Source organism: Bradyrhizobium sp. USDA 4451 (assembly GCF_054822585.1).
Map to the genome: position 1 here is coordinate 3,054,614 of NZ_JBTRCH010000001.1, position 56,362 is coordinate 3,110,975.

The following is a 56,362-nucleotide window of genomic DNA, read 5'->3' on the forward strand; positions in this document are numbered from 1 at the left end:
ACCGACATGATATGGTCGCCGCCGCATATCGCGCAGCATCTCGAGCGCGCGGGCTATGCCGCGACCTTCCCGATGACGACGTTCGAGATCGCGCTCGACGGCGGCAAGCCGGAGCAGCTGCTCGGCGACAAGCAACGCGCGGTGCTCGCCGATCCGGATTTCGTCTGGCAGCCGATCAAGCGTTCTGCGTTCAAGGTGCGGCTGGAGGATGCGCGGCTGATCCTCAATGACGGCTTCGCCGACAATCCGATGTTCGTGCCGCCGACCCCGGCCGAATATCTGTTCCAGGCCGGCGACATGATGTGGATCATCGACAAGCGGATTTCGACCGTGGTCTATCACCGCGGCCGCCCCGCCGGCGCGATCATCGCGATCCCGGACCTCAACCCATTGATCAAGGCGATCGGCGGCCGGATCGGGCTATTGGCGCCGTTCAGATTCGTGCAGCACCGCATTCTGAACACGCGTGCGGTTCTGATCTATCAGTCGGTCTGCCGCGATCTGCACAATCGCGGCCTCAACGGCGCGATGCTTTACCGCACCGCGCTGGCGTTGCAGCAGGCCGGCTATCGGACGCTCGGCGGCACCTGGATATCGGATATCAACGCTTCGTCGCTGCGCCAGGTCGAGAAGGCCGGCGCCACGCCGCTGCACCGGCTGCATCTGTTCACCAAGCGGTTGGCGGCGGCATGAGCGCCCTGACGCCGGATCTGCTGCGCGAGCTGGTCGCGGAGGCGCGGCTGGCGCCGAGCGTCCACAATATCCAGCCGACGCGCTGGCGGCTGCTCGACGACGGGCGGCTGGCGCTGGTCGACGATACCAGTGTGCGCGCGCCGGTCGCGGACCCGGCGGGGCATGATGTCCTCGTCTCGCACGGCGCGGCGCTGGAGGGCATGAGCCTTGCGCTCAACCGCCGCGGCTTCGCGATCACGGCCATGACCACGATCGAGCAGCCGCTGTCGCCGCAATTTGCCGCGCTGTGCAGCTTTGCGATCAGGCAAGGCGTCGCGCCCGATCCGCTGGCTGATCATGCGGCGCGCCGCATGTCATGGCGCGGCAAGTTCGTGGCGTCGCCGGATGACGGCGCATCGCTGGCGCAGCTTGCCGTCGCGCGTGACGATCTGATCTGCATCTGTGATCGCCAGGCGATCGCCGATATTGCCGGCTGGGCCGACCAGGCCGAGTTCTCCTTTGTCCATGGTGACGACTACAGGGCCGAGCTGCTGGCATGGATGCGGCTGTCGCCCGATCATCCGCACTATCTGCTCGATGGTCTCAATCGCGATGCGCTGGCCATGAATGCGGTGGAGGTCACCGCCGCACGCTACGTGCTCGGCGGCCTGTTCAAGCCGCTGGATCGTCTCGGTCTCGCCGCAATGCTGCTCGCCGATCGCGCCAAGACCATCTCGGCAGCGGCGATCGTGCTGTTCTGCCGTCCGGTCGGTGAGGATCCACTCACGACGGGGCGGCACTTCTATCGCAGCTGGCTCGAGATCGATCGCGCGGGCTTCGCGGCATGTCCGATCTCGGCCCTGGCAGATCATCCCGACTTCAACGATCGGCCGCGCAAACTCGGCCGGATCGGCGCGGATCTGCGCCTCGTCAACGTGTTTCGCGTCGGCAGGCCGGCAAAACCGTTGAAACCCCGGCATTTCCGACTGCCGGTCGAGCAACTCATCATCTAGGATGCGCTCACAAAAAGAGCGCGATAGCCGCTGTCAAAGCTTCACGGGGTCGTGCTATGACGCCGCCCGCTAACCAATGACCGGTGGGGATGATGTCGAAGCAATCGCTGCGCGAAGAGGCCGAGCGCCTGATCCGCGAGACCATGGAAAAGCGGAACCTGGTCATCAAGCAGGGCACCACCCGGATCGAGGCGGTCTGCGGCAAGTGCGGCGCGCCGAACCGGGTTCAGGCGGAAAAGGGCCAGTCCCGCGTCAAGTTCACCTGCAAGAACTGCGACCACAAGCAGGAAACGCTGTAGGCGTGTCTGTTGCGTAGGGTAGGGTTAGCTGACCGATCCTGCGATTCTGTTTGTACCGTCATCCTGAGGAGCGCGCTCTTGCGCGCGTCTCGAAGGATGAATCGGCCACAGGCCGGGCCGTCGATCCTTCGAGACGCGCTACGCGCTCCTCAGAGGGTGTGATTTTTTTGGGGTTTCAGCGAGCATTATAGCCGAAAGCCGGCGCGGTGTGATTCTCTGGCGATGACGGATTCGCGGGAGGTGATGTTGGCTGCCGATGAGTTGTTTGGGGACCTGCCGGAGCAGGCGAAGCCACCAGCCGAAGCGGGCTTGCCCGGCGCTCCGCGGCTGCGTGAGCCCCAGCGCGACCAGATTGCGCTGCGAGCGGTTGATATTGAGAGCCTGATCGGGGAAGACCATCCGGTGCGGCTGATCTGGTCTTATGTCGAAGAGCTTGATCTGAGTGAGTTGGAGGACCGGATCAAGGCTCGCGGCGATCGTCCCGGTCACCCCGCGACCTCGCCCCGGCTTTTGCTGGCGCTGTGGCTCTATGCCGCCAGCGAAGGCGTTGGCAGCGCGCGGGCGTTGGAGCGGCTGTGCGAGAGCCACGATGCCTATCGCTGGCTGTGCGGCGGGGTGTCGGTGAACTATCACCTGCTGGCGGACTTCCGGGTCGGCAACGCCGATCTGCTTGACCGACTGCTCAGTGAGCATCTGGCAGCGTTGGCAAAGGCCGGTCTCGTCGATCTGGAGACCTTGGCGCAGGATGGCATGCGGGTCCGGGCCAGCGCCGGGGCCGCCTCGTTCCGGCGCGAGGCGACGTTGGATAAGCATTTGGCGCAGGCTGAGGCCGTGGTGGAAGACCTCAAGCGCGAGGTCGACACACGCTCGGACGCCAGCAATAAGCGTGCCCGGGCAGCCAAGGAGCGGGCCGCGCGGGAACGCAGCGCGCGGGTGAAGGCGGCGCAGACGGCGCTCGCCGAGATCAAGCAGCAGCGCAAGGAGCGCGAAGAAAATCGCGGCAACGGCAAGACGCCGAAGGAGCCGCGGGCCTCCACGACGGACGCCTATGCACGGGTCATGAAGATGGCGAACGGCGGCTTCCGCCCCGCCTACAACGTGCAGGTGACGAGCGTGGCCGGCGAGCAGATCGTCGTCGACACCAGAATTTGCAACGTCGGATCCGATCGCGGCCTGATGCGCCCCATGCTGGAGCGGCAGCGTGCGCGGCCCGGAGGGTTGCCCAAGGACCATCTCGTCGATGGCGGCTTTGGCAGTGCCGAGGACATCGAATGGGCCTATGCCGAGGGCATCGATATCTTTTGTCCGCCCACTCAATCCAAGCACGGTACCGATCCCTATCTACCGCGGCGCGGCGACGGTCCGGGGGTGTTGGCCTGGCGTGCGCGAATGGCGAGCGAAGAGGGCAAGGCCCGATACAGGTCCCGGTCGATCTGCGAGTGCATCCATGCCCGCTGGCGCAATTGGGACCTGCGGCAATTGACCGTGCGCGGCATCGAAAAGGTCCGTGCCGTCGTGCTCTGGTACGCCCTCGTCAACAACATCCTGCAAGGCAACCGCCTCTCCAGAGCCTAAACAACGGGTCATCGCCGAACTCGAACTCAAACCTGCCAATTGCTGCGACGAACAGCCGCCAAAAACTCCGCAGGAGCCGAATCCGTCACAAGCTCTCAGGATGACGGTGATAGTGGGTGACCCGGTTACGCCGTCGGCTGCGCTACGGAGCTGATGTTTACTTGAACACTTCGCACACCGTTGTGCGATCCGGCGCGACCCGCCCCGCGGTCCGCAGCGAGACGTTGTGCCACCAGGCATCCAGCGCGGGACGGTCGCAGGCGAGCTTCACGCTCATGCCGCCGGCGAATTTGATCCAGTCGGCAAAGCTTGCGCGCGACACCGCGATGACGACCGGAATATCGGCACCGAGCGCGCGATCGATCACGAAGCCGAGGCCCTTGCCGTCGCGTTCGCGCTTGCCGAAGCGGTTGACGATGACGAGATCGGCGCCCGCCGAAAGCGCGTCGGCGACGCGAACGCCGGCATCGTGCAGCCGCGACAGATCGAGCTTGCAGCCGGTGGCACCTGGATTCTCAGGACTTTGGCTCGGCGGCTGCGCCAGCAGCAGCGTCTCGCCGCTATGCACCAGCACCGCGGACAGGCTGGAATCGGCGCATTGGCCCGTCTGCACCATGCCGACCACGCGTGTGCCCTGCGTCTTCAGATCGGCGGCGAAGTCGCGCAGCACGGCGTCAGGATCGTCGTTGTCGTCATAGACCAGGGCGGCGAGGTCGCATTGGGCGTCGAACATGGTGGGCTCTGTTCGTTGTGGAGGAGAGGGGCGGGCCGCCGCGTCAAGGGTTACCAAGGGTTACCAAGCGTTGCCAAGGCGTGGCGGCCGCATGTTTCCTTCGGATCAGGCGGCCGGCGGGCCGTTGATGATTTGCAGCTGGGTGAATTCGGCAAGGCCTTCCTCGGCGAATTCGGTGCCGATGCCCGACTGCTTGGCGCCGCCGAACGGAATGTTCGGCGCCATGTCGAGGTGCTTGTTGATCCACACCGTGCCGGCCTCGATCCGGGTCGCGATCTCATGCGCCCGTTTGATGTCGGACGACCATACTGAGGCGCCGAGGCCGTAGGTGGTGGCGTTGGCGCGACGGATCACGTCGTCCTTGTCGGAATACTTGATGACCGGCAGCACCGGACCGAACTGCTCCTCGTCGACCAGCTTGGAGCCTTCCTTGATGTCGCGCACGATGGTCGGCTCGATGAAGTAGCCGGGACGGTCCATTGCGGCGCCGCCGGCGATCACGTTGCCGTTCTTGCGGGCATCGTCGAGGAACGCCTTCACCTTCTCGTACTGCATCTTGTTTTGCAGCGGCCCGAGTTTTGTTCCTTGCTTGGAGCCGTCATCGACGACGGTGTTCTTCGCGATGGCGACCAGCTCGTTGCAGATCTCGTCATAGACGGACTCGTGCACATAAAGCCGCTTGATGGCGAGGCAGACCTGGCCGGAGTTCTGGAACGCGCCTTCGAAGATGCCGGGCGCGACCTTCTTCGGGTCGACGTCGTCGAGCACGATGCCGGCATCGTTGCCGCCGAGCTCGAGCGTGATCCGCTTCAACGTCTGCGAAGCGCTTGCCATCACCTTCTGGCCGGTTGCGGTCGAGCCGGTGAACGAAATCTTGCGGATGTCCGGATGCTTGGTCATGTGATCGCCGAGATCGTTGGCGTCGGCGATGAAGTTCAGCACGCCCTTCGGCAGGACGTCCTTGACCAACTCGGCAAAGCGCAGGGAGGCCAGCGGCGTGGTCGGTGCGGGCTTCACCACCAGGGTGTTGCCGGCGAGCAGCGCCGACGGCAGCTTGAACGCCAGGATCAGCAGCGGATAGTTCCAGGGAATGATCGCGCCGACCACGCCGAGCGGGCGGCGATAGGCCTCGACCTTGCGGTCGCCGGAATTCTCGATCACGCGCATCGGCAGTTCGAGCGAGCCGAGATCGCGGAAGAAGCCGGCCATGCCCATCACTTCGCCGGTGGCGTCCGCGAGCGGCTTGCCCTGCTCGCTGGTCAGGATCCGCGCCAGCTCGTTGGTGTTGGTTTCGATCACCTCGGCCATCTTGATGATGAGCTTGCGGCGCTCCGCCATCGGCGTGGCGGCCCAGGCCGGGAAGGCGGCCTTCGCGGCGGCGACCGCCTTGTCGAGCTGTTCCTTGGAGGCGCGCGGGCACTGCGCCACCACCTCTTCGGTCGCCGGATTGAGCACCGGCATCGTGCTGTCGCCGGGTACCATTTTGCCGTCGATGAGAAGACTGTAATCACTCATAGGCTTCGCTCTCCCTGGTGAAACGGGCCGTTCGGGCCTCGCTATATCCTATCATATATCACGGTTGCGGAATGGAAGCCACGGCCGTGAGCGGCGCGCCCCGGGGCACCGCTCCGGAGCCGTGTGCGCTTCAATCTATTCTAACGGCATCTGCGACCATGCCGGACCGGCAGCCTCTACACTTGGGGCTGGACGCTCGTCGTCTTCACGATATATTGGAATGAATATAACGAGATCCGGAGTGCCGGCATGCAAATCGAAACCCAGGAACTCACAACCTGCGAAGTCGCGTCCGACGGCTGCGCGATTTCGCTGGGGTTCGTGGACGGCAAGGGTGAGCCCGCCACCATCCGCCTGTCGATCAACCAGGTCGGCGCGCTGGTGATGACGTTGCCCGGGCTGATCAGCAAGGCGTTGCAGACCCGTTTCGGCGACCGGTCGCTGCGCTACGCCTATCCGCTGGACTCATGGATCATCGAGCAGTCGACCGATCCGGCCCAGGGCATGATGACGCTCACCACATCCGACGGCTTCAGCGTCTGCTTCTCGATCCCGCGCGCCCAGCAGAGCGAGCTCGGCGAGGCGCTGGTGGCGCAGCCGGCGACACGGGTGCACGTGCGGGCGAATTAGGGCGCGCCAATCCCTCGTCATTCCGGGGCGCGCGAAGCGCGAGCCCGGAATCCATCAGGCCGCAGGCTCTGTGGTGAAATGGATTCCGGGCTCAGCCCTTTGGGCCGCCCCGGAATGACGAGAGCATCAAGATTTCACTTCACCTTCACGAATGCGGCAAATGCATCGCCGTAATCCTTGTGCCAGCGCGACAGCGGCGGGCGGTTCTCGACGATGTCGCCGGCGGCCCACAGGATGCGGCGTTCGTCGAGCGCGCGCGGCACATCGTTGTCGGGGCAGAGGATGTAGAAATCGCCGGCTCCGAGGCGCTCGATCATGAAGTCGACGGTCTGTTCCGATGTCCAGGCGCCGGCCGGCTTCTCGGTGCGGCCGCGCGCGGTCAGCCCGGTGAAGACGAAGCCCGGGATCAACAGATGCGCCGTGAGCTTGCAGCCGTCGGTGTTGCGCAACTCGTGCTGCAGCGCCTCGGTGAACGCCTTCACGCCGGCCTTCGAGACATTATAGGCGGGATCGCCGGGCGGTGTGGTGATGCCCTGCTTGGAGCCGGTGTTGATGATCAGCCCGGGCCGGCCGTGCTTGATCATGTTGGGTGCGAAGGCCTGGGTGCCGTTGATCACGCCCCACAGATTGACGCCGAGGATGCGCTGCCAATTGTCCGCGGGTCCGAACATCGCGCTGCCGGGCTGAATGCCGGCATTGTTCATCAGGATGTCGGTGCCACCGAATTTTTTGGCGACGGCGGCCTCGAGGTTTGCGACCTCGTCGGCCCGGCTGACATCGACCGCTGCCGTCATGATATCAGCCGCACCGCCGGATGCCGCAGACGACAGTTTTGCCGCAGCCGCCTTCAGCCGGTCGTCGCCGAGATCGGCGATGCAGACCTTCATCCCGGCCTCGGCAAACCGCAATGCGGCGGCAAAGCCGATGCCGGATGCGCCGCCGGTGATCACGGCAACATGATTAGCTGATATCACGGGGTGGGGCATCACTGGTCTCCGGACTCATCTGTGGCTGAGGTTCAAAATCCATCGTACCATGCACGCCGGCGCATGGGAGGTTTTCATGCGTGCCGCCCTCGACAACGCTTGCTCGGCTTTACGGTTTCGCCCCTCCGTTGTAAAATCGCCGATATAACGCTTCCAGAAGACCTCAGCCGACAATTTGACAGGGAGTGCAAACATGGCTGTTTCGCAGGCTATTCCGATCACGCGCCATCCTTACGCCGACGGCTCCTACAAGAAGATGCTGATCGACGGCAAATGGGTCGACGCCGCCTCGGGCAAGACATTCGAAACCCACAACCCCGCAACCGGCGAATTGCTCGCGACCGTCGCCGAGGGCGATGCCGAGGACATCAACCGTGCGGTTGCCGCTGCGCGCCGCGCCTTCGAAGGGCCATGGAGCAAGGTGAAGCCGTTCGAGCGGCAGAACCTGCTGCTCAAGCTCGCCGAACTGGTCGAAGCCAATTTCGAGGAATTGTCCCAGCTCGATACGCTCGACATGGGCGCGCCGATCAGCCGCACCCGCGGCAACCGGCTGCGCGCGCTCGGCATGCTGCGGTACTACGCGGGCCAGGCCACCGCGATCCATGGCGAGACCATCGAGAACTCGCTGCCTGCCGAGATCTTCTCCTACACGCTGAAGGAGCCGATCGGCGTGGTCGGCGCCATCATCCCCTGGAACGGGCCGCTGACCGCCTCGATCTGGAAGATCGGCCCGGCGATCGCGACCGGCTGCACCGTGGTGCTGAAGCCGGCCGAGGAATCGCCGCTGACCTCGCTGCGCATCGGCGAGCTCTGCATGGAAGCCGGCATTCCGCCCGGCGTCGTCAACGTGGTGCCGGGCTATGGCGAGACCGCGGGCGCCGCGCTCGCCAATCATCCCGATGTCGACAAGGTCGCCTTCACCGGTTCGCACATCACGGGACAATCGATCATCCGCGCCTCGGCCGGCAACCTCAAGCGCGTGTCGCTCGAGCTCGGCGGCAAGTCGCCGGACATCGTGTTCGCCGACGCCGATCTCGATGCGGCGGTGCCGGGCGCGGCGATGGCGGTGTTCGCCAATTCCGGGCAGATCTGCAGCGCCGGCACCCGGCTGTTCGTCGAGCAGAAGGTCTATGACGAATTCGTCGGCCGCGTCGCCGAGTTCGGCAAGAAGCTGCAGGTCGGCAACGGCCTCGATCCCAACACCCAGATCGGGCCGCTGGTATCGAAGGATCAGCTCGACCGCGTCTCCGGCTATCTCGACATCGGCCAGAAGGAAGGCGCGAAGGCGCTGGCCGGCGGCGGCCGCCTCACCGAGGGCGCGCTGTCGAAGGGCTATTTCGTGCAGCCGACCGTGTTTGCCAATGTGCAGGACAGCATGCGCATCGCGCAGGAGGAGATCTTCGGCCCGGTCATCTCGGCGATCTCGTTCAAGGATCCGGACGAACTGATCAAGCGCGCCAATGCCACCACCTTTGGCCTCGGCTCCGGCGTTTGGACCACCAATGTCAGCAAGGCGCACCAGGTCGCGAAGGCGCTGCGCGCCGGCTCGGTCTGGGTCAATTGCTACCAGGCGATGGATCCGGCGGTGCCGTTCGGCGGCTACAAAATGAGCGGCTACGGCCGCGAGTCCGGCAAGCAGCACGTCGAGGAGTATCTCAACGTCAAGGCGGTCTGGATCAAGACAGGCTAGGGCCGCTTCTTACCTCTCCCCGCTTGCGGGGAGAGGTCGCCGCGCGTTTGCGCGGCGGGTGAGGGGGGACAGGTCTCAACGATCGGCGCGCTCGCTACCGCATGATTTCGGAATATTAGAATACCGCCCCGAACGCCACCCGCTCCTTTGCATGGGGTTGTTTTTCGATATTTTTGCAATAAGCCGTTGCGACGGCCTTGCGCCTACCGCCCTGCGGCCTTCCGTGGCTTGCCGATGTCGCTGCGCAGCGCTTCGAGATCCTTGCGGACCGCGGTCGCCGCATCGCGTTCGATCTTGCGGTAGCGTGCCACCAGGGACAGGCCGAACGGGGTCAGCACCGCGCCGCCGCCGTTCTTGCCGCCGGTCTGCCGTTCCACCGCCGCCTGGCGGCAGATGCGGTTGATCTCGTCGACCAGGTCCCAGGCGCGCTTGTAGCTCATGTCCATGGCGCGGCCGGCGGCCGAGATCGAGCCGCATTGCTTGATCTGCTCGAGCAGCAGGATCTTGCCCGGCCCGATGCGGTCTTCGGCATCGAGATCGATGCGGACGCTCAATGAGGGGAGCGATGTGGCGCTCGTTTTCGACATGGCAAGCCTGCTTGTCTGTTCGCTAGATTGCCACTACCTGCTTTTGCGAACAAGATGAACCCGTGAGATAACGGGCATGATCCGGAAAAGTGGCTACCGGTTTTCCGACAAGATCATGCCCACACCATAACGGAAACCACATCAGAATAATCGGGGTAGGCATGAATTCTCCGTCGCTGTTTTCGCCGCTCAAGGTTGGTCCCTATGAGCTGAAGCATCGGGTCGTGATGGCGCCGCTGACGCGGATGCGGGCGGCGCGGCCGAGTCTGGCGCCGCGGCCGATGAATGCGGAATATTATGCGCAGCGCGCCACGCCCGGCGGCCTGCTGATCGCGGAGGCCTCGCCGGTGGTCGCCACCGGCTTCGGCAATCCCGGCGTCCCCGGCATCTACAGCGAGGCCCAGATCGCGGGTTGGCGCGAGGTGGTGGACGCCGTGCACGCCAAGGGCGGGTTGATCTTCCTGCAGCTCTGGCACGTCGGCCGCGTCTCGCATTCCTCGTTCCAGCCCAATGGCGCGCTGCCGGTGGCGCCGTCGGCGGTCGCGATCCCCTCCGAGTTCAAGTGCATGACGGCGGACGGCAAGGTGGTCGAGTACGAGACGCCGCGCGCGCTCGAAACCAGCGAGGTCGCGCTGATGGTCGAGGCCTACCGGCAGGGCGCGAAGAACGCGCTTGCCGCCGGCTTCGACGGCGTCGAGATCCATGGTGCCAATGGCTATCTGATCGAGCAGTTCCTGCAATCGCGCAGCAATCAGCGCACCGACCGGTATGGCGGCGGAATCGAGAACCGCGTCCGCTTCCTGCTGGAGGTGACGCAGGCGGTGACCGAGGTGTGGGGCGCCGACCGCGTCGGCGTGCGGCTCTCGCCCTACGGCATCGCCAACGGCAGCGGCGAGGCCGACCCGATGCCGCTCTACAGCCACGCCATCAAGGCGCTGGACAAGTTCGGGCTCGCCTATCTGCATTTCATCGAGCCGCGCGCCTCCGGCACCGGCCGCGCCGAGGTCGATTGGCAGAACGTGCCGTCGGCGATGGTGCTGTACCGTCCGATGTGGAGCGGCGTGCTGATCACCGCCGGCAATTTCGTCGGCGAAACCGCCGCGAGCGCGGTCGCCGACGGCCATGCCGATGCGATCGCGTTCGGCCGCTACTTCATCTCCAACCCGGATTTGCCGCGTCGGCTGCAGCGCGGCTATCCCTTGACCAAGTACAACCGCGCGACCTTCTATGCCGGCGAGGAGAAGGGCTACACGGATTATCCCGAGCACGACGAACTGGCGCAGGCGTAGACGCGACCCGCGTCATTGCGAGGAGCGAAGCGACGAAGCAATCCATCGCTCCACAGACGCGGCTCGATGGATTGCTTCGCTTCGCTCGCAATGACGGTGGTTATATGTTTCCGGACGACCAGTTCGAGCCGACGAAAAAGCCAAAACCCGTGGCACTCGCAAAGCCCGCTTCAGGCCGATGCCTGTGCGGCAAGGTGCGGTTCGAGATCGACGTGCCGGCGCGCTGGGCCTGGCACGATCATACGCAGGCCAGCCGCCGCGCCCATGGCGCGGTCTATGCGACCTATGTCGGCAGCTGGAAGAAGCGCTTCCGTATCACGCAGGGCGCAAGCGAACTATCGCGCTATGAGGATGCCGCGACCAAGACGGCGCGCAGCTTCTGCGCCAATTGCGGCACGCCAATCATCTACGAACGCGCACGGTCGCCGCACATGGTCAACATCCCGCGCGCGCTGTTCTCGGGCCGCACCGGCCGGCAGCCGCTCTACCACATCGCGATCGAGGAATTGCAGGAATGGGCCTACACCGGCGAGCCGCTGGTGCCGCTGAAGGGCTATCCCGGCGTGGTCTGGCAGCGCTCGAAAAAGAAGAAGCGCAGCGAGCGCGAGGGGATGTTCTAGCGCCCGCCCGGCGTCAGGCGCGCGCCTGCGGAATGCGGCCATGACCGGCCGTTCGATTGCTCCACAAGCGCAAGTTTGGTCATCTCCCGGTTCCGTCGGCCAACGCGCCGACGGGCCTGGAGGGAACATGAAGAACCGCATTACCGGCCGCTCGGCCTTTCTGGCGTTGCTGAAGGATGAAGGCGTCACCCATCTGTTCGGCAATCCCGGAACCACCGAACTGCCGATCATGCATGCGCTAAAGGACCATCCCGATCTCACCTATGTGATGGCGATGCAGGAGAGCCTGGTGGTCGCGATGGCCGACGGCTTCAGCCGTGCCTCGGGCAAGCTGGTCGCCTGCAACGTCCATGTCGCGCCCGGCCTCGGCAATGCGATGGGCTCGCTCTATAACGCGAGCTTCACCGGCACGCCGCTGATCCTCACCGCCGGGCAGCAGGAGCAGGGCCACGGCCTGACCGAGCCGGTGCTCTACGGTCCGCTGGTCCAGATGGCGACGCCGCTGGTGAAATGGGCGGTCGAGGTGACCCGGCTGGAGGATTTGCCGCGCATCGTGCGCCGCGCCGCCAAGATTGCCACCACGCCGCCGACCGGGCCGGTGTTCATCTCGTTGCCCGGCGATATCCTCAATGCCGAGGCCGGCATCGAGCTCGGCCGTTCCACCCGGGTCGACAGCCGCGTCAGGCCGTCGGAGGAGTCGCTGAAGGCACTGGCCGCGCGCATCCTGAAAGCCGAGCGTCCGGTGATCATCGTCGGCGACGAGATCGTCAAAAGCGATGCGCTGCGCGAGGCCGCCGATCTCGCCGAAACGCTGGGCTGTCCGGCCTGGCAATCGTCGACGCCCTATGGTTCGCATTTCCTCTCCGAAAGCCCGAGCTTCATGGGCGCGATCGCGCGGTTGCAGAAGGTCGCCCGCGACGTGCTGGCGCCGCATGATCTTTTGATCGCGCTCGGCGGCGATCCGCTGCGGATGTCGGTCTACAGCGAGGTCGATCCGTTGCCGGACGGGCTCTCGATCGTGCAGGTCGGCCTGGTCGACAGCGATCTTGCCAGGAACTATGGCGCTGAGATCGCGGTGAAGGCAGATGTGAAGGAAACGCTGCGCGCACTGGTGCCGGCACTCAAGGAAGCGGGCGGCAGCGCGCTGGAGGCGCGCGCAAGGCAAGGCCTCGCGGCGCTTGCAGCGAAGAATTGGACGGCGAAGCGCAAGGCGCTGGTCGAGCAGATCTCGAAGGCGAGCCAGACCTCGCCGATCGATCCGGACTGGCTGGCGCTGCAGGTCGTCGAGGCGATGCCTGATAATGCGATCCTGGTCGACGAGGGCCTGACCTCGTCGCGGCAGATCATCGCGCTGCGCGCGCATCGCGATCGCTACGGCTATCACGCGCTGGCGTCGGGCGGCATCGGCTGGGGTCTGCCGGCGTCGGTCGGCGTCAGCCTTGCCAATCCGCAGCGCCCCGTGGTGTGCTATTCCGGCGACGGCTCGTCGATGTATTCGATCCAGTCGCTGTGGACCGCGGCCAATCACAAGCTGCCGCTCAACTTCGTCATCGTCAACAATGGCGGCTACCGCATCATCAAGCAGCGCCTGCTCGCCTTCCACGGCGACGACAATTATGTCGGCATGGATTTCATCGATCCGCCGGTCGATTTCGCCGGCGTCGCGCGCTCGCTCGGGCTCGAGGCGATCAAGGTCACCGACCCGCGGGAGCTGAAAGGCGTGCTGAAGTCGGCGTTCAGCCGTCCGGGTGCGAAGCTGATCGAGGTGATGGTCAGCAATGCGGTGAATTGAGCGTGCTTGCACATTCCCCGTCATCCTGAGGAGCGCGGAACGCGCGTCTCGAAGGGTCGACGGCCCGGCTGGTGGCCGTGCATCCACCCTACGCACCTACCGAGCCGCATTCCGTTTCACGCGATACCGGCTTGCCGGATGCGTCGCATCGAGCTTCGCACGCCCCTCGCCGAACAGCTTCTCGCGCAGCGTGCCCTTTGCGTACTCTTTCTTGTAGCGGCCGCGCTTGACGAGCTCCGGCACCAGCATGTCGGCGATATCCTCGAAATCGCCGGGCGAGATCGCGAACGCGACGTTGAGGCCGTCGACGTCGGTGTCTTCGAACCATTGCTCGATCTTGTCGGCGACCTGCTCCGGCGTGCCGACCACCACGGGGCCGGCGCCGCCGATGCCGACATGCTCGGCGACCTCGCGCACGGTCCAGACCCGGTCGGGATCGGCGCGGGTGACATTGTCCATCGCGGAGCGGCCGGCGTCGTTCTGCACGTGCCGTACCTCCTGGTCGAGCGAATAGGTCGAGAAGTCGACGCCGGTCCAGCCCGACATCAGCGCCAGCGCACCCTCATGGCTGATGTGGCTGCGATACTCGGCGTATTTCGCTTTCGCCTCGGCCTCGGTCGGCGCGACCACGATGCACATCATCGAGAACATCAGGATCTCGGCGGCGTTGCGGCCTTTCTCGGCGGCGAGCTCGCGGATCGCCGACACCCGGGGGCCGATCACCTTCGCCGACGGGCCCGACATGAACACGCATTCGGCGTGCTCGGCGGCGAATTGCCGGCCGCGCGGCGAGGTGCCGGCCTGGTAGAGCACCGGCGTGCGCTGCGGCGACGGCTCCGACAGATGGATCGCGTTGAGCCGGTAGTTGGCTCCCTCGTGCTGCACGCGATGCACCTTCTTTGGATCGGTGAAGATGCCGCGCGCGACGTCGCGGATCGCGGCGTCGTCCTCCCAGCTGCCTTCCCAGAGCTTGTAGACCAGCTCCATATATTCGTCGGCGAGCTCGTAGCGGTCGTCATGCGCGGTCTGCTTGTCCTTGCCGGCGCCGCGCGCGGCACTATCGAGATAGCCGGTCACCACGTTCCAGCCGACCCGGCCATTGGTCAGATGGTCGAGCGTCGACATCCTTCGGGCAAACGGGTAGGGCGGCTCGAAGGAGAGGTTGCTGGTGACGCCGAAGCCGAGATTTTCGGTCACCGCGGCCATCGCCGGGATCAGCATCAAGGGCTCGTTGGCCGGGGTCTGCGCCGCGTTGCGCAGCGCGGCATCCGGATTGCCGGCATAGACGTCATAGACGCCGAGCACGTCGGCGAGGAACAGGCCGTCGAATCGGCCGCGCTCCAGCGTCTTTGCCAGATCGATCCAGTAGGACAGCTTGTTGTAGTCCTTGGTGCGGTCGCGTGGATGGGTCCACAGCCCCGGCGACTGATGCGCCACGCAGTTCATGGCAAAGGCGTTGAGCCGGATCTGTTTTGTCATTGCCGTAACCTTGGTCGAAATCTTGCGCGCCGTGCTGCCCGGTTGGGCGTCCCGCATCAAATTGGTGCGACTTCCCACGTTTTGGCAAGGCCCCCTTCGCGATTCATACCCTTCCGGCGGCCAGCCGATCCCGATAGGTTGCGCACCCTCAGGAGTATGATCCGGATGTGCGAACCAGCTTTCCGGTGGGATCATGCCAAGACGCGACCGGACGAAGGAACAATCATGGCGACACGGGCCGACGCGATCGCAATCGCGCGAGAGCATTTTCAATCGGGACAGTTTCTCAGGGAGCTCGACCGCAGGGTCGGCTACCAGACCGAGAGCCTGAATGCCGACAAGGCCGGTGCGCTGCGCGCCTATCTGGTGGAGAATCTGCAGCCGGCCTTTGCCGAGCTCGATTTCAAGACCAGGCTGATCGAGTCGGCGACCGGCCGCGGGCCCTATCTGATCGCCGACTACCAGGAAGATGCCGCACGGCCGACCGTGCTGACCTATGGCCACGGCGACGTCGTCGACGGCATGGTCGGCGAATGGCGCGACGGGCTCAATCCCTGGCAGACCACGGTCAAGGGCGACCGTGTCTATGGCCGCGGCACCGCCGATAACAAGGGCCAGCATTCGATCAACATGGCCGCGCTGCGGGCGGTGAAGCAGGCGCGCGGCGGCAAGCTCGGCTTCAACGCCAAATTCATCATCGAGACCGGCGAGGAGATCGGTTCGCCCGATCTGCGCGAGGTCTGCGAGGCGCATCGCGAGGAGCTGAAGGCCGATCTGTTCATCGCCTCCGACGGGCCGCGGCTGTCGGCGGAGCGGCCGACCATCTTCCTCGGCTGCCGCGGCGGCAACCGCATCCATCTCGACGTCAATCTGCGCGAGGGCGGCAACCATTCCGGCAATTGGGGCGGCGTGCTCGCCAATCCCGCCACCATCCTGGCGAACGCGATCGCGAGCCTGGTCGACGGCAGGGGCCGCATGAAGCTCGAGATCCTCAAGCCGCCACCGATCTCGAACCGCGTCCGCGCCGCGCTGGCCGATGTCGAGATCAAGCCGATGCCGGACGAACCTCAGCTCGCGGAGGACTGGGGCGAGGAAGGCCTGACCGCGGCCGAGCGGCTCTATGCCTGGAACACGCTCGAAGTGCTGGCGATGTCGTCGGGCAATATCGACAAGCCGGCGAACGCGATTCCCGGCAAGGCGAGCGCGGTGCTGCAACTCCGCTTCGTGGTCGGCACCAGGCATCTCGAGGTGATCGACGCGGTGCGCGATTATCTGCACAACAACGGATTCCCGATGGTCGAGGTCTCCGGCACGCAACGTTTCGGCGCCTCGCGCACCGACATGGACAGCCCGTGGATTGACTGGGCGGCGAATTCGATCCGCGCCACCACCGGCAAGGCGCCGGCGGTGCTGCCGAACTTCGGCGGCTCGCTGCCGAACGACGTGTTTTCCGAAGGCCTCGGCCTGCCGACGATCTGGGTGCCGCATTCCTATCCGGGCTGCTCGCAGCACGCTCCCGACGAGCACATCCTGCTGCCGGTGACCGAAGAGGCGCTGACCATCATGGCCGGCCTGTTCTGGGATCTCGGCGAGGCGAAGCGTTAAGGGTTGACGGGCGTCCTACCTGGCCTAAGGCGCGAAGCGCGTCTTCGCCACTCTTGCCGGACATCCGCGTCTTACTCCGTCATCCTGAGGAGCGGCGTCAGCCGCGTCTCGAAGGATCGACGGCCACCAGCCGGGCCGTGCATCCTTCGAGGCTCGCAAGAGCTCGCACCTCAGAGGGTGTGATTTTTTTGGGGTTTCAGCGAGCATTATAGCCGAAAGCCGGCGCGGTGTGATTCTCTGGCGATGATGGATTCGCGGGAGGTGATGTTGGCTGCCGATGAGTTGTTTGGGGACCTGCCGGAGCAGGCGAAGCCACCAGCCGAAGCGGGCTTGCCCGGCGCTCCGCGGCTGCGTGAGCCCCAGCGCGACCAGATTGCGCTGCGAGCGGTTGATATTGAGAGCCTGATCGGGGAAGACCATCCGGTGCGGCTGATTTGGTCTTATGTCGAAGAGCTTGATCTGAGTGAGTTGGAGGACCGGATCAAGGCTCGCGGCGATCGTCCCGGTCACCCCGCGACCTCGCCCCGGCTTTTGCTGGCGCTGTGGCTCTATGCCGCCAGCGAAGGCGTTGGCAGCGCGCGGGCGTTGGAGCGGCTGTGCGAGAGCCACGATGCCTATCGCTGGCTGTGCGGCGGGGTGTCGGTGAACTATCACCTGCTGGCGGACTTCCGGGTCGGCAACGCCGATCTGCTTGACCGACTGCTCAGTGAGCATCTGGCAGCGTTGGCAAAGGCCGGTCTCGTCGATCTGGAGACCTTGGCGCAGGATGGCATGCGGGTCCGGGCCAGCGCCGGGGCGGCCTCGTTCCGGCGCGAGGCGACGCTGGATAAGCATTTGGCGCAGGCTGAGGCCGTGGTGGAAGACCTCAAGCGCGAGGTCGACACACGCTCGGACGCCAGCAATAAGCGTGCCCGGGCAGCCAAGGAGCGGGCCGCGCGGGAACGCAGCGCGCGGGTGAAGGCGGCGCAGACGGCGCTCGCCGAGATCAAGCAGCAGCGCAAGGAGCGCGAAGAAAGTCGCGGCAACGGCAAGACGCCGAAGGAGCCGCGGGCCTCCACGACGGACGCCTATGCACGGGTCATGAAGATGGCGAACGGCGGCTTCCGCCCCGCCTACAACGTGCAGGTGACGAGCGTGGCCGGGGAGCAGATCGTCGTCGACACCAGAATTTGCAACATCGGATCCGATCGCGGCCTGATGCGCCCCATGCTGGAGCGGCAGCGTGCGCGGCCCGGAGGGTTGCCCAAGGACCATCTCGTCGATGGCGGCTTTGGCAGTGCCGAGGACATCGAATGGGCCTATGCCGAGGGCATCGATATCTTTTGTCCGCCCACTCAATCCAAGCACGGTACCGATCCCTATCTACCGCGGCGCGGCGACGGTCCGGGGGTGTTGGCCTGGCGTGCGCGAATGGCGAGCGAAGAGGGCAAGGCCCGATACAGGTCCCGGTCGATCTGCGAGTGCATCCATGCCCGCTGGCGCAATTGGGACCTGCGGCAATTGACCGTGCGCGGCATCGAAAAGGTCCGTGCCGTCGTGCTCTGGTACGCCCTCGTCAACAACATCCTGCAAGGCAACCGCCTCTCCAGAGCCTAAACAACGGGTCATCGCCGAACTCGAACTCAAACCTGCCAATTGCTGCGACGAACAGCCGCCAAAAACTCCGCAGGAGCCGAATCCGTCACAAGCTCTCAGGATGACGGGGAAGAGGTGCGTGCCCGGCGAGCACAAGGCCGGGTATGCTGAGTTGAGAGACTGTGGCCGACGCTGCCAAGGAAATTCAATGACACTGTCAACTTCGGCCGACGCTCAGCGCGCAACTGTGGTCGACAAGCAGAACATCACCCGCCTGATCGTGGCGACCTCGGTCGGCAATGCGCTCGAATGGTACGACATCTCGGTCTACGCCTATTTCGCGGTCTACCTCTCCAAGGCGTTCTTTCCGGCCAATGATCCGACCACATCGCTGCTGCTGACCTTCGGCAGTTTCGGCCTGTCGTTCCTGGTCCGTCCGATCGGCGGCATCGTGCTTGGCGCCTATGCCGACCGGCACGGCCGCAAGGCCTCGCTGATGCTGTCGATCGTGCTGATGACGTTTGGCACGCTGGTGCTGGCGTTGATGCCGACCTTCGAGACCATCGGCATCCTGGCGCCTGTTGCGGTGATGCTGGCGCGGCTGGTGCAGGGATTTTCGGCCGGCGGCGAGTTCGGCTCCTCGACCGCGTTCCTGGTCGAGCACATGCCGGAGCGGCGCGGCTTCGTCGCGAGCTGGCAGTTCGCCAGCCAGGGCGTCAGCGGCCTGCTCGGCGCCGGCTTCGGGCGCGCTGCTGACGTCGGTGATGAGCCCGGAGGATCTGCAATCCTGGGGCTGGCGGCTGCCGTTCCTGTTCGGCGTGCTGATCGGGGCCCGGTCGGCATCTACATCCGCAACCATGTCGACGACGCGACGCCGCCGCCCGGGGCCGGCAAGCAGGATTCGCCGGTCCGGGAGGTGCTCGTGCGGCAGAAGCTCGCCACGCTGCTGGCGATCGGCGCGCTCGCGGTGTCGACCGCGGTGAATTATCTGATCGTCTACATGCCGACCTACGTCGTGAAGACGCTGAAGCTGCCGCCGACGGTCGGGTTCATGGCGGCGCTGGTCGCGCAGACCGCGGTCGCGCTGCTGGCGCCGATCGCAGGATACGTCTCCGACAAGATCGGACGCACCACGCACATGATCCTGTTTGCGCTATTGCTATTGGTGTCGATCTTTCCGGCCTTCCTGCTGCTCACCGGCAAGCCGACGCCTGTCATCATCCTGCTCGGCGTGCTCTGGCTCGGCGTGCTCAAGTCGCTGTACTACGGGCCGCTGGCCGCGCTGATGTCGGAGCTGTTTCCGCCGGCGACGCGTGCGACCGGGCTCGGTCTCAGCTACAACATCGGCGTCACATTGTTCGGCGGCATGGGGCCGGCGATCATGACCTGGATGGGTGGCTTTGCGCTGATCGGCCAGCTCGCGCCGGGCTATTATCTCACCGCGGTTTGCATCCTCAGCCTTGGCGCGCTGTTCACCATCCGGAGGATGCGGCTGGCATGATCGGAAAAGTGCGACGCGGCTTTTCCTCGCGACAAACGCGGAGCGCGTTTGCGCGGAGATCATGCTCAAATGGCGCCTGATTTCGCGAAGCGAAATTCGGATACCTTTGTTGCTGCAAAGCAGCGTAGATCATCGAAATCGAAGTTTCATCTGACGAAAGTATACGGTGTCCGGCACGCATCATCCGTCTTAGGATGAGGTGCGCCGGACGCGCCACTCGTCGTGCCCGGTTCAAGGTTTGGAATTGAGGCAAGGAAGGCCAGGGCATGAACGCCTCCACGACTGCGACCGCGCGCACCAGCCGCAAGAGGCCATCACCGGAGCCGGGCCAACCCGACAAGTTCAACGCGATCCAGAAAGTCTGCGCGATCCTGCGGGTGCTGGCGCAGCGCTCGCCGCTGCGGCTGACCGACATCGCCGACACCACCTCGCTGAACAAGGCGACGGCGCTGCGCATCCTCAATTCGCTGATCGAGGAGGGTTTTGTCTCCAGGGTCGCCGGTGCCAAGACCTACGAGCTCGGCCAGGAAGCGCGGGTGATGGCGGTCGGCGCGCGCCGCTCGGTCGACATCGCCGAGCTGGCACAGCCGAGCCTGCTGCGGCTGTCGGAACGTTCGGCCGATACCGCGCTGTTGTCGGTACGATCCGGCGTCGAGGCGCTGTATCTGGCGCGCTCGGTCGGCAACCATCCGCTGCAGCCGAACTATTTGCAGATCGGCAGCCGCCGTCCGCTCGGCGTCGGTGCCGGCGCGCTGGCGCTGCTGGTCTGGCTGCCGGATGCCGAGATCGAGGCCGTGATCGAGGTGATCGTGCCGCGGCTGGCGAAATCGCCGCGCATCACGCCAAAGTTTCTGCGCGAGCGGATCGCGGTGGCGCGCAAGGCCGGTCATACCGTGCTGCTCGACGCCGCATTCCCCGGAATGGGCGGCGTCGGCGTTCCGGTCCGCGACGATGCCGGCGAGGTGGTCGCGGCGCTCTCGATCGGTGCCGCAACCGACCGCATCCGCCGCCGCGAAGCCGAGCTCGCCGACATGCTGAAGAAGGAAGCCCAGGTGCTGGCCCGCGCCTTGGCCCAGGCGCCGAAGCCCGGCCGCAGCGTCAAGTGACTTAAGCCCCCTCGTCCAGTGCCACCAGCTCGCGCTTCCTGCGCAGCGACGGGAGCAGCGGGCCGACCAAGAGCACCAGCGCGAAGGCGAGGCAGATCGCCGAGATCGGCCGCTCCACGAAGGTCATCAGGTCGCCCTGGGAGAGGATCAGCGACTTGCGCAGATTGTTCTCCAGCATCGGCCCGAGCACGAAGGCGAGCACCAGCGGCGCCGGCTCGTAGCCGAGCTTGCGCATGAAATAGCCGATCACGCCGAACGCGATCATGACGTGGACGTCGAACACGTTGTTGCTGGAGCAGTAGACGCCGATGATGGTGAACAGGATGATCAGCGGGAACAGCACGTTGTAGGGCAGCCGCAGCAGCTGCACCCACATGCCGATCATCGGCAGATTGAGCACGAGCAGCATCAGATTGCCGATATACATGCTGGCGACGATGCCCCAGAACAGCGTCGGGTTCTGCGAGATCATCAGCGGTCCCGGCTGCAGGCCGTGGATCACGAAGGCGCCGAGCAGCAGCGCCATCACGACGTTCGGCGGGATGCCAAGCGTCATCAGCGGAATGAAGGCGCCGCCGGCCGCGGAATTGTTGGCCGATTCCGGCCCCGCGACGCCTTCGATCGCGCCATGGCCGAACCGCTCCGGATGCTTCGAGAGCCGCTTCTCCAGCGCATAGGATGCAAACGACGCCACCACGGCGCCGCCGCCGGGCAGGATGCCGAGGAAGAAGCCGAGCACGGTGCCGCGCGCCACCGGACCGCTGCTCGCCTTCCAGTCCTCCTTGCTCGGCAGCAGCTGGGTGATCCTGGTCTTGATGATGTCGCGCTTGATCGCCTGCTCGGTGTTGAGCAGCACCTCGGCGACGCCGAACAGGCCCATCACGACAGGCACGAGGCCGATGCCGTCGATCAGCTCGATACGGCCGAAGGTCAGCCGCGGCTGCGCAGTGATGCTGTCGAGCCCGACCAGGCCGAGCACGACGCCGATGCAGGCCATCAGCAGCGCTTTCGCCATCGAGCCCTGGGTGAGGAAGGTCAACACGACAAGGCCGAGCACCATCAGGCTGAAATATTCGGCCGGGCCGAACGCGATCGCGACGCTGGCGAGCGAGGGCGCCACCAGCATCAAGGCGACCAGCGAGAAGGTGCCGGCGATGAACGAGCCGAACGCGGAGATGCCGAGCGCCGGTCCGGCGCGGCCCTGCTTGGCCATCTGGTGGCCGTCGATGCAGGTGACCACGGAGGCGGCCTCGCCGGGAATGTTGACCAGGATCGAGGTGGTCGAGCCGCCATACATCGAGCCGTAATAGATGCCGGCCATCATGATGATGCCGGATTCCGCCGTGCCGGACAGCGTCACCGGCAGCAGCAGCGACATCGCCGAGATCGGGCCGATGCCGGGCAGCACGCCGACCAGCGTGCCGATGAAGACGCCGATGAAGCAGTAGAGCAAATTGACCGGCAGCAGCGCGATGCCGAGGCCGTGGGCGACGTTGACGAGAGTGTCCATGGGCAGCTCAACCGATCTCGAACAGGCCGCTCGGCAACTGGATCGCGAGCAGGTGCTTCAGCACCCACCACATCCCGAGCGGGGCAAGGATGGACAGCGGGATGGCGAGCGACCAGCGCACCGGATCGATCACGCGCAGCAGCAACAGCATCAGCGGGATCGCCGACAGCAGGAAGCCGAGCGGCTCCAGCGCAAAGGCGAATGCGGCGAGGCAGGCGATGACGAGCACCGGCTTGCCCCACCGCGCATTCTGCCAGCGCGACGCGAAAGTCGGCCCGCCCTCGGTGACCGCCGCGACCATGATCGAGACCGCGAACACGCACATCAGGATGCCGGTGTAGAACAGCACGTAGCCGGAGCCGGGATCGTTGATGGTGCCGAGCTTGAGCTTCAGGCCGGACCAGATCACGAAGAGGCCGAGCCCGAGCCCGATCAGACCGCCCCAGAGCTCGGAGTTGTTGAGGCGGAGTTTCACGTTGGTTTGGTCTGTCATGAGGAATGCTCTCGTCGCGTCGCAAGGGGGCATCGACCTATCCCCGTCATTGCGAGCGAAGCGAAGCAATCCATTTCACCGCGTCTGCGGAAAGATGGATTGCTTCGTCGCTTCGCTCCTCGCAATGACGGATAACGACGGGTGAGGCCTGTCGATTGTGCCTGCTACTTCTTCGCCAGGCCGAGCGTGTCGATCACCTTGCGCTCGGACTCGGTGACCTCGACCACGAATTTCTTGTAGTCCTCGGTGTTCTTGTAGTTCGGCACCATGTCGTATTTGGCAAGCGTTGCGATCACCGCGGGGTCCTCGATCGCCTTCTTGAAGGCGTCGTGCAGCTTGGCGACGATCTTGGGATCCATGCCCTTGGGGCCAGCGATGCCGAACGGCGAGTCGTAGATCATGGGATAGCCGAGCTCCTTCAGCGTCGGCACGTCGGGATAGTTCGGCGAGCGCGTGCCGGTCCACACCATCAACAGGCGGAGCTTGCCGGCGTCGACCAGCGGCCGCCAGCCGGTGGAATCGGCCTGCAGCATGGTGTGCTGGCCGAGCACCGCGGCGTTGGTCTCGGCGCCGCCCTTGAACGGCACCTGGGTCAGCTTGATCCCGGCCATCAACGCGATCTGCTCCATGCCGACATGGAGCGAGGTGCCGGTGCCGGGCGAGGCGTAGGTCACCTTGCCGGGATTCTTCTTGGCGAAATCGACCACGTCCTGCCAGCTCTTGAACTGCGAGTCCGCATTGGTCGTGACGCCGAACGTGTAGCCGGTGAGGTGCACGATGTAGGAGAAATCCTTCGCCGGATCCCACGACACCTCCTGCATCAGGGGCAGGCGAAACACCGTGATGGGGATCTGCGCGATGGTGTAGCCGTCGGGCTTGGCGCCCGCGGCCATCGTCGCCGGGCCCACGGTGCCGCCGCCACCCGCCTTGTTGTCGACCGCGATCGGTTGGCCCAGCACCTTGGAGGCGCTCTCGGCGATCGCGCGCATCGAAATATCGGTCGAGCCGCCCGCCGGCCACGGCACGATCAGCGTGATCGGCTTGGTCGGATAATCCTGCGCTTGCGCTGCAACCGACACCAGCATGCCGGCGGCGGCGAGCAGGACCATCAAGCGATTGCGCTGCGACATCTCGTTCTCTCCCTGGTGGCCGCGTTCGATCGCGGCCGCGTCTTGTTCGGTGTTGGCAATGATCGTCCCTGTCATTCGCAAGGACACACGGCGCATAGGACAGAACGCGGCGGACAACGGAAGAGCGAAGGCAGGGGCTGCGACAATTGGCCTGCCGCGCCGTGCCGCGCCCTGCCGAGCCGCGGAATTCAATCGGTCTTTGGTCTGAGCAGACTGGCCGTTTCCGGCAGCATGCGCGGAGGGCCGCGCCTGACCGGCAAGCCGGGTTTGGTCAAGCGAATTATCCAGGGAACCCAAGGGCATCCGAGGGCATCGGCGCCTTGCGGGATCGCAGCCTTCCAGTCATCATGGGCGATCCGCCGCAGGAAGCTTCCCCGACTGATGACGCTCTCGCCCGACGCCACCGACGACGCTGTGACGACGGCGTTTGCCGGCCTTCCCGCATTGCTTGACCAGGCTCCCATGCTGGTCGCGCGCGGGCGGCTGCTCGATTGCGACTGCCTGCTCGGGGAGTTGGCGCGGCCGTTTCATGCCACGATCCGCACCGGGCGCATCGTCGAGCTCAAGCCTGCGCCGGTCCTGATGCGCTCGTGGCGCTTTGCCTATCGTGCGACGCCGCAGGCCTGGGCCGCCTATTGGCAGGCCGAGCCGAAGCCCGGCTGGCATGATCTGCTGGCGTTGACCAAGCGCGGCGAGGCGGTGCTGGAGGGCGACCTCTATCCCTTCATGACGCATCTGCAGTACTTCAAGGACCTGCTGGCGCTGCCGCGGCAGCAATTCGCGGCGGGCGCAACATGAGCGGCGCCATCATGAACGGCCACATCGAGCCGATGGTCGGCCGCTACGTTCACGTCGAGATCGGCGGCGAGCTGCACCGGATCTATTTCGAGGAGAACGGCGAGGGCGTGCCGCTGCTCTGCCTGCACACCGCGGGATCGGATGCGCGACAGTGGCGGCATCTGCTCGCTGACGCGCAATTTGCCGAAAATTTCCGCATCATTGCCTTCGATATGCCCTGGCATGGCAAGTCGAATCCGCCGAAGAGCTGGACCGGCGATGAATACCAACTCACCACAGCACGCTACACCGAGACCATCCGCGCCTTCTGCCGTGCGCTGCGGCTGGAGAAGCCGGTCGTGATGGGCTGTTCGATCGGCGGCCGCATCGTGCTGAATCTCGCGATCGAACATGCCGCCGAATTCCGCGCGCTGATCGGGCTCGAGGCAGCCGACTTCCAGGCGCCGTGGTACGACACCGGCTGGCTGAACCGTCCGGACGTTCACGGCGGCGAAGTCTGCGCCGCGCTGGTATCGGGACTGATTGCGCCGCAGAGCCCGCAAGCCTCGCGGATGGAAACGCTGTGGGCCTACAAGCAGGGCGGCCCGGGCGTGTTCAAGGGCGACCTGTATTTCTACCGTGTCGATGGCGACCTGCGCGGCCAGGTCGCGTCAATCGATACTAAAGTATGCAAGCTGTATCTGCTCACGGGCGAGTATGATTTCTCCTGCACGCCCGAGGACACGAGGCGGACCGCAGCGGCAATAGGGAGCGCCAGCGTCACGATCATGGAGAAGCTCGGTCATTTTCCGATGAGCGAGAATCCGGAGCAGTTTCGCCGCTACATCGCACCCGTCCTCGCCGACATTCTCATGCACTAGATCGACGTTTCCACGAAGGAGTAGACGTATGACATCCAAATATCTCATCGGCTTCGCGCTCGCCGCCGCGCTCGGCGCGAGCCAGGCGCAGGCCCAGGAGCTGACCGGCACGCTGAAGAACATCAAGGACACCGGCGCGATCACGCTCGGCTACCGCGATTCCTCGATCCCGTTCTCCTATCTCGACGACAACCAGAAGCCCATCGGCTACGCGATGGACATCTGCTACAAGATCGTCGACGCGATCAAGAAGGAGCTCAAGCTCGACAAGCTCGAGGTCAAGCTCAACCCGGTGACCTCGGCGACGCGCATCCCACTGATGGCCAACGGCACCGTCGACCTCGAATGCGGCTCGACCACCAACAATGCCGAGCGCCAGAAGCAGGTCTCCTTCACCAACTCGCACTTCCTGACCGCGAGCCGCTACGTCACCAAGAAGGCGAACAAGATCAATTCGATCGATGACCTGAAGGGCAAGACGGTGGTGTCGACCGCCGGCACCACCAACATCAAGCAGCTCACCGAGGCCAACCTGGCGCGGGGCTTGAGCGTCAACATCATCCCGGCCAAGGATCATGCCGAGGCCTTCCTGATGGTCGAGACCGATCGTGCGGTTGCCTTCGTGATGGACGACATCCTGCTCGCGAGCCTCGTCGCCGGCTCGAAGTCGCCGGACGACTACGTCATCTCCAAGGATGCGTTCTCCAAGCCCGAGCCCTACGGCATCATGCTGCGCAAGGACGATGCGCCGTTCAAGAAGGTCGTCGACGCCGCCACGGCCGCGCTCTACACCAGCGGCGAGGGCCAGAAGATCTACGACAAGTGGTTCACCCAGAAGATTCCGCCGAAGGGCCTCAATCTCAACTCGCCGGCTGGACCGGAGATGAAGAAGCAGTTTGCGAAGCCGTCGGATTCGCCCGATCCCGATGCCTATCTGGTGAACTGATTGCACGGCCGAGTTTGACCCGTCGCCCCTCGGCGGCGGGTCCCGAAAGTGAGTATGTCCGGCCATTTTGGAGGAAGATGGCCGGACATTTGCATAGACGCCGCGCGCCAAGTCGGCGTAATGCGTGATCGCCGCGGCCGCGCGTGGGGGACCTGTGAACTATAATTGGAACTGGCACATCTTTCTTGAGCCGAACCCGATGGGGACCGGCACCTATCTCGACCTGCTGCTGTCGGGACTGGTGGTCACTGTCAAGGTGTCGGTGCTCGCCTGGATCATCGCGCTGGTGACCGGCTCGGTGATCGGCGTGCTGCGCACGCTGCCGTCGAAGACGGCGTCGTGGATCGGCTTCTGCTGGGTCGAGTTCTTCCGCAACATGCCGCTGCTGGTGCAGCTGTTCCTCTGGTTCTTCGTGCTGCCCGAGCTGCTGCCCAAATCCGCCGGGCTGTGGCTGAAGCAGCTGCCGAACGCACCGTTCTGGACCGCCGCGATCGGCGTCGGCCTGTTCATGTCGGCGCGCGTCGCCGTGCAATTGCAGGCCGGCATCACCTCGCTGCCGCGTGGCCAGAAGCAGGCCTCGACCGCGCTCGGCCTCACCACGGTGCAGACCTATCGCTACGTGCTGCTGCCGATGGCCTTCCGCATCATCCTGCCGCCGCTGACCTCCGAATTCCTCAACACCATCAAGAACAGCGCGGTCGCCATCACCATCGGCCTGATCGAATTGACCGGCGAGGCGCGCTCGATGCAGGAATTCTCGTTCCAGGTGTTCGAGGCCTTCACTGCGGCGACCGTGCTCTATCTTCTCCTCAATTTCGTCGTGGTGACCGCGATGCGCTTCCTCGAGCGCTATGTTGCGATCCCCGGCTACATCACGGGCAAATGACGATGCTCGGCAATTTCGATTTCGACGTCATCCGCCGCGCGCTGCCCTATCTGTTCTTCGAGGGCATGCGCTTCACGCTGACCCTGACGGCGCTTGCTGCGTTCGGCGGCCTGGTGTTCGGCACCCTGATCGCCCTGATGCGGTTGTCGAGCTACAAATGGCTCGGGCGCATCGCGGGCCTTTATGTCGACTTCATCCGCTCGCTGCCGCTGGTGCTGGTGATCTTCTGGTTCTACTTCCTGGTGCCCTATATCGGGCAGTGGCTGACCGGAGCGTCGCGGCCGATCACGGTCGGCGCCTTTGCCTCCTCGCTGATCACCTTCATCGCATTCGAGGCGGCCTATTTCTCCGAGATCATGCGCGCCGGCATCCAGTCGATCTCGAAGGGCCAGCCGGCCGCGGCTAGCGCGCTCGGCCTGACCTACGCGCAGTCGATGCGCTACGTCGTGCTGCCGCAGGCGTTCCGCAACATGCTGCCGGTGCTGCTGACGCAGACCATCGTGCTGTTCCAGGACACCTCGCTGGTCTACGTGCTGTCGATCCCGGATTTCCTCGGCGCCGCCAGCAAGGTCGCGCAGCGCGACGGCCGTCTGGTCGAAATGTACCTGTTCGCCGCGCTGGTCTACTTCGTCATTTCCTGTGTCGCATCCTTTGGTGTCCGCCGCCTGCAGGCGCGCATCGCCATCGTTCGCTGATCAAACGAGCTGAGCCATCATGATCGAGATCAATCACGTCAACAAATGGTACGGGCCGGCCTTCCAGGTGCTGAAGGACTGCACCACCAGCGTCGCCAAGGGCGAGGTGGTGGTGGTCTGCGGCCCCTCCGGCTCGGGCAAGTCGACCCTGATCAAATGCGTCAATGCGCTGGAGCCGATCCAGGGCGGCGACATCACGCTCGACGGCGTCAAGGTCAACGATCCCAAGACCGACCTGCCGAAGCTGCGCTCGCGCGTCGGCATGGTGTTCCAGCATTTCGAGCTGTTCCCGCATCTGCGCATCATCGACAATCTCTGCCTCGCGCAGGAGAAGGTGCTGGGCCGCAAGCATGACGGGGCCATGGCCAAGGGCATGAAGCTTTTGGAGCGCGTCGGGCTGAAGGATCACGCCAAGAAGTTTCCCGCCGAATTGTCCGGCGGCCAGCAGCAGCGCGTCGCGATCGCCCGCGCGCTGGCGATGGACCCGATCGCGATGCTGTTCGACGAGCCGACCTCGGCGCTCGACCCGGAAATGATCAGCGAGGTGCTCGACGTCATGGTCGACCTCGCCCGCGAGGGCATGACCATGATGGTGGTGACCCACGAAATGGGCTTCGCCAATAAGGTCGCCGACCGCGTCATCTTCATGGACCGCGGCGAGATCGTCGAGGATGCCAAGAAGGCCGACTTCTTCGGCACGCCGCGCAGCGACCGCGCGCAGAAGTTCCTGTCGAAGATCCTGCAGCATTAGGGGGCGTCGTTCTCTCCACTCCGTCATTCCGGGGCTCGCGAAGCGAGAGCCCGGAGTCCATTGGGCCGCATCTTCTGCTGTGAAATGGATTCCGGGCTCGCGACTCTGGCGCGCCCCGGAATGACGGTGGGGAGAGGGTTTATCCCCGTTAACAATTTGCGTATACGAAAGCCCAGAACTCCCCCTTCGTCCGCAGGAGAACTCGCGTGGAAAAGATCGCTTACGTCAACGGCTCGTACGTGCCGCATTCCGAGGCCAAGGTCTCGGTGTTCGACCGCGGTTTCCTGTTCGCCGACGGCATCTATGAGGTGGCGGCGGTGCTCGAGGGCAAGCTGATCGACAACGCCTCGCATCTGGAGCGGCTGAAGCGTTCGGTCGGCGAGATCCAGCTGGCGCTGCCGGAGACGCTGGAGCGGATCGAGGAGATCCAGAAGGAGCTGGTCAAGCGCAACAACCTCGTCAACGGCATGGTCTATCTCGAGGTCACCCGCGGCGCCGACAAAGGCCGCGATTTCGCGTTCCCGACGGCCGACGTCAAGCCGACGCTGGTCATGTTCACCTCGGAAAAGGACATCATCAACGCGCCCTCGGCCAAGACCGGCATCAAGGTCATCACGGTGCCCGACATCCGCTGGGAACGGCGCGACATCAAGAGCGTGGCGCTGCTCGCGCAGGTGCTGGCCAAGCAGGCCGCGGCCGCGGCCGGCGCCGGCGAAGCCTGGATGATCGAGGACGGCAAGATCACCGAGGGCGGCTCGTCGTCGTCCTTCATCGTCACCCAGGACGACGTCATCGTGACCCGGCAGAACGGCAATGAGATCCTGCCCGGCTGCACCCGCAAGGCGGTGGTCAAGCTCGCCGAGGAGCGTCAGCTGCGCATCGAGGAACGCGCCTTCACGGTCGCCGAAGCACTCGCCGCCAAGGAAGCCTTCATCACCAGCGCCTCGGTGTTCGTGCAGGGCGTGGTCGCGATCGACGGCAAGGCGGTCGGCAGCGGCAAGGTCGGCCCGATCACCGATCGCCTGCGCGAGATCTATGTCGAGTTCGCGCGGGCGACCGCGGTTTAATCTGTCCCTATTCGCGCTGTCATCGCCCGGCTCGACCGGGCGATCCAGTATTCCAGATGCCGCGGTGCTCGAGCCGAGAAGCCGCGGCGTACTGGATGCCCCGCATGAAGCGGGGCATGACAGCTGAATATTTGGCGATCAGTATCGCCCTCAAGCCGCGACCTTCACTTTCACCGGATGGACTGCGCGGAAGCCGATGGCGATCCGGTTCCAGGCGTTGATCGCGCCGATCAGCGTGGTCAGGTTGACCAGCTCGCCGTCCGAGAACTGCGCACGTACCGCCTCATAGTCGGCATCGGGCGCGTGCGTGTCTGCAACCAGCGTCAGCGCTTCGGTCCAGGCCAGCGCCGCGCGCTCGCGCTCGGAGTAGAGCGGTGACTCGCGCCAGGCATTGAGCAGATAGAGCCGCTGCTCGGTCTCGCCATGCTTGCGGGCGTCCTCGGTGTGCATGTTGATGCAGTAGGCGCAGCCGTTGATCTGCGAGGCGCGGGTCTTCACCAGTTCGATCAGCGATTGCTCGAGACCGCTCGCGGTGATCTGGCTTTCCACCGCAACCAGCGCTTTGATGGTTTCGGGGGCGGCCTGGTAGAAGTTCATCCGGGGTTTCATGCTCGTTCTCCTTGGTTGTGGGTTCAGTAACAAGGCTAGTGCGCGCCGCCGCCGCCAGCCAGCTGGCCCGGCTTCTTCAGGAACAGGGTTGCGACCAGCGCGATGATCAGCGCCACGCCGAGCAGGTAGAAGGTGTCGCTGAAGGCCAGGATGTAGGCCTGCTTCTGCACGACATTGCCGATCGCGGCGATCGCGCGGTGGGCGGCGGCGGCCTGGTCGGCGACGCCGTGGTTCATGAAATACTGCGTCATCTGCGCGATCCGGGTGCGGGTTGCCTCCTCCAGCAGCGAGACCGACTGCATCAGCACGTTGGAATGATACTGCTCGCGCTTGGTCAGCAGGGTCTGCAGCGCGGCGATGCCGATTGCGCCGCCGAGGTTGCGCATCATGTTGAACAGCGCTGACGCCGATCCGGCATTCTCCGCTTCAATTCCGGCCGTTGCAACCGCCGACAGCGGGGCAAATGCAAGCGCCTGACCGACGGCACGAACGACGTTCGGCCACAGCAGCTGATCGGCGGCATAGTCGTTGGTCATGTAGATGTTCATGAAGTTGGAGCCGGCGAACAGCGCAAATCCGATACCGATCACGATGCGCGGGTCGAAGCGCTGCATCAGCTTAGGCACCAGCGGGATCAGCACGAGCTGCGGCAGTCCGGTCCATGCCAGCACCATGCCGATCTGCTCGGCATTGTAGCCCTGGATGCGCGACAGGTACTGCGGCAGGATGAACACCGAGCCGTACAGCGCAATGCCCATCAGGAAGTTCGCCAGCATGCCGAAGCCGAAATTGCGGCGGGCGAGCAGGCGCAGATTGAGCAGCGGCTTCTCGACGGTGAATTCGACGATCAGGAAGGCTGTCAGCGCAACCGCTGCGATGACAGACAGGCGGACGATGAAGGGCGAGCCGAACCAGTCGTCCTTGTTGCCTTCTTCGAGCACGGTCTGCAGCGCGGCCAGCCCGATCGCCATGGTGATGATGCCGAGCCAGTCGCCCTGGCGGATCAGCGACAGCTTCATCGGGCTCGGATCGAGCGAGACGTACAGCATCGCGATCATCACGGCGCCGGGCACCAGATTGACATAGAAGATGTACTGCCAGCCCCAGTTCTCGGTGAGATAACCGCCGATGGTCGGGCCGATCGCCGGCGCGAACGTCGCCGACAGCGCGAACAGCGCCAGCCCGATCGGCTGCTTGGCCTTCGGCAGCAGCGTGATGATCAGCGTGAACGCCATCGGGATCAGCACGCCGCCGGTGAAGCCTTGCACGGCGCGCAGCGCGATCATCTGCGGCAGGTCCTGGGCCAGCGCGCAGGCCGCCGAGAACACCAGGAACAGGAACGCATTGGTGAGCAGATAAAGGCGAACCGAGAAGACCCGCGCGAGCCAGCCGGACAGCGGGATCACCACGATCTCGGCAATCAGATAGGAGGTCGAAATCCAGCCACCGTCATCGATGCCGGCGCCGATGCCGCCTTGAATGTCGGCGAGCGAGGCGTTGACGATCTGGATGTTGAGCACCGCCATGAACGCGCCGAGCGTGGCGCCGATCACCGCGATCCAGGTCCGCGTCGAGACCGCAGGCGCGGCGGGTGCTGCGGGTTTCGAAAGATCGGCCGTATTGGCTGCATCGGCTGTGGGCTGGAGTGTGGTCATCGGGGTCGTCCTTGCTGACTCAAACAACATGTATTAGGCGGCCGGTTTCGATAATCCGGGAAAGGGTGGAAGGATTGTCCGGCAGAGCTTGATAATCGGATGCCTAGCTGTTCTGCCGTTCGTAGCGGCTTGCCGCAGCAGCTGGTCTATCGCCGGTGTGCGCGGCACGAAGGAGAAGCGATCACGGAGAGGCACACAGCAAAGCGCGATCGACCGCCGATGCGGTGATCGATCGCGCTTGGCCAATTGAAGAACCGTTCGTCCCTAGCCGCCATGCGGCCGCGTCGCCGACGCCAGCCGCCGCTTCTCGTCGCGTTCGGCCAGCACCGTGGCCTTGGTGTTGACGGTCGGGGTCGCCGACATGCCCGGCCGCAGCAGGCCGGTCAGGCTGTGATCGTCGAGCACGATCTTCACCGGCACGCGCTGCACGATCTTGGTGAAATTGCCGGTGGCGTTGTCGGGCGGCAGCAGCGCGAATTCGAGGCCGCTGGCCGGCGACAGACTGTCGACATGACCTTTCAAGGTGGTGCCGTGGAAACTGTCGACGGTGAGCTCGACCGGCTGGCCATTCCGCACATGGGTCAGCTGCGTCTCCTTGAAATTGGCGACCACATAGACCGCATCGAGCGGCACCACCGCCATCAGCTGGGTGCCGGCCTGCACGTACTGGCCAACACGGAGCGTGCGGGCGCCGACCGTGCCGTCGACCGGCGCGGTGATCTTCGCATAGGACAGATTGAGCTCGGCCTGCTGCTCGACTGCGCGGGCGCGGTCGACCTGCGCAGCGGCCTGGGCACGCTGCGTGGTCAGTACATCGACCTAGCGCTGCGCTGCCGACAGCGCCGATTTCGCGTGCTGCAATTGCGCGGTGTTGGCGCGCAGCGCCGCATCGGTCTGCTGCGCGCGCTGAATGGTGCCGGAGCCGGACTTCATCAGCCCGTCGTAGCGGCTCTGCTCCTCCTGGGCGAATTTCAGATTGGCTTCGGCGGCTTCGACATCGGCGGTGCTCTGGTCGATGATCGGTTGCTGCAGCTCGAGCTGGGCATCGAGGTTGCGCACCGACGCGCTCGCGGCGTCGACGTCAGCCTTGGCCTGGCCGAGCGCGGTGCGGTAATCGCGATCGTCGATCTCGGCCAGCAGCTGGCCGGCCTTCACCGGCTGGTTGTCGGTGACCAGCACGCGGGCGATATAGCCCGACACTTTCGGTGCGATGATCGTAGAGTCCGCCTTCACATAGGCGTCGTCCGTCGATTCGAGGTAGCGGCCGGTGGTGAGATAGTCGTAGCCAAAATCGGCGGCGACGGCGATGCCGAGCAGCGCGGCGAGCCCGAGGGCTGCCCGCTTGAACGTCGCGCGCGACGGGCGCAGGCCAATTTTAGCCGATTCGTCAGGGACATAGGTTGTGGTCGACATGGCATCCTCCGGGTCGAACATTCGCGTCCTTCCAGAAAGGGCGCCGATCTCGACCCGTTAGATGCAATGTCCTCCTCGCTGTGATAATCCCGATAAAACTGGAAGCATTATCAAGCCAGCGCTGATAATCCGGACGTCGCGCACATGGATCGCCTGACCAGCCTGACCGCCTTCGTCCGGGTCGTGGATGCCGGCGGCTTTTCCGCGGCCGGCCGCAAGCTCAACATGTCCACCACCATGGTGAGCAACCATGTGCAGTCGCTGGAGGACCGGCTCGGCGCCCGGCTGCTCAACCGCACCACGCGCAAGGTCAGCCTCACCGAGGTCGGCCAGGCCTATTACGACCGCTGCGTCCAGATCCTCGCCGACATCGAACAGGCCGACGACATCGCGGGCGCGTTGCAGTCGGTGCCGCGCGGCACGCTGCGCATCTACACCAACACCCACCTAGCGCAGTTCCTGTCGCCCGCGGTGGTCGAGTTCCTGGCGACCTATCCGGAGGTCAAGGTCGACCTCGCGATCGGCGAGCGCAATGTCGACCTGATCGACGAGAATTACGATCTCGCCGTGCGCATGCTCCCGCCGCCGGATTCCAGCCTGATCGTGCGCAGCATCGCGACCTGGCGGCACGTGCTGTGTTGTTCGCACGGCTATATCGAACAGCACGGCAAGCCCGCGCAACTCGCCGACCTCGCGGAACGCAATTGCATCCGTCACGTCAATTATCCCTATGGCGACGAGTGGCATTTCGTCGACCGCAAGGGCACGCCGGCGTCGGTGAAGGTCAGCGGCAATCTGGTCGCCAACAGCGGCGACACGCTGCGGCTCGCCGCATTGGCCGGCGTCGGCGTGTTCCTCGCGGCAGGCTTCCTGGTGCGCGACGAGCTCGAGTCCGGCCAATTGGTCCGCCTGTTGCCCGAGTACCGGCCGGTCGAGTTCACCATGAACGCGGTCTATCCGCACCGCCATCATCTCTCGGCGAAGGTCCGCACCTTCATCGATCTCCTGGTGCATCACGCCACCGAGCAGCAGAAGCTGATCAATCCGTATTCGTGAGGAGCGTGGAAAGAGCCGCGCACGCACATCTATCTCCGTCACCCTGAGGAGCGCGAAGCGCGTGTCGAAGGGTCGACGGCCCCACTGTGGCCGTCCATCCTTCGAGGGCCGCTGAAGAGAGCGGCCACCTCAGGATGACGGGACCGGAAGTGGAGCGCTTCCTTCTGCATCATGGCGCCCCGGTCCCCCTTGCATGGCGCTCCCGTGTATCAAGGTCGCGTCACTTGCCGGGGTCCGCCATGCCGCTTCGCTTCCTCGCATCGCTTCTGTTCGCGTTTTTCAGCAAACCTGCTGTTGCAGGTGCCGGCGCGCGCCGCCTATCCCGACCATATCGTGAAGATCGTGGTGCCGTTCGCGCCGGGCGGCGGCACCGATGTGGTGGCGCGCACGCTGGCGCAGGAGATGCAGAAGGATCTCGGCGTCACCGTCATCGTCGAGAACAAGCCGGGGGCTGGCACGATCATCGGCACGCAGAGTGTCGGGGCGAGCCCACCAGACGGCTATACCCTGCTGATGGCGACCTTCGCCAACGCGGTCAATCCGAGCCTCTACCGCAAGCTGCCCTATGACGCGCACAAGGATTTTGCCCCCGTGGCGCTGGTGGCGCGCTCCTTCAATGTCGTGGTGGTCAATCCATCCTCGCCGATCAAGTCGATCGCCGATCTGGTCGCGGCCGCGAAGGCTGATCCGGAAAAGCTGTCCTACGGCACTTATGGCACCGGCACCTCGGCACATCTCGCCGGTGAATTGTTCAAGCACATGACGGGAGTCAATCTCACCACCGTGCCCTACAAGGGTGCGGCGCCGGCCATCACCGACCTCCTGGGTGGCCAGATCCAGGTGATGTTCACGACGGTGGCGAGCTGCGCGTCGCTGGTCGAAGCCGGGCAGCTGCGCGCGATCGGCGTAACCTCGACTGAGCGCTCGCCCGCGTTCCCGCAGCTGCCGACGGTGTCCGAAGCCGGCGTGCCGGGCTACGTCGCGGAATCCTGGTACGGCCTTTACGCCCCTGCGAACACGCCGCCCGACGTGATCGACCGGCTCAACACGTCCGCGGCCAAGGCCGTGCAGGCGGAGGCCTTCAAGAAGCTCAGCGTCAACGAGGGCCTCGTGATGGTGGCACAGCCTCCGGCCGAGCTTGACCGCTACTTTTCCGGTGAGGAAGCGCGCTGGCGCAAGGTGATCCAGGACGCCGGCATCAAAGCCGAATAGGCAGCGTGCCCGGTGCGGCGATCACATCTTTTTGCATCGCCATGCCGTAACTGTGATTCTAGACGCAACGAATGGTTCCTGGGGTCGTTGATGACGGGACACCGGCAACCCTGCCGGTATGGATCACGCCCGGGGCTGGGAGAGAGCCATGTGGATTCTGTTGCTGCTGCCGTTCATCGGCTTGCTGTGGGTGCCGTTCTATAATTTCGCCGAGCCGTCGCTGTTCGGCTTTCCGTTCTTCTACTGGTACCAGCTCGCCTGGGTGCCGATCTCGTCGCTCTTGATCTGGGTGGTCTATCGCAGCCGCCAGCCAGACGCCGGCGAGCAGCGGTGAGGGGAGAGCCATGACCGATCATATCGCCTGGGTGGCGCTCTCCGTCTTCGTCTTCTTCTTCGCGCTCGTCACCGTGATGGGCTTCTTCGCCGCACGCTGGAAATCCGGCCCGGTCAGCGAGCACCTCGACGAATGGGGTCTCGGCGGCCGTCAGTTCGGCACCTGGATCACCTGGTTCCTGGTCGGCGGCGATTTCTACACCGCCTACACCGTGATCGCGGTGCCGGCACTGGTCTACGCGGTCGGCGCCTATGGCTTCTTCGCGCTGCCCTACACCATCATCGTCTATCCCTTCGTGTTCGCCGTGATGCCGGTGCTGTGGAAGAAGGCGCATGCCAACGGCTATGTCACCGCCGCCGACGTCGTCCACGGCGCCTATGGCTCGCGCGCGCTCGAGCTCGCGGTGGCGCTGACCGGCCTGGTCGCGACCATGCCCTATATCGCGTTGCAGCTGATCGGCATGGAGGTCGTGATCAAGGCGATGGGTCTGACCGGCGAACTGCCGATCATCGCCGCCTTCGTGATCCTCGCGCTTTATACCTATAGCTCCGGCCTGCGTGCCCCGGCGCTGATCGCCTTCGTCAAGGACATCATGATCTACATCGTGGTGCTGACGGCGGTGGTCGTGGTGCCCGCGAAGCTCGGCGGCTACGGCGCGGTGTTCTCCGCGGCCAACGACGCCTTCACCGCGAAGGGCGGTGCCACCGGGCTGACGTTGAAGCCCGCCCAGTATCTGCCTTATGCGACGCTGGCGCTCGGCTCGGCGCTCGCCGCCTTCATGTATCCGCATACGCTGACGGGCATCTTCGCCTCGAAGTCGGCGGATACGATCCGCAAGAACGCGATCCTGCTGCCGGCCTATACGCTGCTGCTCGGCCTGATCGCGCTGCTCGGCTACATGGCCTATGCCGCGGGCATCAAGGTGACGTCGCCGAACGACGTGGTGCCGATGCTGTTCAAGACACTGTTCCCGGAATGGTTCGCGGGCTTTGCGTTCTCGGCGATTGCGATCGGCGCGCTGGTGCCGGCGGCGGTGATGAGCATCGGCGCCGCCAATCTGTTCACCCGCAATGTCTGGAAGTCCTACGTCAACCCGAACATCTCGCACGCCGGTGAGGCGTCGGTGGCCAAGATCACCTCGCTGGTGGTGAAGGTCGGCGCGCTCGCCTTCATCCTGTTCCTGCCGACGCAATATGCGCTCGACCTGCAACTGCTCGGCGGCCTCTGGATCGTGCAGACGTTGCCGGCCCTGGTGTTCGGCTTGTTCACGGTCTGGTTCCGCGCCGAAGGCCTGCTGCTCGGCTGGGCCGCCGGCATCAGCTGGGGGACCTATACGGCATGGAGCAACGGGCTGAAGCCGCTGGCCAGCATCTCGCTCGGCGAGAACAGCTACACCTTTTATGTCGGCCTTGGCGCGCTGCTGCTCAACATCGTGGTGGCGGTGCTGGCAACCGTCGTGGTCGGCGTGATCTCACCCGCCAAGCGCGGCGCGGCGGCCTGAGCCGTCGTGTGTACCTGACGGGGCGGAGGTAAGGAGCGCCGTCAGCCGCGCCACCTCCGCCTTGGCCTTTGCGATCGCGGTGTCCTTCACCGGCCCGTAGCCGCGGATCTCCATCGGCGCTTTTGCGATCGCTGTGAGATCGGGCAGGCGTGCCGCATCGAGCTTGCCGAGCAGCGTGTCGATCAGGGCCTCATACCAGCCGATCAGCTCGCGCTCGGCGCGGCGCTCCGCGGTGGTACCGAACACGTCGAACGGCGTGCCGCGCAGTCCTTTCAGCCCCGCGAGCAGCCGCAGCGGCGTCTGGATCCATTGCCCGAACGCGCGCTTCCTCGGCCGTCCGCGTGCATCCTGCCGCGCCGGGAGGAAGGGCGGTGCGAGATGGTACCGGACAGTGAAGTCGCCATCGAACTCGCGCTTGAGCTCATCGAGGAAGCCGGTCTGCATATGCAGCCGCGCCACCTCGTATTCGTCCTTGTAGGCCATCAGCTTGAACAGCGACCGCGCCACCGCGTCGGTCAACGTCTCGCTGCCAAACGCAGCCTCGGCGCGGCGCACGCGCTCGACCGTGGCGCGGTAGCGTGCGGCATAGTCCTCGTCCTGATAGTCGGTGAGGAAATCGGCGCGGCGCGCGATTATCTGCTCCAGCGTCTCCGGCGCATTGGCCGCAGCACCGTCGGCCTTCGGTAGAAAATCCGGATCGGCAAAAGCGAGCCGGCCCCAGGCCAGCGCCTGCTTGTTGCGCTCGATCTCGACGCCATTCAGCTCGATCGCGCGCAACAAGGCCTCCAGCGACACTGGCACCAGGCCCTGCTGCCAGGCAAAGCCGAGCATCATGATGTTGGCATACACGCTGTCGCCGAGCAGCCGTTCGGCCAGTGCATTGGCATCGATCGTGGTGAGATTGCCCAATCCAATCACCCGCTCGATGGCGCGCAAGCGAACCGGCGAGGCGAGGTCGGCATCGCGGAATCGCACCACGTCGCCGGTCGGCATCTCCGCGGTGTTGACCGCGGCGCGCATGCCCTTGCGATAGGTGCCGGACGCCTTTGCCGACGAGCTCACCACGAGGTCGCAGCCGATCAGCGCATCGGCCGCGCCCTGGTCGATCCGCACCTGATGCAGTGCGCCGGGCCTAGCCGCCAGCCGCAGGAAGCTCAGCACCGGGCCGAACTTCTGCGCGAAGCCGGTGAAATCGAGCACCGAGACGCCGCGGCCCTCGAGATGCGCCGCCATTGCGATCAGCGCGCCGACGGTGATCACGCCGGTGCCGCCGACGCCGGTGACCAGCAGATCATAGGGCTCGTCGAGTGTCGCAAGCTCCGGCGCCGGCAGCGTTGCCGCGCGCGCCAGCGGATCGATCGCGCTTGCGCTCCTCGCCCGGCGCTTGCCGCCCTCGATGGTGACAAAACTCGGGCAGAAGCCGTTGAGACAGGAGAAATCCTTGTTGCAGGTCGAGAGGTTGATCTTGCGCTTGCGGCCGAATCGCGTCTCTTTCGGCTCGACGCTGAGGCAGTTCGATTCCACCGAGCAGTCGCCGCAGCCCTCGCAGACGAGGTCGTTGATGTAGGCGAAGCGGGCCGGATCTTCGATCGTGCCGCGCTTACGCCGCCGCCGCTTCTCGGTGGCGCAGGTCTGCTGATAGATCAGCACGGTGACGCCTGAAATCTCGCGCAGCTCGCGCTGCACGGCATCTATCTCCTCGCGCGGATGGATGGTGACGCCGACCGGCAAATCCGCCGGCGAGAAATGTGTGGGATCATCGGACACCAGCGCAATGCGCGTTACACCTTCGGAGCGGACCGAGTGGGCGATCGCCTGCACGCTGACCGGGCCGTCGACCGGCTGGCCGCCGGTCATCGCGACCGCTTCATTGAACAGGATCTTGTAGGTGATGTTGGCGTTGGCCGCGATCGCCTGCCGGATCGCCATCGAACCGGAGTGATAATAGGTGCCTTCGCCGAGATTCTGGAACACATGGCGGTTGCCGGTGAATTTCGACGAGGCCGCCCAGTTGACGCCTTCGCCGCCCATCTGGATCAGCGACGAGGTTTCGCGGTCCATCCAGCTCGCCATGAAGTGGCAGCCGATGCCGGCCAATGCCTTGGAGCCGTCGGGCACTTTTGTCGAAATGTTGTGCGGGCAGCCCGAGCAGAAATACGGCGTGCGCGTCGCGCCGGGGACTGCGATGGTGCGGTCCTGCTCGGGTCTGAGCGCAGCGACGCGTTGTGCCAACCGCAGCTCCGGAAACATCGGGTCGAGCCGCCGCGCCAGCACGTCCGCCAGCATGCGCGGCGACAACTCGCCGGTCCAGGAGATCAGCCGTGCGCCGGTTTCGTCATGCTTGCCGACCATGCGTTCCGGCTTGGCGCCGGGATAGTCGTAGAAATATTCCTTGAATTGGCTCTCGATGATGCCGCGCTTCTCCTCGACCACCAGGATCTCGCGCTTGCCCTTCACGAATTCCATCGCGTCGTGCAGCGCGAGCGGCCACACCATGCCGACCTTGTAGATGTCGATGCCGAAGCGGCGGCAGGCGGCTTCATCCAGCCCGACCAGCCGCAGCGCCTCCATCAGATCGAGATGCGCCTTGCCCGTGGTGACGATGCCGTAGCGCGCGTCCTTGATGTCGTAGATGCGGCGGTCGATCGGGTTGGCCTTGGCGAAGGCGTAGACCGCGTGCTTCTTCGCTTCCAGCCGCTCCTCGATCTGCGGGCCCGGCAGGTCCGGCCAGCGATAATGCAGGCCGCCGGGCGGCGACACGAAATCCGGCTGGATGAAACGGCGTGGGGCGGGCAGCTCGACCGAGGCGCCGGATTCGACGATCTCCGAAATCGCCTTGAAGCCGACCCACATGCCGGAGAATCGACTGAGCGCGTAGCCGTATTCGCCGAACGCGAGATACTCGCCGACATCGGCCGGATGCAGCGTCGGCATGAACCAACTCATGAAGGCGACGTCGGATTGATGCGGCATCGAGGATGACACGCAGCCATGATCGTCGCCGGCGACGACCAGCACGCCGCCATGCGGCGAGGAACCGTAGGCGTTGCCGTGCTTCAGCGCATCGCCGGAGCGATCGACGCCGGGGCCCTTGCCGTACCAGAGACCGAACACGCCATCGACCTCGCGATCCCTTTGCGTCTCGACCTGCTGTGAGCCGAGCACCGCGGTCGCCGCGAGGTCCTCGTTGACCGCAGGCAGGAATTCGATGCGGCTGTCTTTCAGCTGTTGCTTGATCTTCCACAGTTCGAGATCGACGCCGCCGAGCGGCGAGCCGCGATAGCCGGAGATGAAGCCCGCGGTGTTGAGCCCCGCGGCGCGGTCGCGCCTGATTTGGTCGAGCGCGATGCGGACGATCGCCTGCGTGCCGGTGAGGAAGACGCGACCGCGCTCCCGGCTGTAGCGCGCCGACAGCTGGTAGGCGTCGAGCAGCGGCATCTGGCCCATGACCGGTCCCTCGTGGAATCGCGATGTCTGATTGGACGAGGCTATGCCTGCGGGGCTGGTAGGTCTTACCTATCTATCCGTTTGCGAGGGGGATTTCGGTATAATATTGCCCATGATTGTGCGATTTGGTAAAATCTACCAATCGGAGTTCTGCAATGGTCGAAGAGCAAGACGAACGAATTCTCGCCGAGCTGCAAAGGGATGGCCGCGCCACTAACCAGCAGCTTGCGGAAACCGTGGGGATGTCGACCTCGGCGTGCTGGCGCCGGGTCCGTGCGCTGGAGGAGACCGGCGTCATCTCGGGCTACTCGGCGCTGGTGGCGCGCGAGCGCGCCGGCTTCGCCACCTCGGCGATCCTGCACGTGTCGCTGGAGCGGCACGACGTCAAATTCGTCGATGAGTTCGTCGCGCGGGTGATGCAGCGCCGCGAGGTGCTGGAATGCTTCGCGACAACCGGCGACGCCGACTATCATCTGCGCGTCGTCGTGCGCGACATGGACGATTACAATAGATTCCTGGACGAGTTCATGTTCCGCATCCCCGGCATCCGCCATGTCCGCACCAACGTGATCCTGAAGGAAATCAAGACCGGCGTGGCGCTGCCGTTCTAGTTCGTTGTTCGAGGTGCGCGCGTCTCTCTCTCTCTCTCTCGTCGTTCCGGGGCGTGCGCAGCACGAGCCCGGAATCCATTGCTCCATATGCCATGCGGCCCTATGGATTCCGGGCTCTCGCTGCGCGAGCCCCGAAAGGACGAAGGATAGACCTCTACGCCTCAGCCGATTTGGTCTGCATCAGGAGCATGAAGATCATGACATGGCTCACCAGCAGTAGCGGCACGTAGAGCGCCGGGATATAGATGCCCGGCGCCGAACAGGCCGGGATCGGCGTTCTTCGTCGCGCCCATGAAGTAGGCGTTGAGAAGATCCAGCGTGCCCCAGATGTTGAACAGCCAGACGATCGGAGTAGCGATCGGCCAGCGCCACGAAAGTGCCGCCATCGCGAGCAGCGCGAGAACTGCGGCGGTCAGATCGCCCCAGCCGACCGCGCCGGCAAACACCGGGTTTACCTCCGGCGACACGAAGCCGGTGACCAGGAAGTTCATCCCGAGAAACCGGAAGGCATGGAACGCTGCAAGCAGCCGCAGCGCCTCGTGGCGCGGCCAGGTGCGGAGCGCCGGCCAGACATAGGTCATGGCCACCACCGCACTGGTCAGGAATGCGCCGGCGACGCTGAGCAGGAAAGGGACGTTGAGACTGACTGGCATGGTCGGCTCCCTTCTGATTGTCGATCGGGGTCGAGGAGGTCGAACCCGACGATCGGGCTCGACCTCGGCGAGGCGTTCAGGGCTTGGCCAACAGCAGGCGGAGCGGCAGCAGCGGGCCGACCGCGATGTAGTCGTGGTCCATGATGTCGAGTTTGGACAATGGCAGGCCTTCCATGATCGCGTGGGCCTCGGACGTATCCTTGGCGTCGAGCAGGAAGACGACGCCGCGCCCGTCGGACCGCGAGTACCATTCGCGCACCTTGCCATTGAGATAGAGCTGCACGGTCTGGCGGATTTCGTCCGGCATCACGGCCATCACCTGATCGCGGGTGACGCCGGCCTTGACGGTCAGGATGACCATCACACCGGTGGTTATGGGGGAGACGGCTTGAGCTTGTGTCTGGGCGGAAGATGGAGCGGTCATGGTGGTGGCGCCTGTCAAAGTGAGGGTGAGAGCCAGGAGGCAGTGATGGATTGCCTTCATCGGTCGCGTGTCTCCGCTCGCGACACCGTCGTGATGTCGCGTGGATCAGCGCATATCGCGCTGCTTGCGGCTTCGATGTAGGGCTGCTTCCCGTGCGCGACTATTCGCGATAATGTTCACAGGCCATGAAGCAGAGCTTCACAGTCCGGCAGGGCGCGCTCGACGGCGTCGAGGCGTTTCTGGCCGTCGCCCAGCACCGCAGCTTTCGCCGCGCGGCGACCGAGCTCGGGGTGACGCCGTCGGCGATCAGCCAGGCGGTGCGCGCGCTCGAGGCGCGGCTCGGCGCCGTGCTGTTCATCCGCACCACCCGCAGCGTCGGGCTGACCGAGGCCGGCGAGCGATTTCTGGCGCGCGCAAGGCCGGCGTTCGAGGAACTGGTGGCCGCGAGCGGCGCAGCGCGCGAGCTCGGGCAGAAGCCGGCCGGGCTGTTGCGCCTCACCGTGCCGCGCTCGGTGGTGCCGATCCTGCTGGAGCCGTTGATCGCCTCGTTCTGCAAGGCCTATCCAGAGATCGAGGTCGAGCTCGCCGCCAGCGAGGAGCTGGTCGACCTCGCTGCCGGCGGTTTCGATGCCGGCATCCGGATGGGCCAGTTCATCAACCCGGACATGGTCGCAGTGCGCCTGACCAAGCCGTTCCCGTTCGCGATCGTCGGCAGCCCGGATTACCTCGCGCGGCGCGGCCGCCCCAAGCGTCCGGACGATCTGCGCGCGCATGCTTGCCTCAGGCTGCGGCGATCGAATGGCGGGCTCGCGCCGTGGTCTTTGAACGACAATGGCCGGTCGATCGAGCTCGCGGTATCCGGCTCGTTCATCGGCCATGATTTCCCGACGCTGGTCGGCGCGGCGGTCGAAGGCGTGGGTCTGGCGCAAGTGCCGGCACCACTGATCACGGGCGCCGTGAAGGAGAAAAGGCTCGTCCGCGTGCTGGATCAATTCGCGCCGACGACGCCCGGCGTGTTCCTCTATTATCCCGGCCACCGCCAAATCATGCCGAAGCTGCGGGCGTTCATCGATCACGTGAAGCGTCGGCCCGGGGCAAGGCTTCTCTAGACTCTTAGCAAATTGCATAAAATTTGAATGACCGGGAACCGGACGCGAAAAGCGTTGCGCCGTTTGCGCGATGGTTGAGGCGATGTCGTGTTAACCTCGACTGCGTTTGCAACAATTTGTCCTATTTAACGCGATCGCAACACCACGTACCTCATGTGGACCATCGAGAAGTACCTAGAGAAGTACCATCGAGAAGACCGGGAGTTCGGCAGTTCGTCCGGCGGGGAGCGTCGAAAATGAATTCGGTAAGTATGCAGCGCGATATCGTCGTCGATTGGCAGGCTCAACATGAGCGTCTGTTCGGCTTGCACGCCATCAAGCTTCGGCATCGTCTGGCCGAGAGCGAATTGTTCTCACGGGAGAGCATCGGCAAGCTGATCGAGCGCTGCCCGAAATCGCATCTCGGGCTTGAATCCGTCAGCTTCGACGGCGATACGCCGAAGCGCATCTATGGCGAGCTCGGCGGCAGCTCGGGGCTTCAGGCGATTGAAGCGATCGAGAAGGGGCGCATCTGGATGAACATCCGCCGCGTCATGGACTGGGCGCCCGAATACAACGAGCTGCTCAATCAGATATTCTCCGAATTTGAAGCGCGGATGAGCGGCTTCAAGACCTTCAAGCGGACCCTTGGCGTGCTGGTGTCGTCGCCGAATGCGAAGGTGCCCTATCACGCCGACATTCAGGGGCAGTCGCTCTGGCAGATCTCGGGTGTCAAGCGCGTGTTCATTTATCCGCGCTCGGACGTCTTCATGCCGCCGGAAAACGTCGAGAAGATCCTGCTGCGCGAGACCAACGAAGACGTGCCTTACCGGAGTTGGTTCGACGAGTTCGCGACCGTGTTCGACCTGCATCCGGGCGAGATGCTGACATGGCCGCTCTACGCACCGCACAAGGTCGAGAACCACGATTGCCTGAACATCTCCGTCACCATGGAGCACTGGACGCGATCGACCTGGAATGCCTATGCGGTGCATTACGGAAACGGCGTGCTGCGCCGGACGCTCGGATTGCGCAACACGTCGACGCGCGATCACGGGTTGCACGTCTATCCAAAGGCCACCGCGGCCATGATCTGGAAGAAGATGGGCCGGCAGATCGAGGGCGACGTCGTCAAAAGCCGGGATTTCCGGATTGCGCCCGAAAGCGAAAATGGAATTCGCGCGCTGTGATGAGCCGTTGCCGGCGGTATCCGAGAGACGCTTCAGATGTTGGCGCCAAACAGAAGCCCGTATCCGATCGACCTGCATATCGGCATCGAACCCGAGTTCGATTTCCGTTCGGCCGAGTATCGCGCCTTTCACAATCTCGAGCGTGCGACGGTGTTTCAGGCGCCGTCATGGCTCGATGCCGTCCACCGCAAGCTGATGCCGCATCTCGCGGCGAAGCAGTACACGCTCACGATCCGCAATCTCGACCGCACGCTGCTTGCGGTCATTCCGCTGGTCCTGCAACGGTCGGCGGGATTGTCGATGCTGCTGCCTGCCGATTTCGGCGTCTGCGACTACAACGCCATCATCGCGGACCCGGCGACGCTGGAGATGCTGGCCGCTGATCCGTCCGTTGTCGACCGGATCGACCGGTTGCTCGACGTTGCCGACGTGCTGATGTTCCGCAAGGTCCGCGATGATGGTTTCGACGCCCGCAGACTGTTCAGGAAAACGGTCGCAAGCCGCAACGAGAACGCGGCCTATCACAGCGAGACCGGCCCCGATTTCGAGGTGTGGCAACGCCAGACGATCAGCAAGAAATACTCCAAGGAGCTGCGACGGCTGGCCAGGCAGATCGAACGCGAGTTCGGTCCGTACGAACATCGCCCGGCGCGGACCGAGGCCGAAATTCGCGACGCGTTCAGGTTTCTCAAATCTGCACGGGACGGCCGGTTTGAAGGCGATTTTCTCGACAATCCCATCTACGAACAATTCTATTGCGACATCGCCGTCGCGGGAATCGAGTCCGGCGAGGCGATCACCTATGTCAGCTATCTCAATGGCGAGCCGGTCGCTGCCCTGTTCGGGCCGGCCTGCGAAGACGAGTTTCATGCCGTCCTGATCGGCTCCGACATTCAGCGGTTCGGCAAATTCTCGATCGGCATGCAGCTGATCTATCGCGTGATCAAGTTGCGGTTCGATCAAGGCCTGCGCCGGCTCGACATGGGTCTCGGAAATACGGGTTACAAGTCGCAGTTTCGTGTCGAGGAAACCGGGTTGCAGAATTTCACATCGTCCCGTTCGCTGGCCGGATCGATGATTTCGCTCGTGTACCATCGCGCCAAGCCGCTCAAGCGCGTGCTCGGGCGGTTCTCATCCCACGTGCGTTGATCGCAGGGACGACGAACGGAGAGAAACCCGTATTTGGGCTCCATCACCGTCACCCTGAGCAGATCGCGCAGCGGCCGTCTCGAAGAGCCGACGGCCACCAGCTGAGCCGTTCATGCTTCGAGACGCCGCTTCGCGGCTCCTCAGGATGACGGGGAAGGGGCGGCGCTCACGCCTTCTCCTTCACGAACCTGTTCCGCAATGTCCCGATCCCGGTGATGTCGATCTCGACCACGTCGCCGTCCTTCAGGTCAGGCGAGGCGCCGTCGGTGCCCATCCAGATCACGTCGCCCGGCGACAGGGTGAAGTATTTGGTCAGCTCGACCAGGAAGGGCACGATGCCGAAGATCATCTCATTGGTGTGGAAGCGGCCGGTCTCCTTGCCATTGACGCGGATCGCGGTCTCCATGCCGTCGAGGTCGACATCTGTCTCGATCCACGGGCCCATCGGCTTGAAGGTGTCGGCGTTCTTCGAGCGCCACAGGCTGCGGTCCGCCTTCTGCCAGCTGCGCTCGGAGACGTCGTTGCCGATGGTGTAGCCGAACACGCAGTCCATCGCGTTCGCTTCGGTGAGGTGCTTGACTTTCTTGCCGATCACGACGACGAGCTCGCCCTCGTAGTGGATCTTCTCGGTCGCGCTCGCCGGGATCACGACGTCCTCGTCATGGGCGATCAGTGCGTTCTGGGCGCGGTAGCCGATCTCGGGACGATCGGGGACGTTCGGCACCGTGCCGGCCTTGTCGGCGGCTTCCTTGAGGTGCTTCAGATAATTCAGCCCGACGCAATAGAAGGTGCGCGGGATCAGCGGCAGCTCGATCTTGACGTCCTTCAAAGCGTGGGTCTTCGCCGTCCTGCTCCATTCGCCAAAGGGATCGCCGTTGACGGTGATGACGGTGTCGCCTTCGACGAGGCCCCAAGAAGGAGCGCTCGCGGTATTGCCCGCGGCGGTGAATTTCAGCCAGCGCATGATGATGTCCCTCTATTCCGCAGCCTGTGCGCGGGTCTTCCAGGCGCCCGCGGCGGGACGCCTGAGCCCGAGATTTTCCCGCAGCGTCGTGCCGGCGTAATCTTTGTGAAAGAGCCCGCGCTTCTGCAACTCGGGCACCACATGGTCGACGAAGTCGGCGTAGGAGCCCGGCACGTAGCTCGCCGCGACCACAAAACCATCGCAGCCGCGATTGATGAACATTTCCTCCAGCCGGTCGGCGATCTCCTTGGGGCCGCCGACCATCGCGTCCTGCACCTGACCTCGGCCGGAGAAGGTGATGAAGTCGCGGGTCGAGGGATTGGTCTTGCCGGAGGTGCGCAGCACGCCGTCCCGGATGCCGAGCATGCCTTGCATGCCCTGCAATTCCTCCGTCGTCAGCGGCTCGTCGATGCCCTTGGCGCCGAAATCGAAGTTGAGGCCTTCGGCGAGCAGCGACAGCGCGTCGATCTCGAGCGGCAGCTTCTGGATCACCGCCATCCGGTCCTCGGCCTCGGTCTTGGTCGCGCCGGTGACCGGCGTGATCAGGTTGCAGAGGAACATCTGGTCGGGATCGCGGCCGGCCTTGGCGGCTTCGCCCCGGATCGCGTCATAGCCCTGCTTGGCATTGGCGAGATTGCGGGCCGCGGTGAAGATCACTTCACCCCAGCGTCCGGCAAAGCGCTGGCCGCGGCCGGACGCGCCGGCCTGGATCACGACGGGATGGCCCTGTGCCGAGCGCGGCACCGTGAACGGGCCGCGCGAGGTGAAGAACGCGCCCTTGTGGTCGAGCCGTTTCACCTTTGTCGGATCGGCGAAGCGCCCGCTTGCCTTGTCGATCACCAGCGAGCCGTCTTCCCAGCTGTCCCAATGGCCGAGCACCACTTCCATGAACTCGTCGGCGCGATCATAGCGGTGATCGTGCTCGAGATGCTGTTCGCGACCCATGTTGAGCGCTTCGCCGTCATTGACCGACGTCACCACGTTCCAGGCGGCGCGGCCGCCCGTCATCAGGTCGAGCGTGGCAAAGCGGCGGGCGACGTCGAACGGCTCGAAATAGGTGGTCGACGCGGTCGAGGCGAGGCCGAGCCTGGTGGTGACCATGCCCATCGTGGTCAGCACCACGATCGGGTCCATCTTCACGCAGCGGATGCCGTATTCGACGGTGTGGGCGTGATCGTTGCCGTAGCGGTCGGGCATTGCGAGGCGGTCGTCGAAGAACGCCATGTGGAACTTGCCGCGCTCCAGGATGCGCGCGATCTCCTGGTAGTAATCCGCGGACATCGAGTCATCGCGCGACTCCGGGTGGCGCCAGGAACTCGGCAGGTTGGTGCAGTTCTGCGCCTGCAAGAAGCCAACCAGCGCCATTTGCCGTGTCATGTCGTTCTCCTCCGTGCGGATATGTCAGCGCAGGCCGAGCTGGTCGGTCAGCTTGTAGTCGGCGGCGAGTGCCTTAAGCTTGTCCCAGGTCGCATCCTCGATCTCGATGCCGTTCTTGCGACGCTCGACTTCGCGCAGATGCTCGACCTCGCCGGGGTAGAACACACCGCTGCTCCCTTCCGAGGGCGGCGTCGATTTCAGGTAGCGGGCGAAGTCGGCAACTTCCTTCTTGAAATCCTGCAAGGGGCGGAACGCGGCGACGTTGAACACCGCCATGAAGCAGCCGTCATTATGCCGGCCGGTCGGCTCGACGCCGAAGCCGAGCCCGGTCAGGAGACCGCACAACACCTCGACCATCGCGGCGAGCCCCGAGCCCTTGTAGCCCTCGCTGCCGCCGAGCGGCAGCAGCGCGCCGCCCTTGCGGTAATCCCTGGGATCGGTGGTGTCGCGCCCCTCGGCATCGATGATCCAGCCCTTCGGGATCTGCTCGCCGCGCGCCACCGCGAGCTGGATCTTGCCGGCGGCGACCGCCGAGGTCGCCATGTCGAGATAGAACGGCGCCTCGAGATCGGACGGCACCGCGATCGAAAGCGGGTTGGTGCCGAGCCGGGCCTCGCGGCCGCCGAACGGCGCAACATGCTTCGGCGAGCGGCCGGAATCCGCGGCCGCGATCCCGATCATGCCCTCGCGCATCGCCATCATCGGATAGTGCGCGAGACGCCCGACATGGCTCTGGCGGAACACGGTGCAGGCCGCGACGTTGGCGGTCTTCGCCTTGTTGATGGTCATCTCCATCGCCTTGGCGTTGACGTGGAAGCCGAAACCCCAATGGCCGTCGATCACGGTCGTGGTCGGCGTTTCCTGCACGACGGTCCATTTCGCGCCGGGCACGATGTGGCCGGCCTTGATCCGGTCGATATAGGTCGGGATCGCGATCACGCCGTGCGAGTCGTGGCCGGCGAGGTTGGCGTTGACGCAGCCGGAGGCGACGGCGCTTGCCTCCTCCTCCGATGCGCCGGCGCCGCGCAGGAGAGCCGTGCCGATGCGCGTGAGACGGTCGGCCTGGACGATCGGCATGGGATTTTCCTCGCGGTTGGCCCGCGTGATGCGCGGGTCTTGCTTGCGGTTGTCGGGCTCATGCTCTCAAAGCACCGAGAGGCGAGCAAGGGCGGAAAATCCGGTCCGCCATACCGCCAGCAGGGTGCTGGCGGCCCTGGTTTCACCGAGCGGAACGGCCGCGGTCGCGATGCGGAATTTCGCGGCTCCGGCGGCGCGGCCAGGGCGGCCAGCAGCGCCGCTCGGCGCTCCGCCTCAGGCTGGCACATCGGCGTCCGTAATATCCCGGAAAATCGCCTTCCGTGTTCGTGAGCCGTTTACTTTGTCGTGCAACTTGCCGGATACGCTAACCACCACTTAGGCCTATCGCGGGCAATGTTCCGCTCCAGTGTGAAGGGGGTGGCCCCGGGGCCTTCAGGAATCGTGCAGTCGAGCATCGGGCGTACATTCGCGGCGTTGAATGCCACCAACGAAGCGATCCTGTACGCGAAATCACCAGAAGAACTGTACGGGAAGGTCTGCGAAGCCGCGTTCTCGAGCGGGAGCTTCCTGGCCACGACCGTGTTCTTGCTGGAGCCGGATACCGGTCTGTTGACCTTCGCCGCCGGCTGCGGCGAGGACGTCGCGCGTCTGCGCAGCATCACTATTTCCGCGATCGCCAATCTGCCGGAAGGCGAAGGCGTCGCAGGGCGCGCGTTTCGCGATCAGAATGCCTGCGTCAGCAATGACTATGTCAACGATCCCCGTTCGGCCGCTTGGCGCAGCGGTGCCGCGGCGGGCGGCGTCGGCGCGGCTGCGGCGATGCCGCTGGTCTGTGGCGGGCGCAGCGTCGGCGTCTTCATGGTGACGCGGCGGGAGGTCAATTCGCTCAGCGAGGAGATCGTCTCGCTGCTGGGGCGTATCGCGGCGAACGTGTCCTACGCGCTGGACAATTTCGACCATGAGGCGTCGCGCAAGAGCGGCGAGCGGGCGATGCGCCGGCTCAACCGCATGTTCGGTGCGATCAGCGCAACCAACGAGGCGATCCTTCGCGCCAAGACCGAGCACGACCTCTATCAACGGGTTTGCGATGCCGCGGTGTTCAGCGGGAAATCCTTCGCCACGGTGGTGTTGCTGGCCGAGCCCGATACGCACTGGTTTGAGCCCGTCGCCGGCACCGGCGAGGCGCTCGAACTGATCACCCAGACGCGCTTCTCCACCGATCCGGACAGCGTTTACGGCAAGGGCATCTGCGGCGAGGCGTTCCGGACCCAGCGGCCCTGCATCGAGCACGATGTTCCCATGTCGGCGGACCCGTCGCAGGCGCCCGCGCGTGGCAGCGGCCTGATGGCCTGCGTCGCGCTGCCGCTCACCCGGTTCGGCCGGAGTGTCGGCGTCCTGATCTTCTTCATCGGCAATTCCTGGGCGCGCGACGAAGAGATCATCGCGCTGCTGGCGGGGATTGCCGAGAATGTCTCGGTCGCGCTCGACAATTTTGGCCGCGCCACCGAGAAAGCCAGGGCCGATGCCGAGCGCGAACGACTGTCACGGATGTTCGCGGCCTTGAGCGCGACCAACGAGGCGATCATGCGCGCACGGTCGCGGCTCGAGATGTTCGAGCTGGTCTGCGCCGCCGCTGCCCATGGCGGCGGGTTCAATTCCACCAGCATCCTGATCGCGAAACCCGGCGACGATTTCCTGGAGATGATGGCGGTCGCCGGTCCGACCGCGGAGAATGCGCGCCGCCTCAACGTCTCGCGCAGCGAGGCGCGCCCCGAGGGGCGCGGGGTCTGCGGCCGGGCGTTCCGCTCCCGGCGCGCCTGCATTAACAATGATTTTCTCGGCGACGTCGCCAACAGCCCGTTCCGCGACGTGATCGACCGCGAGGATGCGCGATCGGGTGCGGCGTTTCCGCTGATCGTCGACGACGAGCCGGTCGGCGTGATGCTGTTCATCTCGGCGAAGCGCAACACTTTTTCGGCCGAATTCGCCGAGCTGCTGCAGCGGCTCGCCGACAACGTCTCCTACGCGCTCGGCAGTTTCGATCGTGCCGACGAGAAGGCGAGGACCGAAGAGCAGAAGGAGCGGCTGCGACGGATGTTCGCGGCGCTGAGCGCCACCAACGAGGCGATCATGCGGGCGAAATCCCGCAGCGAGCTGTTCGATCTGGTCTGCGATGCCGCGGCTGTCGGCGGCCAGTTCATCTCGGCGACGATCAGGCTGGTCCGTCCCGGCGAAATCTTCCTGGACAATGTGGCAGCCTCCGGCCCCGACCGGGTACGGGCCCGCGAGGTTCAGCTGTCGGCCGATGCGACGCGCCCCGAAGGGCAGACGCTGACCGGCGTTGCGATCCGGACCCGCAGGCCCTGCATCAGCAACGATTATCTCAGCGACTTCGGCCCTGAATCGCATGTCTATCCGGTCGTCCGCGACAGCGGCAGCAAGTCCGGCGCGGCGCTGCCGCTGCTCAAGAACGGCGAGGCGATCGGGGCACTGGTGTTTCTCTCCGCCGAGTTCGGCACATTCAGTCCGGAGATGATGGCGCTGTTGCAGCGGCTCGCCGAAAACGTCTCGTTTGCGCTCGCCAATTTCGACCGCGCCGACGAGAAGGCGCGGGCCGATGAGCAGAAGGAGCGGCTGTCGCGGATGTTCGCGGCGCTGAGCGCGACCAATGAGGCGATCATGCGGGCGAAGTCCCGCACCGAATTGTATCAGCTGGTCTGCGAGGCGGCGGCGACCGGCGGCAGGTTCACCTCGACCACGATCGCGCTGGCGCAGCAGGGAAGCGATTATCTGCGGATCGTCGCGATCGCGGGTCCGGCGGCGGACGGTGCAAGCCAGGTGACGCTCTCGATCAGCGAGGCGCATCCCGAAGGGCGCGGCGCCTGCGGCAGGGCGTTCCGGTCCGGCAAGGCCTGCATCATCAACGATTATTTTTCCGATACCGAGACCGCAGCGTTCCATGAACGCGCGCGTCTCGACGGCACACAGTCCGGTGCCTCGTTCCCGCTGATCGTCAGCGGATGGGTGGTCGGGGTCATGATCTTCGTCGCGACCGAGAAGGACACCTTCACGCCGGAATTCGCCGAGCTGCTGCAGCGGCTCGCCGACAATCTGGCGTTCGCACTCGAGAGCTTCGACCGCGCCGACGAGAAGCACAAGGCCGACGAGCGGATCGAATATCTTGCCTCGCATGACAGCCTGACCAACCTGCCGAACCGCGAGACGTTCAACGAGATGCTGCGTCACGCGATCTCGGCGGCGGATCGCCATCGCCGGCAACTCGCGGTGCTGTTCATCGACCTCGACCGTTTCAAGATCATCAACGACTCGCTCGGTCACGATGCCGGCGACATGCTGCTGGTGGCGATCGCCGAGCGGCTGCGTGGTTCGTTGCGTGCGAGCGATGTGGTGGCGCGGCTCGGTGGCGACGAGTTCGTGGTCATCCTCGAGGAAACCGCCGAACGTGACGACGTCGAGCGGATTGCCGGCGATCTGCTGGTCTCGCTCAGCCAGCCGCTGCAGATCAGTGGACACGAGTGCCACACCACGGCCTCGATCGGGATCGCGATGTATCCTGCCGACGGCTCCGACGTGCAGACGCTGACCAAGAATGCCGACATGGCGATGTATCTCGCTAAGGAGGACGGCAAGAACGGCTTCCGGTTCTTCTCCAATGAGGTGAGGGCGCAGTCGATCGAGCGCCTGACGATGGAGAGCGCGCTGCGCCGCGCGCTGGAGCGCAACCAGTTCTCGCTCGACTATCAGCCCAAGGTCGACATGGCGAGCGGGCAGATCAGCGGTGTCGAGGCGCTGTTGCGCTGGACCCACCCCGAGCTCGGCAAGGTCTCGCCGGGTCAGTTCATTCCGCTCGCCGAGGAAATCGGCCTGATCGTGCCGATCGGCCGCTGGGTGCTGAAGGAAGCCTGCGCGCAGAACATGGCGTGGCAGCATCGCGGCCTCAAGCCGGTGACGATGGCGGTCAACCTGTCGCCGCGGCAGTTCGGCGATCCCAATCTGCTCGACGACATCGACGAGGCGCTGGCGGCGAGCGGCATGTCGCCGGCGTTGCTGCAGCTCGAGGTCACCGAAAGCATGGTGATGCGCAACGTGACGCGCGCGGTCCGTGTGCTCGACGCTATCCAGAACCGCGGCATTCGCCTCGCGATCGACGATTTCGGCACCGGCTATTCGTCGATGTCGCTGATGAAGCAGTTCCCGATCGACACCATCAAGATCGATCGCTCCTTCGTGCGCGACTTGCCCAATGATTCCGAGGACGTCGCGATCGCGCAGGCGATCATCAGCATGGGCAAGGCGCTCGGCATGACCATCGTCGCCGAGGGCGTCGAGACCTCCGAGCAGCAGGAGTTCCTGCGCGCGCATGCCTGCGACGAGATGCAGGGCTTCCTGTTCAGCCGGCCGTTGCCGCCGCGCGACCTCGCCGAGTTGTTGACGACGGCGCCGACGTCGCCTCCGTTGCAGCCGGCGCTGGACGATGCGGCGATCGGCGCGGCCGGGCCGGAGCTAGGGCGGAAACGCGCTGTCGTCTGACGGCTGCACCGGCAGGTCGCGGACGTCGGAATCGGTCGATGCCACCTTGCGCGAGAAATCATAGGGCCACGGCAGCACGGTCTGGCCGGCCAGCGTCTGGCGCAGCACACGCGTGCCGTCGGCAAAGCTCGCGCCGTCGGGCAGCTGGAGCTGACGACAGCGATGGGACGACAGCGGGCCGGCGGCATCGCGCAGCTCGAAGGCCGGTCCCCACCACCACGCCGGCGCCGGCGGCCGCTCCGGTTCCGGAATGGCACGCCATCGCGCGAACTCGTCGGCTATGCGGGCGAATTGCAGTTTAGCGGCGGGATGCATCGAAAGCCCTTCCTCAGGGCGATGATAGCATCGCACCCACCTCACGCAATGCGGCTATTGGCGGCCATGCTGCCAATGAGCGGTCACGTCGGAGCCCGACTTATTGAGGTGGACGTGCTGGTCGACATGGTCGACCCAGGACAGCGGAATGAAATGATGGTGCTGGCCGTCGGGCGAGCTCTGCTTGGTCAGCTTGATCTTGTCGGTACCTTCCATGTGGTCGACCTTGCCGACCGTCTTCTTGTCCGACGAGATCACGTCCATATGTTCCCGAATATCGGCTGCTGTTGCCATGGTTATCTCCTCGTCATGATGATGAGGGGATGAAACGCCGCATGGAGACGAAGGTTGCGATCGGCTTCCGGCTACTTCTCCTCGACTTCGGTGGCGGTGGCCGGGCCTTCGCCCATGATCAGCAGCACGGCATCCTCGTCCTTGGCGCCGTCCCAGTGCACCTGTTTGCCGAAATGGGTGACGAAGCTTCCGGCCGGCATCGCCACCGTGCCGTGATCGGGATCGAACTTCGGGCCCGACCCGACCCACCAGGTGCCCTTGAGCACGACGATGTAGCGGTCGTTAGGATGGAAGTGCGGATGGCTGAAGTGATTGCCCTTGGTCCATTTGGTGTAGACCATGTAGAAGCCGGGCTTCGAGGGATCGCCGACCACGACGGCGTTCTGCGCGCCGCGCGCGTCGACCGGGCTCCAGGGAATCTGGTCCGGCAGCTTGTAGGTGACGGCGGCCGGATTGAGCTCGGCCGCGGAGCTGACGCTCAGCATCCCGGCAAAGGCCAGCGGCATCATCAGATATCGCCAGGATCGGTTCGACGCCGTCATCGGATGCTCCCAGATCGGTTTTCTCGGGCAACTGCCGCGCCCGTATGCCGCATGATGCTAATCGCGCCGGCTTGCGCCGGGCAAGACGCCTCCGTGCATGTCTGACCTCAAGATTGCGACAACGGTTCGTGACACAACGCAGTTGCAACATGAAAAACGATTTACGCGGCCGCAGGCGATGATAGGTTGCGCGCCAACCAAAAGACGGGAGGATAACCTTGAAGAAGCAACTGTCGATACTGGCGGCGGGACTCATAATCGGTGCGGCCGCGCTGCAATTCTCGACCACCGCATCGGGTGACGACGGCTGGGTCACGCTGCTCGACAGCTCCAAGAAGGGCGACTGGGACGAGGTCGGCAAGGCCAATTGGGCGATGAAGGATGGCGCGCTGGTCGCCGACAAGCTCGAGGGCAAGGATCTCTCCTATCTCGTCAGCAAGACCCAATACAAGGACTTCCAGATCCGTGCCGAGTTCTGGACCGACGAGGACGCCAACAGCGGCGTGTTCATCCGCTGCGAAGGCAACAAGGTGATCGACTCCAAGGTCTGCTACGAGGTCAACATCTTCGACAAGCGGCCGGACCCGACCTACGGTACCGGCGCCATCGTCGATGTCGGCAAGGTCGATCCGATGCCGAAGGCAGCCGGCAAGTGGAACGTCTATGAGATCACGGCGCAGGGGCCGCATTTCGTCGTGACGCTGAACGGACAGAAGACCGTCGATGCGCAGGACTCCAAGCACGCGAGCGGCTACATCGCACTCCAATATGGGTCCGGCGTGGTCAAGTTCCGCAAGGTCCAGATCAAGCCGCTCTGACGGTGCGCGTTCGAGCGGGGCCCGGTCGCGGCGCGGCCGGGCCTTCTTGCGTCTGGTGCGCTGTCGATCGGTGGCCTTCGGACGCCGCGGTGCATATGCGGTCCGGCGCCGAGGAACAGCGCACGATATCGGCGTGGTTCACTCATTCAGTCCTCTCGGCTCCGGCGGCCGGCTCCGGAAACGTCGCGGTTAGCCATATCGGCCAGACGTTAGCGTTGGTAGCCCCGCGCGCATACGCGGCGGCACCGTTCTTGCCAATCCCTGCCCAAGAGCTGCCCGCTCGTCCCGGAACGGGACATCGGATGAAGCGAAACGGCG

Annotated in this window: 49 protein-coding genes and 1 pseudogene (1 of these 50 only partly in view); 30 read left to right on the top strand and 20 right to left on the bottom strand. The window is 64.8% G+C overall.

What is annotated here, in order from left to right; all coding sequences use genetic code 11:
• The 4 genes from ACVMB0_RS14120 to ACVMB0_RS14135 all read left to right on the top strand — a co-directional run.
• On the top strand, positions 1–693 hold the 3' portion of the coding sequence (locus tag ACVMB0_RS14120) for a GNAT family N-acetyltransferase (RefSeq protein ID WP_461346648.1). 429 nt of this gene lie to the left of the window's left edge; 693 of the gene's 1,122 nt are visible here — the last part of the coding sequence; its start codon lies beyond the left edge, outside the window; its stop codon occupies positions 691–693.
• A complete protein-coding gene (locus ACVMB0_RS14125) occupies positions 690–1,685 on the top strand; it encodes a nitroreductase family protein (protein ID WP_461346649.1) in 996 nt (331 codons plus the stop codon). The genes ACVMB0_RS14120 and ACVMB0_RS14125 overlap by 4 nt, the downstream gene beginning before the upstream one ends.
• Before the next feature lie 92 nt (positions 1,686–1,777).
• A complete protein-coding gene (locus tag ACVMB0_RS14130; protein WP_024581255.1) occupies positions 1,778–1,984 on the top strand; it encodes a hypothetical protein in 207 nt (68 codons plus the stop codon).
• A gap of 243 nt (positions 1,985–2,227) precedes the next feature.
• Positions 2,228–3,559 (top strand): IS1182 family transposase, encoded by a 1,332-nt coding sequence (locus tag ACVMB0_RS14135; protein WP_461349582.1) that lies wholly within the window; start codon positions 2,228–2,230, stop codon positions 3,557–3,559.
• Between the two features lie 157 nt (positions 3,560–3,716).
• On the opposite strand, the gene ACVMB0_RS14140 is transcribed toward ACVMB0_RS14135, so the two are convergent.
• Both ACVMB0_RS14140 and ACVMB0_RS14145 read right to left on the bottom strand, forming a co-directional pair.
• A complete protein-coding gene (locus ACVMB0_RS14140; protein ID WP_456750261.1) occupies positions 3,717–4,292 on the bottom strand; it encodes a DUF2478 domain-containing protein in 576 nt (191 codons plus the stop codon).
• 105 nt (positions 4,293–4,397) lie between these two features.
• A complete protein-coding gene (locus tag ACVMB0_RS14145) occupies positions 4,398–5,807 on the bottom strand; it encodes an aldehyde dehydrogenase family protein (RefSeq protein ID WP_456750260.1) in 1,410 nt (469 codons plus the stop codon).
• 249 nt (positions 5,808–6,056) lie between these two features.
• Between ACVMB0_RS14145 and ACVMB0_RS14150 the strand changes: the two genes are divergently transcribed.
• The gene (locus tag ACVMB0_RS14150; RefSeq protein ID WP_456750259.1) at positions 6,057–6,437 is read left to right on the top strand and encodes a hypothetical protein; all 381 of its coding nucleotides are present in this window, start codon (positions 6,057–6,059) and stop codon (positions 6,435–6,437) included.
• Between the two features lie 134 nt (positions 6,438–6,571).
• Here ACVMB0_RS14150 and ACVMB0_RS14155 read toward each other — a convergent pair whose 3' ends face one another.
• Complete coding sequence (locus ACVMB0_RS14155; RefSeq protein ID WP_461346650.1) at positions 6,572–7,423, bottom strand: SDR family NAD(P)-dependent oxidoreductase; 852 nt, start codon at positions 7,421–7,423, stop codon at positions 6,572–6,574.
• A 193-nt stretch (positions 7,424–7,616) separates the two neighbouring features.
• Here ACVMB0_RS14155 and ACVMB0_RS14160 point away from each other — a divergent pair, with 193 nt between their 5' ends.
• Positions 7,617–9,113, top strand: a complete 1,497-nt coding sequence (locus ACVMB0_RS14160; RefSeq protein WP_461346651.1) for an aldehyde dehydrogenase family protein — start codon at positions 7,617–7,619, stop codon at positions 9,111–9,113.
• A gap of 203 nt (positions 9,114–9,316) precedes the next feature.
• Here ACVMB0_RS14160 and ACVMB0_RS14165 read toward each other — a convergent pair whose 3' ends face one another.
• Positions 9,317–9,700: a winged helix-turn-helix domain-containing protein gene (locus tag ACVMB0_RS14165; protein WP_456750256.1), complete on the bottom strand. Its 384-nt coding sequence runs from the start codon at positions 9,698–9,700 to the stop codon at positions 9,317–9,319.
• Between the two features lie 161 nt (positions 9,701–9,861).
• On the opposite strand from ACVMB0_RS14165, the gene ACVMB0_RS14170 reads away from it, so the two are divergent.
• The 3 genes from ACVMB0_RS14170 (at position 9,862) to ACVMB0_RS14180 (ending at position 13,401) form a co-directional block, all read left to right on the top strand.
• Positions 9,862–10,989 carry an alkene reductase gene (locus ACVMB0_RS14170; protein WP_456750255.1) on the top strand — a complete coding sequence of 376 codons (1,128 nt, stop codon included), beginning with the start codon at positions 9,862–9,864 and terminating at the stop codon, positions 10,987–10,989.
• A gap of 104 nt (positions 10,990–11,093) precedes the next feature.
• Positions 11,094–11,609, top strand: a complete 516-nt coding sequence (locus tag ACVMB0_RS14175; RefSeq protein WP_461346652.1) for a GFA family protein — start codon at positions 11,094–11,096, stop codon at positions 11,607–11,609.
• A 127-nt stretch (positions 11,610–11,736) separates the two neighbouring features.
• Positions 11,737–13,401: a thiamine pyrophosphate-binding protein gene (locus ACVMB0_RS14180; protein WP_461346653.1), complete on the top strand. Its 1,665-nt coding sequence runs from the start codon at positions 11,737–11,739 to the stop codon at positions 13,399–13,401.
• A gap of 96 nt (positions 13,402–13,497) precedes the next feature.
• On the opposite strand, the gene ACVMB0_RS14185 is transcribed toward ACVMB0_RS14180, so the two are convergent.
• Positions 13,498–14,880 carry an LLM class flavin-dependent oxidoreductase gene (locus tag ACVMB0_RS14185; protein ID WP_461346654.1) on the bottom strand — a complete coding sequence of 461 codons (1,383 nt, stop codon included), beginning with the start codon at positions 14,878–14,880 and terminating at the stop codon, positions 13,498–13,500.
• A gap of 225 nt (positions 14,881–15,105) precedes the next feature.
• Here ACVMB0_RS14185 and ACVMB0_RS14190 point away from each other — a divergent pair, with 225 nt between their 5' ends.
• The 4 genes from ACVMB0_RS14190 to ACVMB0_RS14205 all read left to right on the top strand — a co-directional run bounded on the left by ACVMB0_RS14190 (position 15,106) and on the right by ACVMB0_RS14205 (position 20,667).
• Positions 15,106–16,485 (top strand): M20 family metallopeptidase, encoded by a 1,380-nt coding sequence (locus ACVMB0_RS14190; RefSeq protein ID WP_461346655.1) that lies wholly within the window; start codon positions 15,106–15,108, stop codon positions 16,483–16,485.
• Positions 16,486–16,749: 264 nt separating this feature from the next.
• On the top strand, positions 16,750–18,081 hold the full coding sequence (locus ACVMB0_RS14195) for an IS1182 family transposase (protein ID WP_456756372.1): 1,332 nt from the start codon (positions 16,750–16,752) through the stop codon (positions 18,079–18,081).
• A gap of 187 nt (positions 18,082–18,268) precedes the next feature.
• Positions 18,269–19,561: an MFS transporter gene (locus ACVMB0_RS14200; RefSeq protein ID WP_461346656.1), complete on the top strand. Its 1,293-nt coding sequence runs from the start codon at positions 18,269–18,271 to the stop codon at positions 19,559–19,561.
• Between the two features lie 266 nt (positions 19,562–19,827).
• Positions 19,828–20,667 (top strand): IclR family transcriptional regulator, encoded by an 840-nt coding sequence (locus ACVMB0_RS14205; RefSeq protein WP_456750249.1) that lies wholly within the window; start codon positions 19,828–19,830, stop codon positions 20,665–20,667.
• A gap of 1 nt (position 20,668) precedes the next feature.
• Here ACVMB0_RS14205 and ACVMB0_RS14210 read toward each other — a convergent pair whose 3' ends face one another.
• The 3 genes from ACVMB0_RS14210 to ACVMB0_RS14220 all read right to left on the bottom strand — a co-directional run bounded on the left by ACVMB0_RS14210 (position 20,669) and on the right by ACVMB0_RS14220 (position 23,800).
• On the bottom strand, positions 20,669–22,177 hold the full coding sequence (locus ACVMB0_RS14210; protein WP_456750248.1) for a tripartite tricarboxylate transporter permease: 1,509 nt from the start codon (positions 22,175–22,177) through the stop codon (positions 20,669–20,671).
• A gap of 7 nt (positions 22,178–22,184) precedes the next feature.
• Positions 22,185–22,670, bottom strand: a complete 486-nt coding sequence (locus ACVMB0_RS14215) for a tripartite tricarboxylate transporter TctB family protein (protein WP_456750247.1) — start codon at positions 22,668–22,670, stop codon at positions 22,185–22,187.
• A 164-nt stretch (positions 22,671–22,834) separates the two neighbouring features.
• Entirely contained in the window at positions 22,835–23,800 is a 966-nt protein-coding gene (locus ACVMB0_RS14220; protein WP_456756298.1) for a Bug family tripartite tricarboxylate transporter substrate binding protein, read from the bottom strand.
• A 381-nt stretch (positions 23,801–24,181) separates the two neighbouring features.
• Between ACVMB0_RS14220 and ACVMB0_RS14225 the strand changes: the two genes are divergently transcribed.
• From ACVMB0_RS14225 to ACVMB0_RS14255, 7 genes are all read left to right on the top strand, one after another.
• Positions 24,182–24,598: a hypothetical protein gene (locus ACVMB0_RS14225; RefSeq protein WP_461346657.1), complete on the top strand. Its 417-nt coding sequence runs from the start codon at positions 24,182–24,184 to the stop codon at positions 24,596–24,598.
• Positions 24,595–25,458, top strand: a complete 864-nt coding sequence (locus tag ACVMB0_RS14230; protein WP_461346658.1) for an alpha/beta fold hydrolase — start codon at positions 24,595–24,597, stop codon at positions 25,456–25,458. Before ACVMB0_RS14225 ends, ACVMB0_RS14230 begins: the two co-directional genes overlap by 4 nt.
• A 28-nt stretch (positions 25,459–25,486) precedes the next feature.
• On the top strand, positions 25,487–26,404 hold the full coding sequence (locus tag ACVMB0_RS14235) for an amino acid ABC transporter substrate-binding protein (protein ID WP_456750244.1): 918 nt from the start codon (positions 25,487–25,489) through the stop codon (positions 26,402–26,404).
• Positions 26,405–26,558: 154 nt separating this feature from the next.
• Positions 26,559–27,290, top strand: a complete 732-nt coding sequence (locus ACVMB0_RS14240) for an amino acid ABC transporter permease (protein WP_456750243.1) — start codon at positions 26,559–26,561, stop codon at positions 27,288–27,290.
• Positions 27,291–27,292: 2 nt separating this feature from the next.
• Positions 27,293–27,985 (top strand): amino acid ABC transporter permease, encoded by a 693-nt coding sequence (locus ACVMB0_RS14245; RefSeq protein ID WP_456750242.1) that lies wholly within the window; start codon positions 27,293–27,295, stop codon positions 27,983–27,985.
• 19 nt (positions 27,986–28,004) lie between these two features.
• The gene (locus tag ACVMB0_RS14250; protein WP_456750241.1) at positions 28,005–28,736 is read left to right on the top strand and encodes an amino acid ABC transporter ATP-binding protein; all 732 of its coding nucleotides are present in this window, start codon (positions 28,005–28,007) and stop codon (positions 28,734–28,736) included.
• 206 nt (positions 28,737–28,942) lie between these two features.
• Positions 28,943–29,803, top strand: coding sequence for a D-amino-acid transaminase (locus tag ACVMB0_RS14255; RefSeq protein ID WP_461346659.1), 861 nt, complete (start codon positions 28,943–28,945; stop codon positions 29,801–29,803).
• Between the two features lie 150 nt (positions 29,804–29,953).
• On the opposite strand, the gene ACVMB0_RS14260 is transcribed toward ACVMB0_RS14255, so the two are convergent.
• From ACVMB0_RS14260 to ACVMB0_RS14270, 3 genes and pseudogenes are all read right to left on the bottom strand, one after another.
• Positions 29,954–30,412 (bottom strand): carboxymuconolactone decarboxylase family protein, encoded by a 459-nt coding sequence (locus tag ACVMB0_RS14260; protein WP_456750239.1) that lies wholly within the window; start codon positions 30,410–30,412, stop codon positions 29,954–29,956.
• Between the two features lie 35 nt (positions 30,413–30,447).
• Complete coding sequence (locus ACVMB0_RS14265) at positions 30,448–32,067, bottom strand: MDR family MFS transporter (protein ID WP_461346660.1); 1,620 nt, start codon at positions 32,065–32,067, stop codon at positions 30,448–30,450.
• A 264-nt stretch (positions 32,068–32,331) separates the two neighbouring features.
• A pseudogene (locus ACVMB0_RS14270) lies at positions 32,332–33,480 on the bottom strand (HlyD family secretion protein).
• A 144-nt stretch (positions 33,481–33,624) separates the two neighbouring features.
• On the opposite strand from ACVMB0_RS14270, the gene ACVMB0_RS14275 reads away from it, so the two are divergent.
• From ACVMB0_RS14275 to mctP, 4 genes are all read left to right on the top strand, one after another.
• Positions 33,625–34,536: a LysR family transcriptional regulator gene (locus tag ACVMB0_RS14275; RefSeq protein ID WP_461346661.1), complete on the top strand. Its 912-nt coding sequence runs from the start codon at positions 33,625–33,627 to the stop codon at positions 34,534–34,536.
• A gap of 300 nt (positions 34,537–34,836) precedes the next feature.
• On the top strand, positions 34,837–35,748 hold the full coding sequence (locus ACVMB0_RS14280) for a tripartite tricarboxylate transporter substrate binding protein (protein WP_461349651.1): 912 nt from the start codon (positions 34,837–34,839) through the stop codon (positions 35,746–35,748).
• A gap of 148 nt (positions 35,749–35,896) precedes the next feature.
• Positions 35,897–36,082, top strand: coding sequence for a DUF3311 domain-containing protein (locus ACVMB0_RS14285; RefSeq protein WP_461346662.1), 186 nt, complete (start codon positions 35,897–35,899; stop codon positions 36,080–36,082).
• Positions 36,083–36,092: 10 nt separating this feature from the next.
• Positions 36,093–37,583, top strand: coding sequence for a monocarboxylate uptake permease MctP (mctP, locus tag ACVMB0_RS14290; protein WP_461346663.1), 1,491 nt, complete (start codon positions 36,093–36,095; stop codon positions 37,581–37,583).
• On the opposite strand, the gene ACVMB0_RS14295 is transcribed toward mctP, so the two are convergent.
• Positions 37,554–41,030 carry an indolepyruvate ferredoxin oxidoreductase family protein gene (locus ACVMB0_RS14295; protein ID WP_461346664.1) on the bottom strand — a complete coding sequence of 1,159 codons (3,477 nt, stop codon included), beginning with the start codon at positions 41,028–41,030 and terminating at the stop codon, positions 37,554–37,556. The genes mctP and ACVMB0_RS14295 overlap by 30 nt on opposite strands.
• 155 nt (positions 41,031–41,185) lie before the next feature.
• Between ACVMB0_RS14295 and ACVMB0_RS14300 the strand changes: the two genes are divergently transcribed.
• Positions 41,186–41,641: an Lrp/AsnC family transcriptional regulator gene (locus ACVMB0_RS14300; protein ID WP_456750232.1), complete on the top strand. Its 456-nt coding sequence runs from the start codon at positions 41,186–41,188 to the stop codon at positions 41,639–41,641.
• A gap of 161 nt (positions 41,642–41,802) precedes the next feature.
• Here the strand turns inward: ACVMB0_RS14300 and ACVMB0_RS14305 are convergent, their stop codons facing one another.
• Positions 41,803–42,294 (bottom strand): hypothetical protein, encoded by a 492-nt coding sequence (locus ACVMB0_RS14305; protein ID WP_461346665.1) that lies wholly within the window; start codon positions 42,292–42,294, stop codon positions 41,803–41,805.
• 76 nt (positions 42,295–42,370) lie between these two features.
• Positions 42,371–42,778 carry a hypothetical protein gene (locus ACVMB0_RS14310; protein ID WP_461346666.1) on the bottom strand — a complete coding sequence of 136 codons (408 nt, stop codon included), beginning with the start codon at positions 42,776–42,778 and terminating at the stop codon, positions 42,371–42,373.
• Positions 42,779–42,903: 125 nt separating this feature from the next.
• Here ACVMB0_RS14310 and ACVMB0_RS14315 point away from each other — a divergent pair, with 125 nt between their 5' ends.
• The 3 genes from ACVMB0_RS14315 to ACVMB0_RS14325 all read left to right on the top strand — a co-directional run bounded on the left by ACVMB0_RS14315 (position 42,904) and on the right by ACVMB0_RS14325 (position 46,145).
• Entirely contained in the window at positions 42,904–43,827 is a 924-nt protein-coding gene (locus tag ACVMB0_RS14315) for a LysR family transcriptional regulator (RefSeq protein ID WP_456796731.1), read from the top strand.
• 236 nt (positions 43,828–44,063) lie between these two features.
• On the top strand, positions 44,064–44,996 hold the full coding sequence (locus tag ACVMB0_RS14320; protein WP_456750228.1) for a hypothetical protein: 933 nt from the start codon (positions 44,064–44,066) through the stop codon (positions 44,994–44,996).
• Positions 44,997–45,032: 36 nt separating this feature from the next.
• Positions 45,033–46,145, top strand: a complete 1,113-nt coding sequence (locus ACVMB0_RS14325; protein WP_461346667.1) for a GNAT family N-acetyltransferase — start codon at positions 45,033–45,035, stop codon at positions 46,143–46,145.
• Between the two features lie 166 nt (positions 46,146–46,311).
• Here the strand turns inward: ACVMB0_RS14325 and ACVMB0_RS14330 are convergent, their stop codons facing one another.
• From ACVMB0_RS14330 to ACVMB0_RS14340, 3 genes are read right to left on the bottom strand one after another with little or no spacing between them, the layout of a single operon-like run.
• Entirely contained in the window at positions 46,312–47,109 is a 798-nt protein-coding gene (locus tag ACVMB0_RS14330) for a fumarylacetoacetate hydrolase family protein (RefSeq protein WP_461346668.1), read from the bottom strand.
• A 12-nt stretch (positions 47,110–47,121) separates the two neighbouring features.
• Positions 47,122–48,486: an LLM class flavin-dependent oxidoreductase gene (locus ACVMB0_RS14335; protein WP_461346669.1), complete on the bottom strand. Its 1,365-nt coding sequence runs from the start codon at positions 48,484–48,486 to the stop codon at positions 47,122–47,124.
• Positions 48,487–48,510: 24 nt separating this feature from the next.
• The gene (locus ACVMB0_RS14340; RefSeq protein WP_461346670.1) at positions 48,511–49,563 is read right to left on the bottom strand and encodes an Ldh family oxidoreductase; all 1,053 of its coding nucleotides are present in this window, start codon (positions 49,561–49,563) and stop codon (positions 48,511–48,513) included.
• Positions 49,564–49,965: 402 nt separating this feature from the next.
• Between ACVMB0_RS14340 and ACVMB0_RS14345 the strand changes: the two genes are divergently transcribed.
• Positions 49,966–54,075 carry a bifunctional diguanylate cyclase/phosphodiesterase gene (locus tag ACVMB0_RS14345; protein WP_461346671.1) on the top strand — a complete coding sequence of 1,370 codons (4,110 nt, stop codon included), beginning with the start codon at positions 49,966–49,968 and terminating at the stop codon, positions 54,073–54,075.
• Here ACVMB0_RS14345 and ACVMB0_RS14350 read toward each other — a convergent pair.
• The 3 genes from ACVMB0_RS14350 to ACVMB0_RS14360 form a co-directional block, all read right to left on the bottom strand.
• Complete coding sequence (locus ACVMB0_RS14350) at positions 54,049–54,390, bottom strand: hypothetical protein (RefSeq protein WP_456750222.1); 342 nt, start codon at positions 54,388–54,390, stop codon at positions 54,049–54,051. The genes ACVMB0_RS14345 and ACVMB0_RS14350 overlap by 27 nt on opposite strands.
• A 54-nt stretch (positions 54,391–54,444) precedes the next feature.
• Complete coding sequence (locus ACVMB0_RS14355) at positions 54,445–54,684, bottom strand: DUF2171 domain-containing protein (RefSeq protein WP_050403738.1); 240 nt, start codon at positions 54,682–54,684, stop codon at positions 54,445–54,447.
• Positions 54,685–54,755: 71 nt separating this feature from the next.
• The gene (locus tag ACVMB0_RS14360) at positions 54,756–55,226 is read right to left on the bottom strand and encodes a cupin domain-containing protein (RefSeq protein ID WP_461346672.1); all 471 of its coding nucleotides are present in this window, start codon (positions 55,224–55,226) and stop codon (positions 54,756–54,758) included.
• Between the two features lie 218 nt (positions 55,227–55,444).
• On the opposite strand from ACVMB0_RS14360, the gene ACVMB0_RS14365 reads away from it, so the two are divergent.
• Complete coding sequence (locus ACVMB0_RS14365) at positions 55,445–56,044, top strand: 3-keto-disaccharide hydrolase (protein ID WP_461346673.1); 600 nt, start codon at positions 55,445–55,447, stop codon at positions 56,042–56,044.
• Positions 56,045–56,362: the final 318 nt, after the last annotated feature.

Excerpts from the sequence above, each read along its gene's own strand:
- ACVMB0_RS14125 (WP_461346649.1), top strand. The coding sequence starts at position 690 with ATGAGCGCCCTGACGCCGGATCTGCTGCGCGAGCTGGTCGCGGAGGCG.
- ACVMB0_RS14130 (WP_024581255.1), top strand. The coding sequence starts at position 1,778 with ATGTCGAAGCAATCGCTGCGCGAAGAGGCCGAGCGCCTGATCCGCGAG.
- ACVMB0_RS14135 (WP_461349582.1), top strand. The coding sequence starts at position 2,228 with ATGTTGGCTGCCGATGAGTTGTTTGGGGACCTGCCGGAGCAGGCGAAG.
- ACVMB0_RS14140 (WP_456750261.1), bottom strand. The coding sequence starts at position 4,292 with ATGTTCGACGCCCAATGCGACCTCGCCGCCCTGGTCTATGACGACAAC.
- ACVMB0_RS14145 (WP_456750260.1), bottom strand. The coding sequence starts at position 5,807 with ATGAGTGATTACAGTCTTCTCATCGACGGCAAAATGGTACCCGGCGAC.
- ACVMB0_RS14150 (WP_456750259.1), top strand. The coding sequence starts at position 6,057 with ATGCAAATCGAAACCCAGGAACTCACAACCTGCGAAGTCGCGTCCGAC.
- ACVMB0_RS14155 (WP_461346650.1), bottom strand. The coding sequence starts at position 7,423 with ATGCCCCACCCCGTGATATCAGCTAATCATGTTGCCGTGATCACCGGC.
- ACVMB0_RS14160 (WP_461346651.1), top strand. The coding sequence starts at position 7,617 with ATGGCTGTTTCGCAGGCTATTCCGATCACGCGCCATCCTTACGCCGAC.
- ACVMB0_RS14165 (WP_456750256.1), bottom strand. The coding sequence starts at position 9,700 with ATGTCGAAAACGAGCGCCACATCGCTCCCCTCATTGAGCGTCCGCATC.
- ACVMB0_RS14170 (WP_456750255.1), top strand. The coding sequence starts at position 9,862 with ATGAATTCTCCGTCGCTGTTTTCGCCGCTCAAGGTTGGTCCCTATGAG.
- ACVMB0_RS14175 (WP_461346652.1), top strand. The coding sequence starts at position 11,094 with ATGTTTCCGGACGACCAGTTCGAGCCGACGAAAAAGCCAAAACCCGTG.
- ACVMB0_RS14180 (WP_461346653.1), top strand. The coding sequence starts at position 11,737 with ATGAAGAACCGCATTACCGGCCGCTCGGCCTTTCTGGCGTTGCTGAAG.
- ACVMB0_RS14185 (WP_461346654.1), bottom strand. The coding sequence starts at position 14,880 with ATGACAAAACAGATCCGGCTCAACGCCTTTGCCATGAACTGCGTGGCG.
- ACVMB0_RS14190 (WP_461346655.1), top strand. The coding sequence starts at position 15,106 with ATGGCGACACGGGCCGACGCGATCGCAATCGCGCGAGAGCATTTTCAA.
- ACVMB0_RS14195 (WP_456756372.1), top strand. The coding sequence starts at position 16,750 with ATGTTGGCTGCCGATGAGTTGTTTGGGGACCTGCCGGAGCAGGCGAAG.
- ACVMB0_RS14200 (WP_461346656.1), top strand. The coding sequence starts at position 18,269 with ATGACACTGTCAACTTCGGCCGACGCTCAGCGCGCAACTGTGGTCGAC.
- ACVMB0_RS14205 (WP_456750249.1), top strand. The coding sequence starts at position 19,828 with ATGAACGCCTCCACGACTGCGACCGCGCGCACCAGCCGCAAGAGGCCA.
- ACVMB0_RS14210 (WP_456750248.1), bottom strand. The coding sequence starts at position 22,177 with ATGGACACTCTCGTCAACGTCGCCCACGGCCTCGGCATCGCGCTGCTG.
- ACVMB0_RS14215 (WP_456750247.1), bottom strand. The coding sequence starts at position 22,670 with ATGACAGACCAAACCAACGTGAAACTCCGCCTCAACAACTCCGAGCTC.
- ACVMB0_RS14220 (WP_456756298.1), bottom strand. The coding sequence starts at position 23,800 with ATGTCGCAGCGCAATCGCTTGATGGTCCTGCTCGCCGCCGCCGGCATG.
- ACVMB0_RS14225 (WP_461346657.1), top strand. The coding sequence starts at position 24,182 with ATGACGCTCTCGCCCGACGCCACCGACGACGCTGTGACGACGGCGTTT.
- ACVMB0_RS14230 (WP_461346658.1), top strand. The coding sequence starts at position 24,595 with ATGAGCGGCGCCATCATGAACGGCCACATCGAGCCGATGGTCGGCCGC.
- ACVMB0_RS14235 (WP_456750244.1), top strand. The coding sequence starts at position 25,487 with ATGACATCCAAATATCTCATCGGCTTCGCGCTCGCCGCCGCGCTCGGC.
- ACVMB0_RS14245 (WP_456750242.1), top strand. The coding sequence starts at position 27,293 with ATGCTCGGCAATTTCGATTTCGACGTCATCCGCCGCGCGCTGCCCTAT.
- ACVMB0_RS14250 (WP_456750241.1), top strand. The coding sequence starts at position 28,005 with ATGATCGAGATCAATCACGTCAACAAATGGTACGGGCCGGCCTTCCAG.
- ACVMB0_RS14260 (WP_456750239.1), bottom strand. The coding sequence starts at position 30,412 with ATGAAACCCCGGATGAACTTCTACCAGGCCGCCCCCGAAACCATCAAA.
- ACVMB0_RS14265 (WP_461346660.1), bottom strand. The coding sequence starts at position 32,067 with ATGACCACACTCCAGCCCACAGCCGATGCAGCCAATACGGCCGATCTT.
- ACVMB0_RS14275 (WP_461346661.1), top strand. The coding sequence starts at position 33,625 with ATGGATCGCCTGACCAGCCTGACCGCCTTCGTCCGGGTCGTGGATGCC.
- ACVMB0_RS14285 (WP_461346662.1), top strand. The coding sequence starts at position 35,897 with ATGTGGATTCTGTTGCTGCTGCCGTTCATCGGCTTGCTGTGGGTGCCG.
- mctP (WP_461346663.1), top strand. The coding sequence starts at position 36,093 with ATGACCGATCATATCGCCTGGGTGGCGCTCTCCGTCTTCGTCTTCTTC.
- ACVMB0_RS14295 (WP_461346664.1), bottom strand. The coding sequence starts at position 41,030 with ATGGGCCAGATGCCGCTGCTCGACGCCTACCAGCTGTCGGCGCGCTAC.
- ACVMB0_RS14300 (WP_456750232.1), top strand. The coding sequence starts at position 41,186 with ATGGTCGAAGAGCAAGACGAACGAATTCTCGCCGAGCTGCAAAGGGAT.
- ACVMB0_RS14305 (WP_461346665.1), bottom strand. The coding sequence starts at position 42,294 with ATGCCAGTCAGTCTCAACGTCCCTTTCCTGCTCAGCGTCGCCGGCGCA.
- ACVMB0_RS14310 (WP_461346666.1), bottom strand. The coding sequence starts at position 42,778 with ATGAAGGCAATCCATCACTGCCTCCTGGCTCTCACCCTCACTTTGACA.
- ACVMB0_RS14315 (WP_456796731.1), top strand. The coding sequence starts at position 42,904 with ATGAAGCAGAGCTTCACAGTCCGGCAGGGCGCGCTCGACGGCGTCGAG.
- ACVMB0_RS14320 (WP_456750228.1), top strand. The coding sequence starts at position 44,064 with ATGAATTCGGTAAGTATGCAGCGCGATATCGTCGTCGATTGGCAGGCT.
- ACVMB0_RS14325 (WP_461346667.1), top strand. The coding sequence starts at position 45,033 with ATGTTGGCGCCAAACAGAAGCCCGTATCCGATCGACCTGCATATCGGC.
- ACVMB0_RS14330 (WP_461346668.1), bottom strand. The coding sequence starts at position 47,109 with ATGCGCTGGCTGAAATTCACCGCCGCGGGCAATACCGCGAGCGCTCCT.
- ACVMB0_RS14335 (WP_461346669.1), bottom strand. The coding sequence starts at position 48,486 with ATGACACGGCAAATGGCGCTGGTTGGCTTCTTGCAGGCGCAGAACTGC.
- ACVMB0_RS14340 (WP_461346670.1), bottom strand. The coding sequence starts at position 49,563 with ATGCCGATCGTCCAGGCCGACCGTCTCACGCGCATCGGCACGGCTCTC.
- ACVMB0_RS14350 (WP_456750222.1), bottom strand. The coding sequence starts at position 54,390 with ATGCATCCCGCCGCTAAACTGCAATTCGCCCGCATAGCCGACGAGTTC.
- ACVMB0_RS14355 (WP_050403738.1), bottom strand. The coding sequence starts at position 54,684 with ATGGCAACAGCAGCCGATATTCGGGAACATATGGACGTGATCTCGTCG.
- ACVMB0_RS14360 (WP_461346672.1), bottom strand. The coding sequence starts at position 55,226 with ATGACGGCGTCGAACCGATCCTGGCGATATCTGATGATGCCGCTGGCC.